Source organism: Kitasatospora purpeofusca (assembly GCF_042691725.1).
Taxonomy (GTDB): Bacteria; Actinomycetota; Actinomycetes; order Streptomycetales; family Streptomycetaceae; genus Kitasatospora; species Kitasatospora purpeofusca_B.
Map to the genome: position 1 here is coordinate 3,113,939 of NZ_CP170483.1, position 56,829 is coordinate 3,170,767.

The following is a 56,829-nucleotide window of genomic DNA, read 5'->3' on the forward strand; positions in this document are numbered from 1 at the left end:
GGCAACGTGGCCAAGTTCGGCGGCCACCAGGAGCTCCGCGGCTATCTGCTGTCGACCCGTCAGCGCGTCCTGGTGGAGGCCAGCCCGCTCGACCGGATCTGGGGCATCGGCCTGCGCGCCGACGACGAGCGCGCCCCGCGCCCCGCCGAGTGGCGCGGCGAGAACCTGCTCGGCTTCGCCCTCATGGAGGCCCGCACCCGGCTGGCGGCGGCACCCGGGGCGACCACCGACGCCACCGCCGGGTGACCACCGCCGCCGCGGCGCCGGACGGCACCGTCCTGGTGTCGGTCGGCGCCGGGCCGCTCCTCGCGCCGAAGGTCCTGGGCCGGGCGCCCCGGGGAGCGACGCCCGGGGCGCGTGCGCCGGGGCGCTCACCACTCCTGCGCTCTGTGCGCTCCTGGACACCACTCGCAAGCCAGTGGACGCACTGCCGTAACGCCAGCGCCGTATTTCGACGCGAGGATGTCTTGCGGTCAGGGCCGAGTTGGACAGGTTGCGGTGATCATGCGTACACGGCAGACGGAACAACCCCTCACCCCGGATGCGGGTGGCAGCGAGGGCGAGCGGACGGCTCTCGAACTGAGGGCACAGCTGGACGAGTTGCTCCGTGCCCGGCAGTACGCGGGGCAGCGCGAGCGGCGACTCGCCGAGGCACTCCAGGCGCTGCCCGAGCGGCAGCGGCCGGACGGGGAGCTGTTGCGGCAGCTGACCGAGGCCCGGACGCTGCGCGAGGGACTGGGCGCGCGCTGCCTGGAGTTGAGTGACCAGCTGAAGGCGCTGGAGGAGCGGCTGCGGCAGCCCGCGCCGCGCCGGTGGATCCCGCGCCAGTCCACCGGCGCGCCCATCGACACGCCGACCGGCTCTCCCCTCCACACAACGGCCGGCACGCCCACCGGTTCGCCCACCGGCGCGCCCGTCGACCGGAGCGCGGGAGAACCCGGCACCGGAAGCCCGGGCGGCCCCGGGAGCGGGAGCGAGGGCGGCAGCACCAGCGCGCACGACGGCCGGCAGGCCGCCGCCGAGCAGCAGGCGCCCTGCGCCCCGCCCCGGCGCCGCTCCCCCGCCGAGCTGTCCGCCCTGGCCGAGCGCATCACCGCCCTGTACCGCCGGGCCTCCCCGGACGAGGCCGCCGGCATCCTGGACCAGGGCGCCGAGCACCTCACCCCGCACGACACCGCCCAGCTGGCGGCCCTGCTCGCCCGGCGCGGACCGGCCGGCGCCTCCGTCCGCCTCGTCCGCAGCGCCGTCCACGCCGGGCCCCAGCACGCCGCCACCACCCTCGCCGAACTGCGCGAGGCGGGGCTGGCCGAGGAGGCCGGCGACCTGTTCCACGCGCTCCGCGCCTGCCCGGCCGCCGACCTGCCCGCGCTGCTGGACGCACTGGAGCGGGCCGGGCAGCACGCCGACGGCGCCACCCTGCTCTGGGAGTGGGGCTCCGCGCCGACCCCCGAGCTGGCCGCGCTGGCCACCGGGCTCTACCGGACGGACCGCGCCGCCGACGCCCGGACCCTGCTGCGCCAGGCGGCCGGCCGGCCCACCGGGGACCTCGCCGCGCTCGCCGTCACCATGGCCCCGCCGCTGCCCACCCTGCTGCTGGGCGAGCTGCCGGCGCTCCGCCCGCCGGCCGAACTGGTCCGGCTGGCGGCCGCGCTGGCCGGCCGCCCGGACCTGTACGAGGCGCTGCTCACGCCGCTGCTCGACGATCCCGCCCGCCACCGCACCACGCTCGCCGCCCTGCGCACGGCCGGCCTGCCGACCGCCCCGGCCGCCCGCCCGCGCTCCCGCTGGGGCCGCCGGTAGCGCGAAGCGCCCGGGAACAGCACGGAGCCCCCGTCCGCCCTGGGAGGGCGGACGGGGGCTCGGTGCGCGCGGAGGGACGTCAGCAGCCGATGAGGCGCGCCGCCAGGTAGGACTTCACCTGGTCGAGCGAGACGCGCTCCTGCGTCATGGTGTCGCGCTCGCGCACGGTCACCGCGTTGTCCTCCAGGGTGTCGAAGTCGACCGTCACGCAGAACGGCGTGCCGATCTCGTCCTGGCGGCGGTAGCGCTTGCCGATGGCGCCGGCGTCGTCGAACTCGACGTTCCACGCGGTGCGCAGGTCGGCGGCCAGGCCGCGGGCCTTCGGCGAGAGGTCGGCGTTGCGCGACAGCGGCAGCACGGCGACCTTGACGGGGGCCAGGCGCGGGTCCAGGCGCATGCCGACGCGCTTCTCCATGACGCCCTTGGCGTTCGGCGCCTCGTCCTCGAAGTAGGCGTCGATCAGGAAGGCCAGCAGGGCGCGGTTGAGGCCGGCCGCCGGCTCGATGACGAACGGGAAGTACCGCTCGCCGGACTCCTGGTCGAAGTACTTGAGGTCCTGGCCGGAGGCCTCGCTGTGCACCGTCAGGTCGTAGTCGGTGCGGTTGGCGATGCCCTCCAGCTCGGAGAACTCGGTGCCGCCGAAGTTGAAGCGGTACTCGATGTCCACCGTGCGCTTGGCGTAGTGGGAGAGCTTCTCCTTCGGGTGCTCGAACAGGCGCATGTTCTCGGTGCGCAGGCCGAGGCCGACGTACCAGTCCCAGCGCTGCTGCAGCCAGTACTCGTGCCACTGCTCGTCGTCGCCCGGCTTGACGAAGAACTCCATCTCCATCTGCTCGAACTCGCGGGTCCGGAAGATGAAGTTGCCGGGGGTGATCTCGTTGCGGAAGCTCTTGCCGACCTGGGCGATGCCGAACGGCGGCTTCTTGCGCGAGGTGGTCTGGACGGCCTTGAAGTTGGTGAAGATGCCCTGGGCGGTCTCCGGGCGCAGGTACGCCAGGCCGCTCGCCTCCTCGGTGACGCCGAGGTGGGTCTTCAGCATGCCCGAGAAGTCCTTGGGCTCGGTGAACTGGCCCTTGGTGCCGCAGTCGGGGCAGTTGATGTCCTGGAGGCCGTTCGGCGGCGGGAAGCCGTGCTTGGCCTCGTACTTCTCCTCCAGGTGGTCGGCCCGGTGGCGCTTGTGGCAGGAGAGGCACTCGGTCAGCGGATCGTTGAAGGTCTGGACGTGGCCGGACGCCTCCCAGACCTCGCGGGCCAGGATCACCGACGAGTCGAGTCCGACGACGTCCTCACGGGCCTGGACCATCGCGCGCCACCACTGGCGCTTGATGTTCTCCTTGAGCTCGACGCCCAGCGGACCGTAGTCCCAGGCGGCACGCGTGCCGCCGTAGATCTCGCTGCAGGGGTAGACGAAGCCACGGCGCTTGCTCAGGCTGACGATCGTCTCGATCTTGTCGGCTGCCACAGTGCTCTCTTCAGTACGTACGGCCCGGTCAGGGCACGGCTGGTTGCGCGTACCCGAATACCTCAGGTTACCGGCCATATGGGTACGGGGTTCAAATCGGTATCACCGGTACCGGCCCACTCACCGTCACCACGCGTTCACCCGTCCGAGTGATTTGACAATCATTTCCATCTAATCTGAGAATGGTTGTCATGATGATCCGACGACGTGCCCGCAGCGCCATGGCCCTGACCGCCACCGCCCTCGCCGCCGCCCTCACCCTGACGGCCTGCGGCGGCAGCGCGCAGGGCGCGGACGGCCGGCTGGACGTCGTCGCGTCCTTCTATCCGATGGAGTACCTCGCCTCGACGATCGGCGGCGAGCACGTGAAGGTCACCGGCCTGACCGCCGCCGGCGTCGAGCCGCACGACCTCGAACTCACCGCCAAGCAGGTCGGACGCGTCCAGAAGGCCGACGCGATCGTCTACCTCAAGGGCCTGCAGCCCACCGTCGACAAGGCGGTCACCGGCTCCGAGGCCAAGTACAAGATCGACGCCACCGCCGCCGCCCCGCTGGAGGACCACCACCTCCCGGAGGACCACACCGAGGGCGACGGCCACGACCACCACCACGACGAGGCCGCCGGCGACCCGCACATCTGGCTCGACCCGGCCCGCTACGCCGCCGTGGCCCGGAGCGTCGGCGCCGGGTTCGCCGAGGCCGACCCCGCGCACGCCGACGACTACCGGCGCAACACCGACGAGCTGGTCGGCCGGCTCACCGCCCTGGACCAGGAGTTCAAGGACGGGCTGAAGGACGCGACGACCCGCACCTTCGTCACCAGCCACGCCGCCTTCGGCTACCTCGCCGAGGCCTACGGCCTCACCCAGGTCGCCATCAACGGCGTCGACCCCGAGTCCGAGCCCACCCCGGCCCGGCTCGCCGACGTCCAGAAGGCCGCCAAGGAGAACGGCGCCACCACGATCTTCTTCGAGACCCTGGTCAGCCCCAAGCTCGCCGAGACCGTCGCCAAGGACCTCGGCCTCAGGACCGCCGTCCTCGACCCGCTGGAGGGCGTCAAGGACCCGGCCAAGGACGACTACCTCACGGTCATGAGGCAGAACCTGGCCAACCTGCGGACCGCCCTCGGCGCGAACACGGCCGCGAACACGAGCGCGAACACGACCGCCACCGCCACCGCCACCCCCACCAGCTGACGGGACCACCGGCATGACTCCCCCGACACCGACACCCCCGGCCGTCCGCCTGCACGACGCCGTCGCCTCGCGCGGCGGGCGCCCGGTGCTGCGCGGCGTCGACCTCACCGTCCGCCCCGGCGAGGTGGTCGCCCTGCTCGGCGCCAACGGCTCCGGCAAGTCCACCACCGTCAAGGCCGTCACCGGCGCCGTCCCGCTGGAGCGCGGCGGCCTCGAACTGTTCGGCACCCCGCTCGCCCGCTTCCGCGCCTGGCACCGGATCGGCTACGTCCCGCAACGCACCACCGCCGCCTCCGGCGTCCCCGCCACCGTGCGCGAGGTCGTCGCCACCGGCCGGCTGCCGCTGCACCGGCTGCTGCCGCTGCGCCGCGCCGACCGCGCCGCCGTGGACCGCGCGCTGGCCGCCGTCGGCATGCTCGACCGGGCCCGCGACGGCGTCGCCGACCTCTCCGGCGGCCAGCAGCAGCGGGTGCTGATCGCCCGCGCGCTGGCCGGCACCCCCGACCTGCTGATCATGGACGAGCCGATGGCCGGCGTGGACGCCGCCAGCCAGCAGGTGCTCGCCGACACCCTGCGCGCCGAGGTCGCGCGCGGCGCCGCCGTCCTGCTGGTGCTGCACGAACTCGGCCCGCTGGAGCCGCTGATCGACCGCGCCGTGGTGCTCCGCGACGGCTGCGTCGCGCACGACGGCCCGCCCGTCCCCAACACCGGCCTGCACGCCCTGCCCGGCCACGACCACGTCCACCCGCACGCCGACCACGGCCACGACCACGAACGGATCCGGGGACTGCTGTCATGACCGAGATGCTCAGCTACGACTTCATGCAACGGGCGCTGATCGCCGCCGTGCTGGTCGGCATCACCGCCCCCGCCGTCGGCATCTACCTGGTGCAGCGCCGCCAGGCCCTGATGGGCGACGGCATGGGCCACGTCGCGATGACCGGCGTCGGCCTCGGCTTCATCTTCCAGACCAGCCCGGTCTGGATGGCCGTGCTGGTCTGCGTGATCGGCGCCGTCACCATGGAGCTGGTCCGCTCGCGCGGCAACCAGCGCGGCGACATCGCCCTCGCGATGCTCTTCTACGGCGGCATGGCCTGCGGCAAGCTGCTGGTCTCCAAGTCCGCCCAGGCGGGCGCCGGTTCACTGGAGAGCTACCTCTGGGGCTCCATCCTGACCGTCTCCCCCGCCGACCTCGCCACCATCGCCGCGCTCGGCGCCGTCGTCGTCGCCGTCACCCTCGGCCTGCGCCGCCAGCTCTTCGCGATCTGCCAGGACGAGGACTTCGCCAAGGTCACCGGCGTCCCGGTGCGGCTGCTCAACCTGCTGCTCGCGGTGATGGCCGCGGTCACCGTCACCGTCGCCATGCGGGTGGTCGGCCTGCTGCTGGTCAGCGCCCTGATGGTGGTCCCGGTGGCGGCCGCCCAGCAGCTCACCCGCTCCTTCGCCGCGACCCAGGCCGGCGCCATCGCGGTCGGCGTGATCGTCGCACTGGCCGGCGTCACCGGCTCCTACCAGCTCGACGTGCCGTCCGGCCCGGCCATCGTGCTGCTCGCCATCGCGGTGTTCGCGGTGTTCAGCGTGATCGCCGCACCGCTCGCCCGGCGCCGCCACCGCCGCGCCCCCGACACCGGGCCGCAGGTCTGCGACGTCCGCCTGCCGGAGCCGCAGCGGGCCGACGCGATCACTCCGGCGCCCGGTGCGGGGCTGGCACAATGAGGTGCCACACGCCCACACCACCAGGAGGACCCACGGTGACCACCGCAGGCCCGTCGCCGCGAGCCCGATCGACCCGGCAGCGCGCCGCCGTCTCGGCGGTCCTGGACGAGATCGAGGACTTCCGCAGCGCGCAGGAGCTCCACGACATGCTGAAGCACCGGGGCGACTCGGTCGGCCTCACCACCGTCTACCGGACGCTCCAGTCGTTCGCCGACGCCGGCGAGGTGGACGTCCTGCGCACCGCCGACGGCGAGGCCGTCTACCGCCGGTGCAGCAGCGGACACCACCACCACCTGGTCTGCCGCCAGTGCGGCGCCACCGTCGAGGTCGAGGGCCCCGCCGTCGAGCGCTGGGCCAACTCGGTCGCCGCCGAGCACGGGTTCAGCGACATCGCGCACACCCTGGAGATCTTCGGCACCTGCGCGGAGTGCGCCAAGCGCGGCTGAACCGCGCCGCGGACGACACGAGGGCCCGCGGGAGTCACCTCCCGCGGGCCCTCGCGCGCATCACCGGGCGCGCATCACCGGGCGCGCTCAGCGCTGCGCCGGCACCTCGGCGGCCAGTTCGGCCGGCACCTCGTTGGGGATCGCCCCGCCGAACCGGCGGTCGCGCATCGCGAACTGCTCGCAGGCCCGCCACAGGTCGCGGCGGTCGAAGTCCGGCCAGAGCACGTCCTGGAACACGAACTCCGCGTACGCCGACTGCCAGAGCAGGAAGTTGGACGTCCGCTGCTCGCCGCTGGGGCGCAGGAAGAGGTCCACGTCCGGCATGTCCGGGTGGTAGAGGTACTTGGCGAGCGTCTTCTCGTTGACCTTCTTCGGGTCCAGCCGGCCCGCCGCCACATCGGCCGCGATGGCCGCCGCGGCGTCCGCGATCTCGGCCCGGCCGCCGTAGTTGACGCACATGTACAGCGTGACGGCGTCGTTCTCCCTGGTCTGCTCCTCGGCGACCTGGAGCTCCTGGACGACGCTCTTCCACAGCTTGGGCATCCGGCCCGCCCAGCGCACCCGCACGCCCATCGCGTCCATCTCGTCGCGGCGGCGGTGGATGACGTCCCGGTTGAAGTTCATCAGGAACTTCACCTCGTCGGGTGAGCGCTTCCAGTTCTCGGTGGAGAACGCGTACAGCGAGACGTTCTTCACGCCCAGCTCGATCGCGCCCTTCAGCACGTCCAGCACGACGCCCTCGCCGACCTTGTGGCCCTCGGTGCGCGGCAGCCCGCGCTCCTTCGCCCAGCGGCCGTTGCCGTCCATGACGATCGCGACGTGGCTGGGGACCAGCTCGCCGGGGATCTTCGGGGGCCGGGCGCCGCTGGGGTGCGGGGTCGGGGGAAGGTACTCCCTCTGCTTGCCGCCGCCGAAGAGCCGTCGCGCTGCCATGTGCTCACTTCTCCACGTATCTCATCGAGCGGATGCCCCGCTCCAGGTGCCACTGCAGATAGGCCGCGACCAGGCCGCTGCCCTCCCGCCAGTACCTCGGCTCGCAGGCGTCGGCCGTCTGCCAGTCCCCTGACAGCAGCGCCCCGAGCAGTACCAGTGTCTCAGGGGAGGGTACGGCACATCCGGGCACGCGACAGTCCGGGCAGAGCACGCCGCCCGCCTGGAGCGAGAAGAACCGGTTGGGGCCCTCCATGCCGCACTTGGCGCAGTCGTCGAAGCTCGCGCCGTACCCGTTGACCGCGAGCGACCGCAGCAGGAAGGCGTCCAGCACCAGGTGCGACTCGTGCAGCCCGGCCGCCAGCGTGCGCAGGCCCCCGACCAGCAACAGGTACTGCTGGACGGCCGGCTGGCCCTCGTTCTCGGCGAACCGCTCCGCCGTCTCCAGCATGGCCGTGCCGGCGGTGTAGCGGCCGTAGTCGGCGACGATCGAGCCGCCGTACGGGGCGATCGTCTCCACCTGGGTGCACAGCGGCAACCCGCGCCCGATCAGCTCACTCCCCCGGCTGAAGAACTGCACGTCCACGTGCGAGAACGGCTCCAGGCGCGCGCCGAACTTCGACTTGGTCTTGCGCACCCCGCGCGCCACCGCGCGCACCTTGCCGTGGTGGCGGGTGAGCAGGGTGATGATCCGGTCGGCCTCGCCGAGCTTCTGCGCCCGGAGCACCACGCCGTCGTCCCGGAACAGGCTCATGCGCCCGCCTCGCCGCAGCGGGCCCGGCGGTCCTCGAACAGTGTGGACATCCCACCATTGTCCCCCAGCCGCCCGGCCGCGACCGACAGCCGTGTGCCCGCACCGGGCCGTGGGGGACCGCCGAACGGTGCGGGTCACGGCGGGCCCGTCGGGCCCGGGTTGTGGGGGTCCGGGGGGAATTGTCGGATACGCCCTCTAGTACGGCGCCCGGGTCGCCGCCTCCAGCAGCTGCCCCACCCGCGCCTGCGGCAGGTCCAGGCAGCGCCCGACGGCGTCCAGCGCGTCCCGCTCCTGCGGCCGGTACCGGCCGTCGGCCAGGGCGATCGCCGCGCCCTGCAGCAGCAGCCGCTCCCGGCCCGGCTGGGCCAGGTGCGGGGCGAGCGGTTCGAGCACCGCGTGCAGTTCCACGGCCAGCCCGCCGGCCATGCCGTGCGCGTCGTACAGTTCGCCGCCGAGCCCGGACAGCGCCGCCAGCGCGGCCAGCACCTGGGCCTCGCCGCAGTCCTCGAACCCGGCGTCCCGGACCGCCGCGCAGGCGGCCTCGCGGGCCGCGCGGTGCGCGGTGCCCCCGGCGGCCAGCAGCGCCAGCGCGACGGTGTACTGCGCGTCGCGCAGCATCCCGCCCAGGCGCACGCAGGTGGGCTGCTCCAGGCTCTCCACCCCGAACCGGCCGTGGCAGCTGGTGCACTGCACGCTGCCGATCACCGGTCCGAGCGGAAGCACCGGGGTTCCGAGCAGCCGCAGCCACCGCCGGCCGTGCTGCCGGCGGTAGTTGCGGTCCCCGCCGCAGCCTGGACAGAAGAAGTCACCGAGAACGTCAGTCCGCCACCGCGGGCGAACACCCCACATCCCTGTCACGGCGCCCACTCCCCAGACATGGCAGGCGGCCTGCACAACAATGGGCAGGTCACGCGACCGGCCGCCGGGCCGTCCCACCGACCCGGCTTTCCGGTGGGACGATGTTGCCACGGTTGCCGACACGTGTCAGTACTTCGAACGGCCCGATCCCGGAAAAAATGTGGCGCAGGACACAGCGGGCGCGCCCCCTGCCCCGGGACCGCCGGGCCCCGCCCGGGAACGCCGCCGGGCCGCCCCGAACGGGACGGCCCGGCCATGACCACTCCTACGAACTACCCGCGCCGCGCCCGGTTGACGGCGCTGATCATCGCCTTCAGCGAGGCCAGCACGGTGTTGCCGTCGATCCCGACGCCCCACAGCACCCGGCCGTCCACCGCGCACTCGACGTACGCGGCGGCCTGGGCGTCGCCGCCCTCGCTCAGCGCGTGCTCGGCGTAGTCCAGCACCCGTACGTCCACGCCGATCTGCGCCAGCGCGTCCGCGAACGCCGAGACCGGGCCGTTGCCGGTCCCGGCCAGGGTGACCGGCACGCCGTCCACCACGGCCTCGGCGGTCAGCGCGTCCCGGCCGTCCTCGGTGGTCAGGGTGCGCGAGCCGCTCAGCGAGATCCGGCCCCACGGGTTCGCCGTGGTCGGCAGGTACTCGTCCTCGAAGACCCGCCAGATCTCGGCCGGGGTGACCTCGCCGCCCTCGGCGTCGGTCATGGTCTGGATGATCCGGGAGAACTCGATCTGCATCCGGCGCGGCAGGTCCAGCTTGTGGTCGTTCTTCAGCACGTACGCCACGCCGCCCTTGCCGGACTGGCTGTTGACCCGGATGACCGCCTCGTAGGTGCGGCCGACGTCCTTCGGGTCGATCGGCAGGTACGGCACGCCCCAGGTGTGCTCCTCGACCGGCACGCCCGCCGCGGCCGCGTCCGCCGCCAGGACGTCGAAGCCCTTCTTGATGGCGTCCTGGTGCGAGCCGGAGAAGGAGGTGTACACCAGGTCGCCGGCGTACGGGTGGCGCGGGTGCACCTCCATCTGGTTGCAGTACTCGGCGGTGCGGCGCACCTCGTCGATGTCGGAGAAGTCGATCTGCGGGTCGATGCCCTGCGAGAACAGGTTCATGCCCAGGGTCACCAGGTCGACGTTGCCGGTCCGCTCGCCCTGCCCGAACAGGCAGCCCTCGATCCGGTCGGCGCCGGCCATGTAGGCCAGCTCGGCGGAGGCGACGGCGGTGCCCCGGTCGTTGTGCGGGTGCACCGACAGGCAGACGAACTCGCGGCGCGACAGGTTGCGCGACATCCACTCGAACTGGTCGGCCTGGACGTTCGGGGTGGCCCGCTCGACGGTGGCCGGCAGGTTCAGGATGATCTCGCGGCCCTCGCCCGGCTGCCAGACGTCCATGACCGCCTCGCAGACCTCCAGCGCGAAGTCCAGCTCGGTGTCGACGAAGATCTCCGGCGAGTACTGGTAGCCGAAGACGGTGTCCTCGCCCAGCAGCTTCTCCGCGTACTCCATCACCAGCCGGGTGCCGTCGGTGGCGATCGCCTTGGTGGCCGCCCGGTCGTTGCGGAACACCACCCGGCGGAACAGCGGCGCGGTCGCGTTGTACAGGTGCACGGTCGCGCGCGGCGCGCCGACCAGCGACTCGACGGTCTTCTCGATCAGCTCCTCGCGCGCCTGGGTCAGCACCGAGATGGTGACGTCCTCGGGGATCGCCCCCTCCTCGATCAGCGAGCGCACGAAGGCCCGGTCGGTGGCCCCGGAGGAGGGGAAGCCGACCTCGATCTCCTTGTAGCCCATCGCGACCAGCAGGTCGAACATCTTGCGCTTGCGGGCCGGGGACATCGGGTCGATCAGCGCCTGGTTGCCGTCCCGCAGGTCGGTGGAGAGCCAGCGCGGCGCCTTGGTGATCACCTTCGACGGCCAGGTGCGGTCCGGCAGGTCGACGGTGCCGAAGGGCAGGTAGCGGCCGTGCCGCATGCCGGACGGCCGCTGGCGTACCGAGCCGGCGGTGATCGGGGTGGGGCGGTCGACGAACGCGCGGGCGGCGGGAACGGCGGAGCTCTGCTCGGTCATGGAGGTGAGTCTCGGCTTCCTGTGATGCGTGATGCGGGCTGGTCGGGGCGGTGTCCTCACCCGACTCGGCCGGCTTGCTGCCGCTCGCGACCCGTCGGCGGGTCGCCCGAATTCAGCGCGCAGCACAGTCCCCGCGGCGAGGGAGCCGGCCCTTGGTGGACTACAGGCCCTCGACGCGGCAGCTAAGAAGAAGCATCCCGGTGCGCATGATGCGGCCCAGCCTAACCCAGCACCGCGCGACCCCGAAGCGGGCCGCCCGGTCTTCCCACTCCTTGAGACGGCGCGCGGCCGCGGCCGGGCGGCGCGCAATCCCGTCCGCGCCGGTGACAACACGTCATCGATGCCTCACCCTGGGCCACATGACAGCCGAACCGACGCTCTGCGCGATCGTTCCGCCGTACGTCCTGGACCGCCTCGCCGAGGACGGTCACGAGCCCGCCGTCCGCTCCCTCGCCCTCGACGCCGCGCACCGGGCCGCGCGGCTCACCGCCGCCCTCCCCGCCGCCCCCGCCCTCCCCGCCGACCGCCTGGAGCGGGTGATCTCCGACGCCGGGCACCGCGAGCGCCTGCCCGGCCGCACCGTCCGCCGGGAAGGCGAGAGCCCACTGCCCGACCAGTCCGTCAACCACGCCTACGACGGCCTCGGCGACACCTGGACCCTGTTCTCCGCCGTCTTCGGGCGGCACTCCATCGACGACCGGGGCCTGCGGCTGGACGCCACCGTCCACTACGGCCGGGACTACGACAACGCCTTCTGGGACGGCCAGCGGATGGTCTTCGGCGACGGCGACGGCGAGGTGTTCGGCGACTTCACCGCCTGCGTCGACGTGATCGGCCACGAACTCACCCACGGCGTCACCCAGTTCACCGCCGGCCTGGAGTACCGCGACCAGCCCGGCGCGCTCAACGAGTCGGTCTCCGACGTCTTCGGCTCCCTGGTCAAGCAGTACGCGCTGGGGCAGGACGCCGCCGCCGCGGACTGGCTGGTCGGCGCCGGGCTGCTCGCCCCCGGCGTGCAGGGGGTCGCGCTGCGCTCGATGAAGGCGCCCGGCACCGCGTACGACGACCCGCGGCTGGGCAAGGACCCGCAGCCCGCCCACATGCGCGACTACGTGCGCACCGCCCAGGACAACGGCGGGGTGCACATCAACTCGGGCATCCCCAACCACGCCTTCTACCTGCTCGCCACCGCGCTCGGCGGCCCGGCCTGGGAGCGGGCCGGCCGGATCTGGTACGACGCGCTGACCGGCCGCCGGCTGCCCTCCGACGCCGACTTCACCGCCTTCGCCCGGGCCACCGTGGCCGCCGCGAAGGCCCGTTACCCGCAACCGGAGGTGGCCGACACGGTGACCGCGTCGTGGGCGAAGGTCGGCATCAGCCCGTCTTGAGTCGCGCTTAAGTCAAGGTCCGGGAAAACCCCGGCAAACGCCATCGCTGGGTAGCACCATGGACACCATGCGTATCCAGGTGACCCGGACCGGCGGCCTCGCGGGACACGTCCGCCGCGCTGAGCTCGACACCACCGAGCGGGTGGACGCCCCGCATGTGCACGCGCTCGCCCGCGAGGCCGTCGCGGGCGGGCTGCGCACGCCCTCCTACGGGGTGCCGGACGGCTTCCACTACGAGATCACCGTCGACGGCCGGACGGTGCACTGCGCGGACCCCAAGCTCACCGAGTCCCAGCGCGAACTGGTCTCCCTGGTCCTGCGCGAAGGCGCCTAGAGCGGTCAGAGCCAGCCGTCGAGCGAGGCCAGGAAGCCCGGGAGGTCGTCCCGGTGGATGGTGTGGCCGGCCCCGGGCACCGTGCGGACCTCGTAGCCGAGGCCGCGAAGGGTGGCGGCGTCCTCGGGCCCGATCAGCCAGCTGTTGTCGGCGAGCTGCACCAGCGAGGGCACGGCCGGGGCGCCGGGCAGCCCGGCCCGGCCGTGCAGCGCGGAGAGCGCGAGCGCGGTGTCCGGGTCCCACAGCGCCAGGGTGGCCAGCTCGACGTCCACGTCGGCGGCCTCCCAGCGCGGGCTGACCGCGGTGAGCTGCTCCCGGGTGGCCTCCTTGAACCGGGTGAAGACCGCCGGGTCGAACAGGCCCGGCTGGGCGAACCTCCAGGCCGGGTCGGAGTAGACCACCCGGGCCGGCCGCAGCCGCTCGACGGCGTGCAGCAGGGTCAGTCCGCCCAGCGAGTGGCCGATGGCCAGGTCGGCGCCCTGCGGCAGGGTGTCGACCAGGTCCTCGGCGTACCGCTCGGGCCCGTAGCGGTCCGCCGGGGTGGCGCCCTCGCCGCGCGGGCTGGCGCCGTGGCCGCGCAGGTCGACGGCGATCACCCGGTAGCCCCGCTCGGCGAGCGCCGGGCCGACCGACCGCCAGCTGCGGTGGTCGGACATGATCCCGTGGACCAGCAGCGCGACCCGCTCGCCGGTGCCCCACTCACGGGTGTGCAGCTTCATGCCGGGTTTCCCCCTGCCGTGGTCGGGAGCGGTCGGAGGGGTCAGAACCCGAGCTTGCGCAGCTGCTTCGGGTCCCGCTGCCAGTCCTTGGCGACCTTGACGTGCAGGTCCAGGAAGACCGGGGTGCCGAGCAGCGCCTCGATGTGCTTGCGGGCGGTGGTGCCGACGTGCTTGAGCCGGGCGCCCTTGGCCCCGATCACGATCGCCTTCTGGCTCTGCCGCTCGATGTAGACGTTGGCGTGGATGTCGAGCAGCGGCCGGTCGGCCGGGCGGCCCTCGCGCGGCAGCATCTCCTCGACCACGACGGCCAGCGAGTGCGGCAGTTCGTCGCGCACGCCCTCCAGCGCGGCCTCGCGGATCAGCTCGGCCACCATGATCTGCTCGGGCTCGTCGGTGAGGTCGCCGTCCGGGTAGAGCGGCATGCCCTCCGGCAACAGCTTGCTGATCAGCTCGCCGACCAGCTCGACCTGCTTGTCGCCCACGGCGGAGACCGGGATGATCTCGGCCCACTCGATGCCCAGCTCGGCGCCCATCTGGTGGACGGCGATCAGCTGCTCGGCCAGCCGCTTGGAGTCGACCAGGTCGGTCTTGGTGACGATGGCCACCTTGGGGGTCTTCTTGATCTCGGCGAGCTCCTTGGCGATGAACTTGTCGCCGGGGCCGAGCTTCTGGTCGGCGGGCAGGCAGAAGCCGATCACGTCGACCTCGGCCCAGGTGGAGCGGACCAGGTCGTTCAGGCGCTCGCCGAGCAGGGTGCGCGGCTTGTGCAGGCCGGGGGTGTCCACCAGCACCAGCTGGGCGTCCGGGCGGTGCACGATGCCGCGGACGGTGTGCCGGGTGGTCTGCGGGCGGTCGGAGGTGATCGCGACCTTCGTCCCCACCAGGGCGTTGGTCAGGGTCGACTTGCCCGCGTTGGGCCGGCCGACGAAGCACGCGAAGCCGGAGCGGTACGAGGAGGAAGGGGCATTCATGGGCTCCATTCTCCCTGATCACCCCCGCGGGGGCGGACACCGGCCGTCCGGTCGCTCACTTCCTCCCCTTGAAGGCCGCTCCCAGGCCCCAGCCGAGGACGAGCAGCAGGAAGGCGACCGAGCCCCAGAGCCAGAACGGCGACCCGGTCTCCTGCCACTTGCCCATGCCCATCACGCCTGCCAACAGGCCCGCGAAGAACGCGCACGTCCCCAGCATCGCCCAGCCCCCTCACCGCGCCGCTTCCCCGCCCGTCCCCGGTGAGATTATCCGCCGAATTCAGGGGCTCCGGAACGCGCCGGCGCCCGGGGCGCGAACCCCGGGCGCCGTACGGACCGCGCGCTCTCAGCGGGCCCCGACCGAGGCCCGCAGCGCCCCGTCCGGCCCGGCCAGCAACAGCGGGGTGCCCGCGCCGCCGAGGTCCCGCACCGCCGCCAGGTCGGCCTCCGAGGGCTGCTCCGCCTCGGTCACCACGGCCGCCGCCTCCAGCGACTTCGCGCCGCTGGCCACCGCCATCGCCACCGCCGTCCGGACCGCGCTCAGCCGCAGCGACTCCAGCGCGACCGTCCCGGCCACGTACGTGCGGCCGGTCTCGTCACGCACCGCGGCCCCCTCCGCCACGCCGTTGCGGGCGCGGACGGAGCGGGCCAGGGTGATGATCTTCTTGTCTTCGGGGTCCAGCTCGACGATGTCACTCATGCCGAGGAGCATAGGCCCCGGCCCCGGAGGTCCGGCGGGTGCTCAGCGCCCGGCCCCAGTGCCCGGCCCCGGTGCCCGGCCTCAGTGCCCGACCGGGTTGGACGGCCCGGGCCGCATCACCTTCACGAAGGTCTTGGGACCGGCCGGCAGCCCCTGCTCGCCCTTCACGCGCTCGCGCCAGTACGGGTTGTCGTGCGGCAGGTGGCTGCTGACCCGCCCGTACATCCCGAACGCGGTGATCACCACGCCGAAGGCGAAGGCGAAGACCACGTTGTGGATGCCGAAGTTCAGGATGTTGGCGTCCGGCCGTTCGAGCACCGTCAGCCCGTAGAACCCGGAGAGGATGAACAGCACACCGGCCGCCATGTTCAGGTTGGCGGCGAAGTTCCCGCCGACGAACGCGCCGATCACCAGGATCCCGCCCACCACGATGGACAGGACGCTCAGCGCGCCGTTGGTGGACATCCCCGCGATCTCGTTGCCCTGGGTGGACAGGAAGCCCGGGTGGTCGGCGAGCCCCAGGCAGCCGAACACGATCAGGAAGATCCCGCCGAGCCCCGCCCCGATCCGCCAGACCAGCACCAGTTTGTGGTCGACGGGCAGTTCGTCTTGCAGCTTCATGGCGACCTCCGAGGTGGCCGTAGCGCCTGGCTAGCTGTAGGGGTGGGCTCCCTGCATGTGCGGCACCTCGTGCATGTACAGCGAGCCGCACTGCTGGCATCCCCGGAGCCCGGTCCCCCACTCCTGCTCCGGCCGGGTCTCCGCCTCGGCGGGCATGGTCCGGCCGCACAGCGCGACGGCCGGGTCCTTCTCCCGCACGACGTGCCAGACCTTCACCCCGCCCGCGCTCCCCTGCGGGCCGTACTCCGCGCGAAGTTGGTGCGTCATGCCTCCCATCGTCGCTCCGGACGCACCCGAACGCTACTCGCCGGCCTCCCGGCCGGCCCGCGCCCCGGGGCGCACCGGGGCGGCGACCACGGAGCCGATCCGGTTGCGGCGCCCGGCCGAGCTCTCGGCGGTCAGCCGGATCGCGGTCAGGCCGCCCGGGACCTCCTGGGGCACCGGGATCTCGCAGGACGAGCCGGGGATCGGCACCCGGCCCAGGTGCTTGGCCAGCAGGCCGCCGACCGTCTCGACGTCCTCGTCCTCCAGCTCGATCCCGAACAGCTCGCCGAGGTCCTCCACCAGCAGCCGCGCGGTGATCCGGTAGGAACCGTCCCCGAGGTCCTCCACCGGGGGGATCTCCCGGTCGTACTCGTCGGTGATCTCGCCGACGATCTCCTCCAGGATGTCCTCGATGGTGACCAGGCCGGCCGTGCCGCCGTACTCGTCGATCACGATCGCCACGTGGGAGCGCATCTGCTGCATCTCGCGCAGCAGGTCGGCGGCCGGCTTGGAGTCCGGGACGAACACCGCCGGGCGCAGCACGGCGCCGACCTCGTCGGACTCCGAGTCCCGGTTGATGTGGGTGCGGCGCACCAGGTCCTTGAGGTAGACGATGCCGACCACGTCGTCCTCGTTGTCGCCGACCACCGGGATCCGCGAGAAGCCCGAGCGCAGCGCCAGGGTCAGCGCCTGCCGCACGGTCTTGTGCCGCTCGATCATCACCAGGTCGGTGCGCGGCACCATCACCTCGCGCACGATGGTGTCGCCCAGCTCGAAGACCGAGTGCACCATCCGGCGCTCCTCGTCCTCGATGACGTCGTTCTTCTCCGCCAGGTCGACCAGGGCCCGCAGCTCCGCCTCGGAGGCGAACGGGCCCTCCTTGTAGCCCTTCCCGGGGGTCAGGGCGTTGCCGAGCAGGATCAGCAGCCGCGGGATCGGGCCGAGGATCCGGGCCAGCGGCAGCAGCACCAGGGAGGCCGCGGTCGCGGTGGTGAGCGGGTGCTGGCGGCCGATCGTGCGCGGCGAGACGCCCACCGCCACGAAGGACACCAGCACCATCACGCCGAACGCCAGCAGCACGGCCTGCCAGGTCGTGTCGATGGTGCGCACACACACCACGGTGACCAGGACCGCCGCCGCCATCTCGCTGGCCACCCGGATCAGGGTGGCCAGGTTGAGGTAGCGGATCGGGTCGGTGGCCAGGGCCAGCAGCCGGGCCGAGCCCTTGCGCCCGGAGCGCACGGCCTCCTCCGCCCGGAACCGGGAGACCCGGGAGATGCCCGCCTCGGCGCACGCGGCCAGCCAGCCGAGCACGACCAGCAGCACGGCACCGAGGATGAAACTCGTACTCTCACCACTCACAGGGGTTCGGGCTCCGCGCTCAGTGGGTGGTGGGGGCGGGCGAGATGCCGCCGAGGCCCCGCTCGGCCCGCCAGCCGTCGAGGATCGCCTTCTGGAGGCCGAACATCTCGGCCTCCTCGTCCGGCTCCTCGTGGTCGTAGCCGAGCACGTGCAGCACGCCGTGCACGGTGAGCAGCTGCAGCTCCTCGTCCATCGAGTGCTTCGACGGGGCCGCCTTGCCCTGCTGCTCGGCGACCTCGGGGCAGAGCACGATGTCGCCGAGCAGCCCCTGCGGCAGCTCCTCGCCCTCCTTGCCGGGGCGCAGCTCGTCCATGGGGAAGGACATCACGTCCGTCGGGCCCGGGAGGTCCATCCACTGGATGTGCAGCTCCTCCATCGCCGCCCCGTCCACCAGGATCACGGACAGTTCGGACTGCGGGTGGATCCGCATCTTGTCCAGTGCGTAGCGGGCGACGGCGAGGATGGACTCCTCGTCGGCGTCCCAACCGGACTCGTTGGCGATGTCGATCGACATGAGGTGCTGGTTACTCAGCTTTCGGTGCGATGGGACTGTCGGGGTGCGCGCGAGCCGCGCCGCTGGGCGGGCTTGACCGGGAGCCGGCGCTCCTCGGTCTCCTGGGCCTCCTGGCGGGCGTCCCAGCGCTCGTACGCGTCCACGATCCGGCCGACCAGCTTGTGGCGGACCACGTCGGTGCTGGTGAGGACGGAGAAGTGGATGTCGGGCACGTCGGCCAGGATCTCCTGGACGACCTTGAGGCCGCTGCGGGTGCCGCCCGGGAGGTCGATCTGGCTGGTGTCGCCGGTGACGACCACCCGGGAGTTGAACCCGAGGCGGGTGAGGAACATCTTCATCTGCTCGGGCGAGGTGTTCTGGGCCTCGTCGAGGATGATGAAGGCGTCGTTGAGGGTGCGGCCGCGCATGTAGGCGAGCGGCGCGACCTCGATGGTCCCGGCGGCCATCAGGCGCGGGATGGAGTCCGGGTCCATCATGTCGTGCAGGGCGTCGTACAGCGGGCGCAGGTACGGGTCGATCTTCTCGTAGAGGGTGCCGGGCAGGAAGCCCAGCCGCTCCCCCGCCTCGACGGCCGGGCGGGTCAGGATGATCCGGTTGACCTCCTTGGCCTGCAGGGCCTGGACGGCCTTGGCCATCGCCAGGTAGGTCTTGCCGGTGCCGGCCGGGCCGAGGCCGAAGACGATCGTGTGCTTGTCGATCGCGTCGACGTAGCGCTGCTGGTTGAGGGTCTTGGGGCGGATGGTGCGGCCCCGGTTGGACAGGATGTTCGCGGTGAACACCTGGGACGGCGCCGGGCTGTCGGGGTCCTCCGCGGCGCCGCGGAGCATGGCGATGGAGCGCTCCACGGCGTCCTCCGTCAGGGGTTGGCCGGTGCGCAGCACCAGCATCATCTCGCTGAACAGCTGCTTGACGAGGGCCACCTCGGCGCGCGCGCCGGTCGCGGTCACCTCGTTGCCGCGGACGTGGATGTCGGCGGCGGGGAAGCCCTGCTCGATCACCCGCAGCAGCGAGTCGGCGGCGCCGAGCAGGGTGACCATCGGATGCTTCTCGGGGATGACGATCCGGGCGCTGACGCGGCCCTCGTCGGCCGGCTCGGGGCGCGGCTGTCCGTTGGTACGGGTCTGCGATGTGTCACTCATAGGTCGGCGCTGGGGCCTGCCTCATCCCATCCGTGTCTCGTGGTGCCGCTGGGTCTCTCCGGGGCACCAGGGTACGCCGCGCACGTGATCGACGCGGCGGGCGGCGGGGCCGCACCCGACGATGCTGCGGCAGATCGCCCGGGTGGCGCGAGCGGTTTTCCGCGCCGTGCGCACGCCGGGCCCGCGGGGGTGCGGGCGGGTCATGCGCGCCGGGGCGGTACTGGTACCCGGGCGAGGTCCTCGGCAAGCACGATCGGGCCGTCGAAGTGCTTGCGGGCGTCGGCGAGGTGCTGGCCGAGGTCCGGGTAGCGCTGCGAGAAGTGGGTCAGCACCAGGCTGCGGGCGCCCGCCTCGGCGGCGACCTTGCCGGCCTGCCCGGCGGTGAGGTGGCCGTGGTCCTCGGCGAGCCGGACGTCGGCATCGGTGAAGGTGGCCTCGACCACCAGCAGGTCGGCCCGCTCGGCGAGCTCGTGCACGCCCTCGCAGAGCCGGGTGTCCATGACGAAGGCGAACCGCTGGCCGGGCCTCGGCTCGCTGACCTCCTCCAGGGTGACCCGCCGGCCGGCCGCCTCGATCGCGCCGCGCTGCTGGAGCCGGCCGATGTCCGGGCCGCCGATGCCCAGGGCGGCCAGCCGTTCGGGCACCAGCCGGCGGCCGTCCGGCTCGCTCAGCCGGTAGCCGAAGGACTCCACCGGGTGGGAGAGCCGGACGGCCTCCAGCGCGAAGCGGGCGCCGGGCGCCGGCAGCGGGCCGGGCTCCTCGATCGGGCGGGGCCGCAGCACGGCCGTCTCGTGGTAGGCGGTGGCGTATCGCAGCCGCTCGAAGTACACCTCGCCGGAGGCCGGGAAGTAGACGTCCACCGGGTGCGGGACCCGGTCGAGGTTGATCCGCTGGATCACCCCGGCGAGGCCCAGGCTGTGGTCGCCGTGGAAGTGCGTGACGGCGATCCGGGTGAGCTGGGTGGCCGAGACCCCGGCGCGCAGCATCTGCCGCTGGGTGCCCTCGCCGGGGTCGAACAGCAGGCCCTCGCCGTCCCAGCGCAGCAGGTAGCCGTTGTGGTTGCGGTGCCGGGTCGGGACCTGGCTGGCGGTGCCGAGGACGACGAGTTCGCGCTGCGACACGCGGGTCAGACCATGCGCTCGGTCATCGGCCTGCCGCCGAGCAGGTGGACGTGGGCGTGGAAGACCGTCTGCCCGGCGCCGGCGCCGGTGTTGAAGATCAGCCGGTAGTCCTCGAGGCCCTCGTCGGCGGCGACCCGGCCGGCCTCGGCGAGCAGCTCGCCGGCGATCTCCGGCTCCTCGGCGGCCAGCGCGGCGGCGTTCGGGTAGTGGGCGTGCGGGATCACCAGGACGTGCACCGGGGCCTTGGGGGCGATGTCGCGGAAGGCGAGCACCCGCTCGGTCTTGCGCACCACGGTGGCCGGGATCTCGCCCGCCACGATCTTGCAGAACAGGCAGTCGGGCTGCGGCTCGCCGGCCATCGGGTTCTCCTCGCGGGTACGGGTACGGGTACGGGTGCTGGGCGGGTCGGTGCGTACGGCGGCATGCTAGCCGAGCCATGCCGCCGTCCGCCGGGAGCGGGAGGCCGCCCGCCCCCGCTCCGGTCCGCGGCTACCGCCGCCCGGGCAGCTGCGGCGGGGTCTTCGCCGGCCGCTCGGCGAGCGCCGCCAGCGCCAGCCGGACCCCCTCGGCGAGCTGCGGGTCCTCCCCCGCCGCCCACGCGTGCGGCGGGAACGGCACCTCGACGTCCGGGTCCACGCCGTGGTTCTCCAGGCCCCAGCCGACCCGCTCCGACCAGAACGCGTACTTCGGCTGGGTCACCAGGGTGCCGTCGACCAGCGAGTAGCGGCTGTCGATGCCGATCACCCCGCCCCAGGTCCGGGTGCCGACCACCGGGCCGATGCCGAGCGCCTGGATGGCCGCGTTGACGATGTCGCCGTCCGAGCCGGAGTACTCGTCGGCCAGGGCGACGACCGGCCCGCGCGGCGCGTCCTCGGGGTACGGCGCCGGATTGGCGATGTCCCGGGCGACGCCCCAGCCGACGATCCGCCGCGACAGCTTCTCGATCACCAGCTGCGAGGTGTGCCCGCCCCGGTTGCCCCGGATGTCGACGATCACGCCCTCCCGGGCCATCTCCGAGCGCAGGTCGCGGTGGATCTGCGCCCAGCCGGTGGTCTGCATGTCGGGGATGTGCAGGTAGCCGAGCCGGCCCTCGGACAGCTCGCGCACCGCGGCCCGCCGGCCGGCCACCCAGTCGTGGTAGCGCAGCGCCTCGTCGTCGGCCAGCGGCACGACCACCGGGTGGCGCCGGTCGGTGCCGTCCTTGCCGGCCACGGTCAGCTCCACCGGCTGCCCGGCGGTGCCCGCGAGCAGCGGCGCCGGGCCGGTCACCGGGTCCACCGGGCGGCCGTTGACCGCCAGGACGGCGTCGCCCGGGCGGATCGCCGCGCCCGGGGCGGCCAGCGGCGAGTGCGCCCGCGGGTCCGAGGACTCGCCGGGCAGGATCCGGGCGATCCGCCACACCTCGCCGTCGCGGACCAGGTCGGCGCCGAGCAGGCCCTGCCGGCGGGCCGGCTCGGTGTGCCTGCCGTGCGGCACCACGTACGCGTGCGAGGTGCCCAGCTCGCCGTGCACCTCCCAGAGCAGGTCCACCAGGTCGTCGTGCGAGCCGAGCCGCTCCACCAGCGGGCGGTAGCGGGCCAGCACCCCGGCCCAGTCCACCCCGGAGAGGTCCGGGTGCCAGAAGTTGTCCCGCATCAGGCGGCCGTTCTCGTCGTACATCTGCCGCCACTCGGCCGCCGGGTCGACGGTCACCCGCAGCCGGTCCAGGTCGACGTCGACCTCCTCGTCCTCGCCGGACGCCTTGTGGTCGGCGGGCAGGATCCGCAGCTCCCCCTCGTCCAGCACGGCCAGCCGGGTGCCGTCACCGCTCACCGCGAACCCGTCCAGGCCGTCCACCAGCTGCTCGGCCCGGCGCTTGCGGAAGTCGAAGCGCTCCAGGGTGGGCCGCGGGCGCTCGTCCTCCAGCGAGGCCGCCTCGTCGCCCAGCTCGCCGACCAGCGGGACGCGCGTCCACAGCACCCCGTCCTTGGCGGCCCGCAGGGCGCCGAACCGGCCGCCCTCCACCGGGAACGGCACGATCCGGTCGGCGATGCCGTCCAGGTCGACCCGGGTCACCGGCGGCGCGTCGGCCCCGCCCTCCTCGCCGTCCGCCCGCTTGCCCCTGGGCTCGTCCTCCTCGCCGCCGGCCGGCCGCCCGGCCCGGCTCGGCCCGAACGGGTTCGGCGTGTCGGCGGCCAGCGTGATCAGGTACGGGCGGCAGCCGTTGGGGAACGACAGGTCGAAGACGTGCGAGTCGTACACCGGGTCGAAGTTGCGCACCGAGAGGAAGGCCAGGTGCCGGCCGTCCGCGGTGAACGCCGGCGAGGTGTCGATGAACCGCTGCGGGGTCGCCTCGGAGACCGTCCGGGTGGCCAGGTTGGCCAGCACGATCTGGCGCAGCGACCACGGCCCGAGGGCCGGCTGCGACCAGGCCAGCCACGCCGAGTCCGGGCTGAACGCCAGCCCGCCGACCTCGCCGTCGGTGCTGTGCGCCAGCTCGTGCACGGCCCCGTCGGCCAGCGCGACCAGCAGCACCCGGCCGTCGTGCGCGGCGACCGCCAGCTGCTTGCCGTCCGGCGACACCAGCAGCGCGCGGACCCGCCCCAGCCGCCCGGCGGCCAGCCGGCGGCGCTCGGTGCCGAGCACGGCGGGCGCGTACTCGATCGCGTCCTCGCCCCCGGCGTCGGTCACCCAGACCACGCCCTGGGCGCCGTCCTCGCCCGTCGCGGCCGGCACCACCCGGGCGAGGCGGCCGCGCACGCCCGGCGTCTCGTCCAGCACCCGGGCCGGGCCCTCCCGGTGGGTGAGCCAGTGCACGGTGCCGCGCACCACCACCGCGCCGGCCCGGCCGGTGCGGTCCGGGGCGGCGCCCTCCAGCCAGTACGAGGCGGACACCGGGCGGGGGCGGCGGCCGGTGCGCGGGCCGGACGGCCGGACGTCGAGGCGGCGCGGTCCGGCGCCGGCCAGGTCGTCCAGCAGCCACAGCTCGCCGGCGGTGTGCCAGACCACCCGGGTGCCGTCGGTGGCGGCGTCGCGGGCGTAGAAGCCCTCCGGCGAGGTGCCGTGGCCGCGCAGGTCGGAGCCGTCCGGGAGGCTGGAGTACAGGGCGCCGACGCCCTCGTGGTCGGAGAGGAACGCGATCCGCTCCCCCACCCACAGCGGCGACTCGATGTTGCCGTCCAGCTCCTCGTGGACGCGCTCGAAGCGCTCGGCGCCGATCCACAGCCGGCCGGCCCGCCCACCCCGGTACCGCTTCCACCAGGCCGGCTCCACGCCGAACGCCGAGACCAGCAGCGTCCGGTCGCCGCCCGGCTCGTGGGCCAGCCCGCCGACCGGCCCGTAGGGCAGCCTCACCGGCTCGCCGCCGTCCAGCGGCACGGCGTGCGCCCAGGTGCGGCGCAGCGAGGCCTGTCCGGCGGCGGTGGTGGCGATCGGCCGGCCGTCCGCCGTCCAGCCGCGCAGCTGGGTCTGGGCGTCGCCCCAGTAGGTGAGCCGGCGGGACGGGCCGCCGTCCACCGGCGCGAGGTGCACCTCGGGGGCGCCGTCCCGGGCCGAGGTGAACGCGACGTACCGGCCGTCCGGGGAGAACCGGGGCCGGCGGACCGGGACGTGATCGGCCGTCAGCCGCCAGGCCCGGCCGCCGTCCAGCGGGGCGAGCCACACGTCGTTCTCGGCCACGAAGGTGATCAGGTCACCGTGCAGGTGCGGGTGGCGCAGATAGGCGCCCACGGGAGTGCTCTCGGGTTCGCTCACACCCGTCACCCTAGGCAGGGCGCCGCGCCGCGCGCCCGGACTTCACCGACGGCGAACCCCTGCGGGGGACGCCCCCCGGCGCTACGACCAGCGGCCGGTGCGGCCCAGCAGCAGCGCGCCCGCCGCCACGCCCGCGGTGGAGGTGCGCAGCACCGAGGGGCCGAGCCGGTAGGGCTTGGCACCGGCCCCGGCGAAGGCGGCCAGCTCCTCCGGGGAGACCCCGCCCTCCGGGCCGACCACCAGCACCAGGTCCCCGCCGTCCGGCAGCGCGGCCCCGGCCAGCGGCTCGGCGCCCTCCTCGTGCAGCACGGCCGCGAACGCGGCGCCGGCCAGCACCGGGGCCAGCTGCCGGGTGGTCGCCAGGTCGCGGACCTCGGGGAAGCGCAGCCGGCGGGACTGCTTGCCGGCCTCCCGCGCGGTGGCCCGCCACTTGGCGAGCGCCTTGGCACCGCGCTCGCCCTTCCACTGGGTGATGCAGCGCGAGGCCGCCCAGGGGATCACCACGTCCACGCCGACCTCGGTCATGGTCTCCACCGCCAGCTCGCCCCGGTCGCCCTTGGGCAGCGCCTGGACGACGACGATCCGCGGCCGCGGCTCCGGCTCGCGGCGCACGGCCGCCACCGTCACCTCGACCGCGTCCTTGCCGTGCACCGCCGCGACGGCGCCGTCCACGCCCAGGCCGAGACCGTCCGCCAGGGTGAGCGCCTCGCCCGGCTCCAGCCGCTTCACGGCGGCCGCGTGCCGGCCCTCCGGCCCGTCCAGCCGCACCAGCGCGCCGGGCGCGGCGGCGGCGATCCGCTCGGTGTCGACGACGAACACGGGCGCGGTCATGCGGGGAACCTCCGGGGTGGGAACGGGGACGGGGACGCGAAAGGGGTGCCGAGGAAGCCTCGGCACCCCCACGCGGGACGGCTACCGGCCGTTGAAGGCGTCCTTCAGCCGGGAGAACAGCCCCTGCTGCCCGGGCGCGAACTGGCCGGACGGCCGCTCCTCGCCGCGCAGCACCGCCAGGCGGCGCAGCAGGTCCTCCTGCTCGGGGTCGAGCTTGGTGGGCGTCTGCACCTCGACGTGCACTATCAGGTCGCCCCGGCCGCCGCCGCGCAGGTGGGTGATGCCCCGGCCGTGCAGCGGGATGGACTGGCCGGACTGGGTGCCGGGCCGGATGTCGACCTCCTCCACCCCGTCCAGGGTCTGCAGCGGCACCTGGGTGCCGAGCGAGGCCGCCGTCATCGGAATGGTGACGGTGCAGTGCAGGTCGTCGCCGCGCCGCTGGAACACGGTGTGGGTGGTCTCGGCGATCTCGACGTACAGGTCGCCGGCCGGGCCGCCGCCGGGGCCGACCTCGCCCTCGCCGGCCAGCTGGATCCGGGTGCCGTTGTCGACACCGGCGGGGATCTTGACGGTCAGGGTGCGGCGGGCGCGGACCCGGCCGTCGCCGGCGCACTCCGGGCACGGGGTCGGCACGACGGTGCCGAAGCCCTGGCACTGCGGGCAGGGGCGGGAGGTCATGACCTGGCCCAGGAAGGACCGGGTGACCTGGGAGACCTCGCCCTTGCCGCGGCACATGTCACAGGTCTGCGCGGAGGTGCCGGGCGCGGCGCCCTCGCCGCTGCAGGTGGTGCAGGTGACGGCGGTGTCGACCTGGAGTTCCTTGGTGGTGCCGAACGCGGCCTCCTCCAGGGTGATCTCCAGGCGGATCATGGCGTCCTGGCCGCGCCGGGTCCGCGAACGCGGGCCGCGCTGGCCGGAGGCGGCGCCGAAGAAGGCGTCCATGATGTCGGAGAAGCCGAAGCCGGCCGCGCCCGCGCCGAAGCCGCCCGCCCCGCCGCCGTTGGGCGAGAGCGGGTCGCCGCCGAGGTCGTAGACCTGGCGCTTCTGCGGATCGGAGAGCACCTCGTAGGCGGCGTTGATCTCCTTGAACCGCTCCTGCGTCTTCGGGTCCGGGTTGACGTCCGGGTGCAGTTCGCGCGCCAGGCGCCGGAACGCCTTCTTGATCTCGTCCTGCCCCGCATCCCGTCGGACGCCGAGTACCGCGTAGTAGTCCGTGGCCACCAAATGCTCCGCTTGTTCCGCCTGTAGAAGTGCTTGCGACTTCGGGCACCGTCAGATCCGACGGTGTCCGTTCCTACGACTCGGCCAGGATCTGGCCCACGTACCGTGCCACCGCTCGCACCGCCCCCATTGTGCCCGGATAGTCCATCCGGGTCGGACCGATCACACCCAGTTTGGCCACGCTTTCGTCGCCCGAACCGTAACCGACCGAGACGACCGACGTGGAATTCAGGCCCTCGTAGGCGTTCTCCCGGCCGATCCGGACCGTCATCCCGGCGTCCGCGGTCTCACCCAGGAGGCGGAGCAGGACGACCTGCTCCTCCAGCGCTTCGAGCACCGGCTGGATGGTCAGCGGGAAGTCGTGGCCGAAGCGGGTCAGGTTGGCCGTGCCGGCCAGCATGATCCGCTCCTCGCTCTGCTCGGCGAGCGTCTCGAAGAGCGTCGCCAGCACCGTCGTGACGGTCGGCCGGTCGGCCGCCTCGAACAGCGCGGGCACCTCGTCCAGCAGCCCGGGGACGTCCGGGAGCCACTGGCCGGCCGCCCGGGCGTTGACCCGGGCCCGCAGGTCCGCCAGCAGCGTCTCGCCGACCGCGCCGGGGCAGTCCACCAGCCGCTGCTCGACCCGGCCGGTGTTGGTGATCAACACCAGCATCACCTTCGCCGGGGCCAGCGCGACCAGCTCGATGTGCCGCACCGTGGAGCGGCTCAGCGAGGGGTACTGCACCACCGCGACCTGGCGGGTCAGCTGGGCCAGCAGCCGCACCGTGCGGGCGACCACGTCGTCGAGGTCCACCGCGCCGTCCAGGAAGTGCCGGATCGCCCGCCGCTCGGGCGCGCTCATCGGCTTGACCTCGGCCAGCTTGTCGACGAACAGCCGGTAGCCCTTGTCGGTGGGGATGCGCCCGGCGCTGGTGTGCGGCTGGTGGATGTAGCCCTCCTCCTCCAGCGCCGCCATGTCGTTGCGGACGGTCGCCGGGGAGACCCCGAGGTTGTGCCGGTCCACCAGGGCCTTGGAGCCGACCGGCTCCTCCGTCCCCACGTAGTCCTGGACGATCGCGCGAAGCACCGCGAGCTTGCGGTCGTCGAGCTGGCGGACCTCACCGGCCATGGGGCACGCACCTCCGTCTTCACGCGTTGTCCGTTGTGACACGCCGTTGTGGCATGTGTCCGTATTTCGGGCTGTCGGGCCGGCCCCGCGGGGCCCGGCCTTGGCACTCTGAACACCCGAGTGCCAGAACCGTACCTGCCAGTGTAAGGCCCGGGTCCGACGGCAGGAACGGCCCGGCCGGGGTGATCCTGCCCGCAGTTCGCGGCGCGCGGATGATGCCGCGGGCCCGCCCGGGTGGCAGCATCGAAAGCGGACGGCGAACGGAGGAACAGCGATGTCGACCTCGGGCCCGCACACCCGTTTCGCCCCCGACCGCGGCCTGACCGGCCGGATGGTGGGGACGATGTTCCTGATCGGACTGCTGTACGTCGGCTTCACCGGGCTGCTGATCGCCCTGCTGCGCGGTGCCTGGCCGATCATCGTCCTGATCTCCGGCGGCCTGTTCGTCGCCCAGTTCTGGTTCAGCGACAAGATCACCGAGCGGGCCATGGGCGCCCACCCGGTCACCCCGGAGCAGTACCCGCAGCTGCACGGCGCCGTCGACCGGCTCTGCGCGCTCGCCGACATGCCCAAACCCCGGGTCGCCGTCGCCCGCAACGACATGCCGAACGCCTTCGCCACCGGCCGCAACCCGCGCAACGCCGTGGTCTGCGTCACCACCGGACTGCTGCGCCGGCTGGAGCCGGAGGAACTGGAGGGCGTGCTCGCGCACGAGCTGTCGCACGTCGCCCACCGGGACGTCGCCGTGATGACGGTGGCCGGCTTCCTCGGCGTGCTGGCCGGCGCGATGACCAGGATCGCCATGTACGGCGGCTTCATGGGCGGCGGACGCAACAGCAACGACCCCAACGCCGCGATCGTCGCGCTGGTCGTCCCGCTGGCGTCGATCGCCGTCTACGCGATCAGCTTCCTGCTGACCCGGCTGCTCTCCCGCTACCGGGAGCTGGCCGCCGACCGGGCCGCCGCCCAGCTCACCGGCCGGCCCAGCGCACTGGCCTCGGCGCTCACCAAGGTGACCGGCCAGATCGCCGCCATCCCGACCAAGGACCTGCGCCAGGCGCAGGCCTACAACGCCTTCTACTTCGCCCCCGCGCTGAGCGCCCGCGAGGCCGCCACCCAGCTGTTCTCCACCCACCCGACGCTGGAGCAGCGGCTGGCCCAGCTCGCGAAGATCTCCGCGCGGCTCGGCCACTGACCCGTTGACCCTCCTTCCGGAAGGACCGCCGTGGGAATCCTGGACGCGCTGTTCGGCCGCACCAAGCCCGTCAAGCCCGACCTCGACCAGCTGTTCGGGGTGCCCTCCGCCGCGCTGACGCTGGAGGCCGGCGCGGGCTTCCGGCCCACCGGGCTCGGCTCGGTCTGCTTCGCCTCGGTCGAGGGCGGGGCCTTCGACGAGGTCGAGCGGCAGGTCCGGGCGCTGCTCGACGCCGACACCGGGCGCGGCGGCGTCCCCGTCGAGGCGTCCAAGGACGACTACGGCTACTCCTGGCTGCTCGCCCGGCACGCCCCCGAGGAGCTGCCGGACCTGGTCAACGACCTGCACGCGGTCAACAGCGAGCTGGAGGCGAACGGCTTCGGGCCGCAGCTGCTCTGCTCGCTGGTCGGCTTCCGCGGCGCCGACGGGCGGCGGCCGCTGGCCCTGGTCTACCTGTACAAGCGCGGCACGTTCTACCCGTTCGCACCGCTGCCGGGCGGCGGGGAGCGGCGCGACAGCCCGCTGGAGCTGCAGGTCAACGCGATGCTCGGCAACGACCTGCGGCTGGAGAAGGACCTCACCCGCTGGTTCCCCGTCTGGGGCGCCCCGGGGCTGTGAAAACCGGTGGCCGGGGCGGCCGGGGCCTCCTAGGGTCCGGACGTGATCAACTGGACCGAGATCGAGACCGCCGCCCCCACCCCCGGCCTGCTCGCCGCCGTGAGCGCCGCGCTGCGCTCCCCCGACCCGCACGTACGCGACACCCTCGCCTACGAACAGCTGTGCCGCTGGACCCCCCTCCTCACCCCGCAACAGCGCCTCGCCCTCGGCGACGAGATGGCCGAGCGGCTGTCCGACCCCGAGATCCAGGCCCGTACCTTCGCTCCGCTGGTCCTCGCCGAAATCGTCGACGCCGGCGCCCACCGCCCCGCCTGGCTGGACGCCTTCGCCCGCTGGTACGTCGACGAGCGCGACCTGCGCGGCTGGGACCCGGGGCTCGGCTGGCTGCACGCCGTCGCGCACGGCGCCGACCTGCTGGGCGCCCTCGGCCGCAGCCCGCTGACGGCCGACCCGGCGCCGCTGCTGGACCTGGCCTGCGCCCGGCTGCTCGCCCCCACCGACCACGTCCTGGACGCCATGGAGGACGACCGCCTCGGCCGTGCGATCGGCCAGGTCCTCACCCGCCCGGAACTGACCGAGCAGCAGGCGCTGGCCTGGCTCGACCCGATCGCCGCCACCGGCCGGCGCCGGCCCGGCGTCGTCCCCGCGACCGTCTCCAACACCCTGCGCACCCTGCGGGTGGTGTACCTGCTCACCGACCGCGGTGTGCGCCCGGCCCCGGGCGCACGACCGCTGATGCTCCGCCACGCCGACGCCCTGCGCGGGCGACTCGCCGAGGTCCTGGCGATCAACACCTCGTACTACCTCGGCTGACGCCTCGTAGACTCCGGGGAATGCGCAGCCGCCAGTACGGACCCGACCTGACCCCGCCGTGGAAGAAGACGTCGCCCGCCCCGGAGGTGCCCGCCGAGCGGGACCTGGTGGTCGAGGAGGCGGCGAGCGGCTTCTGCGGGGCGGTGGTGCGCTGCGAGAAGACCGCGGAGGGCTTCACCGTCACCCTGGAGGACCGGTTCGGCAAGCACCGGGTCTTCCCGATGGTCCCGCGCGGCTTCCTGCTGGAGGGCAGGGCGGTCACCCTGGTCCGGCCCACCGGCCCGGCCCCCTCGCGCGCCCCGGGCCGCACCGCCTCCGGCTCGGTCGCCGTCCCCGGCGCCCGGGCCCGGGTGGCCCGCGGGTCGCGGATCTACGTGGAGGGCCGGCACGACGCCGAGCTGGTGGAGCGGGTCTGGGGCGACGACCTGCGGATCGAGGGCGTGGTCGTCGAGTACCTGGAGGGCGTCGACGACCTGCCCGCGATCGTCGCCGACTTCGCCCCCGGCCCGGGCCGGCGCCTCGGCGTCCTGGTCGACCACCTGCTCCCCGGCACCAAGGAGCACCGCATCGCCGCCCGGGTCACCGGCCCGCACGTGCTCGTCGTCGGCCACCCCTACATCGACGTCTGGCAGGCGGTGAAGCCCTCCTCCGTCGGCATCCCCGCCTGGCCCGCCGTCCCCCGCGGCGAGGACTTCAAGCTCGGCACCTGCCGCCGCCTGCGCTGGCCCGAGGACACCCCCGCCGCCTGGAAGCGCATCCTGGCGAAGGTGAACTCCTACCGGGACCTGGAGCCCGAACTGCTGGGCCGCGTCGAGGAGCTGATCGACTTCGTCACGCTCCCGGATCAGGAGTAGGTCCGCAACTCCGAGGTGTCGAGGACGACGCCCACCGGGCCCAGCGGGACCGGCTCGCCGAACTCGGTGGTCCGCTCGACGACGTAGTCCGACAGCCCCGAGGCGCTCGCCGGGGTCGGCCCCGCCGCCATCACGAATTCCCCCCTGATGAGCTCGGCCTTGAAGCCTTCCGGGACCTCCAGGTTCTCGAAGATCCCCGTCATCCGGTCATCGATGGCGGTCATTGCGCGCTCCCTCCGACGGCTGGCACCACGGTAGCGACACTCAGTCCACCAGGTCACGCACCACCGCGTCGGCCAGCAGGCGGCCCTGGAGGGTGAGGGCGGCGCGGCCCCGCTCGTAGGGGGCGGGGGCGAGGAGGCCGTCGGCGAGGGCGCGGGCCGCGGCCCGGCGGCCGGTGTCGGTGAGCAGGTCCAGCGGGATGCCCTCGGCGAGGCGCAGTTCGAGCAGGATCCGCTCGACGCGGCGGTCCTCGGCGGCGAGGCGCTCGCGGCCCTGGGCGGGGGTGCGCTGCTCGGCGAGGGCCCGGGCGTAGGCGGCGGGGTGCTTGGCGTTCCACCAGCGCACGCCGCCGACGTGGCTGTGCGCGCCGGGGCCGGCGCCCCACCAGTCGCCGCCGGTCCAGTACAGCTCGTTGTGGCGGCAGCGGCCCTCGGGGGTGGTGGACCAGTTGGAGACCTCGTACCAGGAGTAGCCGGCGGCGCTCAGCGCCTGCTCGGCGATCAGGTAGCGGTCGGCGTGCACGTCGTCGTCGATCATCGGCAGCTCGCCGCGCCCGACCCGGGCGGCCAGCCGGGTGCCTTCCTCGACGATCAGCGAGTAGGCGGAGACGTGGTCGGGAGCGGCGCCGATCGCGGCGTCCAGGGAGGCCCGCCAGTCGTCGTCGGACTCCCCGGGGGTGCCGTAGATGAGGTCGAGGTTGACGTGCTCGAAGCCGGCCGCGCGGGCCTCGGCGACGCAGGCCTCGGGGCGGCCGGGGGTGTGGTGGCGGTCGAGCAGCCGCAGCACGTGCGGGCGGGCCGACTGCATGCCGAAGGAGATCCGGTTGTAGCCGCCCTCGCGCAGCTCCGCCAGGTACGCCGGGTCCACCGACTCCGGGTTGGCCTCGGTGGTGACCTCGGCGCCGTCGGCGAGCCCGAACTCGTCGCGGATCGCGGCCAGCATCCGCACCAGATCACGGGCCGGCAGCAGGGTCGGGGTGCCGCCGCCCAGGAAGACGGTGCTCACCGGCGGCGCGTCCGCGCCGAGGACCCGCCGGGCGAGGCGGATCTCGGCGACCACGTTGTCCGCGTACGTCTCCTGGGAGGCGACGGTGCCCGAGGAGCGCAGCTCGGTGGCGGTGTAGGTGTTGAAGTCGCAGTAGCCGCAGCGGCTCGCGCAGTAGGGCACGTGCAGGTAGAAGCCGAACGGCCGCGAGCCCAGCCCGTCGAGGGCGTGCGCGGGCAGGGAACCGTCGGACGGCACCGGTTCGCCGTCGGGAAGTGCGGATGGCATGACCCCATTGTCCCGCACGGCCGGAGCCACCTGTCCCGTACAGCCCTCCGGGCCGTACGGGACGGGCGGGCGGGTCAGGCCTCGTTGGCACCCGCATACATCGCGGTGACCGCCTCCGCGTAGGTCCGCTCCACCACCGGGCGCTTGATCTTCAGGCTCGGGGTGAGCTCGCCGTGCTCGACGTCCAGGTCGCGCGGCAGCAGGTGGAACCTCTTGATCGTCTGCCAGCGCTGCAGCCGGCCGTTGAGCCGCCGCACGAAGCCCTCGATCAGCTCGTGGGTCCGCGGGTCGGCCACCACCTCGGCGTAGGACTTCCCGGCCAGGCCGTGCTCGGCGGCCCACGGCATGATCACCGCCTCGTCCAGGCCGATCAGCGCGGTGCAGTAGTTGCGGCCGTTGCCGATCACCAGGACGTTGCTGACGAACGGGCAGACCGCCTTGAAGCTGCCCTCCACCTCGCTCGGCGCGACGTACTTGCCGCCGGAGGTCTTGAACAGGTCCTTCTTGCGGTCGGTGATCCGCAGGAAGCCGTCCGGGGACAGCTCGCCGATGTCCTCGGTGTGGAACCAGCCGTCCGCCTCCAGCACCTCGGCGGTCTTCTCCGGCAGGTTGTGGTAGCCGCGCATGACACCGGGGCCGCGCAGCAGGATCTCGCCGTCCTCGGCGATCCGCACCTCGGTGCCCGGCAGCGGACGGCCCACCGTGCCCACCCGGATGTCCTCGGCCCGGTTGACGCTGGAGCCGGCGCTGGTCTCGGACAGCCCGTAGCCCTCCAGGATCGGCACCCCGGCGCCGACGAAGAAGTAGCCGATCTCCGGGGCCAGCGCGGCGCTGCCGGACACCGCCCCGCGCAGCCGCCCGCCGAACGCGGCCCGGATCTTCGCGTACACCAGCCTGTCGGCGAGCGCGTGCCTCAACCGCAGCGCCGCCGGGGCGCTGCCCACACCGGTCGCCATCCGGGTCTCCTGGACCGTGCGGGCGTAGTCGCGGGCGGTGCGCGCCGCCCACAGGAAGATCTTGTACCTGGCGCCGCCCCCGGCGCGGGCCTTGCCGGCGATGCCGTTGTAGACCTTCTCGAAGATCCGCGGCGCCGAGGCCATGATGGTCGGCCGGATCACCGGGAGGTTGTGGATGATCCGGTCCACCCGGCCGTCCACCGCCATCACGTGCCCGGTCGCGATCTGCCCCGAGATCAGCGTCTTGCCGAACACGTGCGACAGCGGCAGCCACATGAACTGCACGTCGTCGGCGGCCAGTAGCCCGCTCGCCTCCTGCGCCCGCCCCTCGTAGGCCCAGCAGTCGTGCACCAGGCGCACGCCCTTGGGGCGGCCGGTGGTGCCGGAGGTGTAGATGAGGGTGGCCAGCTGCTCCTTGTCGAGGGCGGCGACCGCCTTCTCGACGGCGTCCGGGTGGACGGCCAGGTGCTCGGCGCCGAGCCGCTCCAGCTCGGCGAGGGTGATCACCTTCAGCCGGCCGGCCTGCGGCGGCCCGTGCGGCGCGTCGAACAGGATCACCGTCTCCAGCCCGGGCAGCCGGTCCAGTTCGGCGACCACCTTGTCCAGCTGGGCGGCGTTCTCGGCGAACAGGGCCCGGGAGCCGGAGTCGGAGAGGATGAACGCCGTCTCGTCGGCGTTGGTGCTCGGGTAGACGGCCGTGGTGGCCGCGCCCGCGCACATGTTGCCGAGGTCGGCGAGGATCCACTCCACCCGGGTGGAGGAGGCCAGCGCCACCCGGTCCTCGGCCTCGATGCCCAGCGACAGCAGCCCGGCCGCCACCGCGTGCACCCGGGCGGCGGTCTGCGCCCAGGTCATCGACCGCCACTGCTCGGCGCCGGGGGTGCTGTCCGCCGCGTGCTCGTCCACCGGGACGGGATAGCGGTAGGCCTCGCCGCCCGGGGTCAGCGCGACCCGCTCCTGGAACAGGTGGGCGACGGAAGCGGGACGCCCGGCGACGATGTCGGGACGGCCGGAGTCGATCAGGGACTGCGCGGAACTCAACGAGGACCTCCGGGGGCGGGTGGCCGTCTGAAATCTGAAAGATGTGGCGCCCGCGGGGGCGACCGCCGGCCCCCGGGCAGCCGGGACCGGTACCGGCGAGTAACAAGAGGGCTGTCAGCAGCCTAGGGGGAAACCGGTCATTCCGTAAGGGGGCGGACCGGGCCGACACCCTCCCGGACCACCGGTGCACGGCACCACCGGGCCCCGCGGAACGTTCGGCAAAGGGCTGGACAAAGATCCGGCTCGCTTGCCCGGAATCTCCTGAACCGGCCTCCCGAACAACGAGAATCGGGATGCCAAAGCCGCCGCCGACGACAAGAGTGAGCCAGTGCTGATCAGACTGCTCAGGGCGTACCTGCGCCCCTACAACCGACCGATCATCCTGCTGGTGCTGCTCCAGCTGGTCTCCACCCTCGGGCTGCTCTACCTGCCCACGCTCAACGCCGACATCATCGACAGCGGAGTGATCAAGGGGGACACCGGCTACATCCTGCGCGTGGGCGCCGTGATGATCGGCGTCACCCTCCTGCAGACCCTCTGTTCCATCAGCGCCGTCTACTACGGCGCGCGCACCGCCATGGCGGTGGGCCGCGACATCCGGGCCGCCGTCTTCGACCGCGTCCAGGGCTTCTCCACGCGCGAGGTCGGCCAGTTCGGCGCCCCCTCCCTCATCACCCGCACCACCAACGACGTCCAGCAGGTCCAGATGCTGGCCCTGATGTCGTTCACCCTGATGGTCGCCGCACCGATCATGTGCGTCGGCGGCATCATCATGGCCCTCAACCAGGACGTGCCGCTCTCCGGACTGCTGCTCGCCGTCGTCCCCGCCCTCGGCCTCGTCGTCGCCGTCCTGGTCCGCCAGCTGCGCCCGCGCTTCCGCAGCATGCAGGAGAAGATCGACACCGTGAACCGGGTGCTGCGCGAGCAGATCACCGGCATCCGGGTCATCCGCGCCTTCGTCAAGGACGAGCACGAGCAGAACCGGTTCGCCGACGCCAACGGCGACCTCACCGGCGTCTCGCTGCAGGTCGGCAAGCTGATGGCCTACCTGTTCCCGGGCGTCATGCTCGTCGTCAACGTCTCCAGCGTCGCCGTGCTGTGGTTCGGCGCCCACCGGATCGACAGCGGCGACATGGAGATCGGCGCCCTGACCGCGTTCCTCTCCTACCTGCTGCAGATCCTCATGAGCGTCATGATGGCCACCTTCATGTTCATGATGGTGCCGCGCGCCGAGGTCTGCGCCGAACGCATCCAGGAGGTGCTCGACACCTCCTCCAGCGTCGTGCCGCCCGCCGACCCCGTCACCAAGGTGCTGCGCCGCGGCCACCTCGAACTGCGCGACGTCGACTTCCGCTACCCCGGCGCCGAGGCCTCCGTGCTGCGCGGCATCGGCATCACCGCCCGCCCCGGCGAGACCACCGCCGTCATCGGCTCCACCGGCAGCGGCAAGTCCACCCTGCTCGGACTCGTCCCCCGGCTCTTCGACACCACCTCCGGCCAGGTCCTGCTCGGCGGCGTCGACGTCCGCGAACTCGACCCGACGGCCCTGTCCGACAGCGTCGGCCTCGTCCCGCAGAAGCCCTACCTGTTCACCGGCACCGTCGCCAGCAACCTGCGCTACGGGCGGCCCGACGCCACCGACGAGGAACTCTGGCACGCCCTGGAGATCGCCCAGGCCAAGGACTTCGTCGAACAGCTCCCCGAAGGCCTCGACGCGCCCATCTCCCAGGGCGGCGCCAACGTCTCCGGCGGCCAGCGCCAGCGCCTGGCCATCGCCCGCACCCTGGTGCGCCGACCCGACGTCTACCTCTTCGACGACTCCTTCTCCGCGCTCGACTACGCCACCGACGCCAAGCTGCGCAAGGCGCTCGCCCGGGAGACCTCCGACGCCACCGTGGTGATCGTCGCCCAGCGAGTCTCCACCATCCGCGACGCCGACCGGATCATCGTCCTGGACGAGGGCGCCGTCGTCGGCAGCGGCACCCACGGCGAGCTCATGGCCGGCAATCCGACGTACCGGGAGATCGTGCTCTCCCAGCTCACCGAGCAGGAGGCGGCGTGACCAGCCCCGACAAGTCCGCGCCCGGCTTCGACAAGGCGCCCGGCGGACGTCCGGGCGGACCGGGCGGACGTCCGGGCGGACCGGGCGGACGTCCGGGCGGACCCGGTGGCGCAGGCCGGCCCGGAGGTCCCGGCGGCCCCGGTGGCCCCGGCGCGGGCGGCCGACCGCCCCAGCCGGGCGGCGACTCCCAGGCCGCCGCCGCCCGCCGCGGACCCGCCGGCCCCGGCCGCTTCATGGGCGGCCAGGGCGCCGAGAAGTCCATGGACTTCAAGTCCTCCGGCAAACGGCTGCTCAAACTGCTCCGCCCCGAGCGCGCCCTCATCGCCGGCGTCCTCGCCCTCGGCACCCTCAGCATCGGCGCCGCCATCGTCGGCCCCAAGATCCTCGGCCACGCCACCGACCTGATCTTCGCCGGCGTCGTCAGCAACCGCTTCCCTGCCGGCGCCTCCAAGCAGCAGATCCTCGACGGCCTGCGCGCCCGCGGCGACGGCGACCTCGCCAACCTGCTCTCCGCCGTCGACTTCGTCCCCGGCAACGGCATGGACTTCGGCGCCATCGGCACCGTCCTGCTCTGGGTCCTCGCCATCTACGTCGCCTCCGCCGTCTTCGGCATCGTCCAGGGCCGCCTCGCCGCCCGCGCCATCCAGCGCGCCGGCTACCGGCTGCGCCAGGACGCCGAGGCCAAACTCGCCCGGCTGCCGCTCAGCTACTTCGACAAGCAGCCCCGCGGCGAAGTCCTCAGCCGGGTCACCAACGACATCGACAACATCAGCCAGACCATGCAGCAGACCATGGGCCAGGTGGTCAACTCGCTGCTCACCGTCGTCGGCGTGCTCGCCATGATGTTCTGGATCTCCTGGCTGCTCGCCCTCATCGCGCTGATCGCCGTCCCGCTGTCCGTCGTCGTCGCCACCCGCGTCGGCAAGCGCGCCCAGCCCCAGTTCGTCCAGCAGTGGAAGTCCACCGGACAGCTCAACGCGCACATCGAGGAGATGTACACCGGCCACGCCCTGGTCAAGGTCTTCGGCCGCCAGAAGGAGTCCGCCGCGACCTTCCGCGAGCACAACGAGGCCCTCTACGCCTCCAGCTTCAAGGCCCAGTTCATCTCCGGCATCATCCAGCCCGCGATGATGCTCATCGGCAACCTCCAGTACGTGCTGATCGCCGTCGTCGGCGGCCTGCGGGTGGCCGGCGGCGCGCTGTCCATCGGCGACGTCCAGGCGTTCATCCAGTACTCCCGCCAGTTCAGCCAGCCGCTCACCCAGGTCGCCAGCATGGCCAACCTGGTGCAGTCCGGCGTCGCCTCCGCCGAACGCGTCTTCGAACTCCTCGACGCCCCCGAGCAGACCCCCGAGCCGGCCATGCCCGAACGCCCCGACGCCCTGCGCGGCCGGGTCGTCTTCCAGGACGTCGCCTTCCGCTACGACCCCGACAAGCCGCTCATCGAGGACCTCTCGCTCAAGGTCGAACCCGGCCAGACCGTCGCCATCGTCGGCCCCACCGGCGCCGGCAAGACCACCATGGTCAACCTGCTGATGCGGTTCTACGAGGTCAGCTCCGGGCGGATCACCCTCGACGGCGTCGACATCGCCGCGATGTCCCGCGAGGAACTGCGCTCCGGCATCGGCATGGTCCTCCAGGACACCTGGCTGTTCGGCGGCACCATCGCCGACAACATCGCCTACGGCGCGGAAGGAGGCGTGGAGCGCAGCGACTCGGCCGAGGGCGGTGGCGGGCGACGGGCGGGCGCCACCCGCGAGCAGATCGTCGAGGCCGCCCGGGCCGCCCACGTCGACCGCTTCGTGCGCACCCTCCCCGAGGGCTACGACACCGTCATCGACGACGAGGGCGCCGGCGTCAGCGCCGGCGAGAAGCAGCTCATCACCATCGCCCGCGCCTTCCTCGCCCAGCCCTCGATCCTCGTCCTCGACGAAGCCACCAGCTCCGTCGACACCCGCACCGAGGTGCTCATCCAGCGGGCCATGGCCCGGCTGCGCACCGGCCGCACCAGCTTCGTCATCGCCCACCGGCTCTCCACCATCCGGGACGCCGACGTGATCCTCGTCATGGAGAACGGCTCCATCGTCGAACAGGGCGGCCACGACGAGCTGATCGCCGCCGGCGGGGCCTACGCCCGGCTCTACCAGGCGCAGTTCGCCGAGGCGGTCGCCGAGGTCGAGTAGCCCCGCGGCCACCGGGAGCCCGGGGCGGACGGTCCTCGCGTCCGCCCCGGGCTCCCGCGCGTCCGGGCCCGCCGCCCTCGGCCGCCGCGAGGGCGGGCGCTACCGTGAGGGGCGTGAGTGACGAACCGTCGACGAACACCGCCGAGCCCGCCGCCGCCACCGGCCCGGACGCCTTCGAGGCCCACCGGCGCTACCTCGGCTCCGTCGCCTACCGGATGCTCGGCTCCTTCACCGACGCCGAGGACGTCCTCCAGGAGGCCTGGCTGCGCTGGCGCGCCGCCGACCGCGCCGCCGTCGCCGACCCCCGCGCCTACCTCACCACCGTCGTCACCCGCCTCTGCTACGACCAGCTCGGCTCCGCCCGGGCCCGCCGCGAGTCCTACTTCGGCGAATGGCTGCCCGAGCCGTCCCTCTCCTACCAGGACACCCCCGCCTCCCCCGCCGACCTCGCCGAACGCGGCGAGTCCGTCTCGCTCGCGCTGCTCGCCGTCCTCGAACAGCTCACCCCCGCCGAACGCGCCGCCTTCGTCCTGCACGACGTCTTCGCCGTCGGCTTCGACGAGATCGCCGCCTCCCTCGACCGCAGCCCCGACGCCACCCGCCAGCTCGCCTCCCGCGCCCGCCGCCGGATCAAGGACGGCGGGCGCCGGGCCACCGCCGACCCCGCCGAGCACCGGCAGGCCGTCGAGGCGTTCGCCGCCGCCAGCGCCCGCGGCGACATCGAGGGCCTGCTCGCCGTCCTCGACCCCGGCATCATCTGGCACTCCGACGGCGGCGGCGTCGTCACCGCCGGTGCCCGCCCGGTGCTCGGCTCCGACAAGGTCTCCCGGCTCGTCCTCGGCCTCGTCGCCAAGTGGGTCACGCCCGCCGCCGCCGTGGAGTTCGCCCTGGTCAACGGCGAGCCCGGCCTGGTCTGGTACGCGCGGCCCGGCGTGGTCGGCGGGGTGATGGCCTTCGCCGTCGCCGACGGCCGGATCACCGAGGCGTACGCCGTGGTCAACCCGGAGAAGCTCACCCACCTCAACGCCCCCGCCACCCCTCCGGGAGTGTGACGCAGGTCACCGTCACACTCCCGCGGGCGCCGTCGTCCCCCTTCCGAACACGCGGAGAAGCGCTCCCCGGCCACCCCGGGGAGGCCCCGAGAGGACGCCGACGACGGCGCCACGAAGGAGCGGGACGACATGACCGAGAAGCAGATCGTCGTACTGGGGGCCGGCTACGCGGGCCTCGCCGCCGCGACCCGGGCCGGAAAGCGCGGCCGGGTGACCCTGATCGCCCCCGAGAGCCGCCTCCTGCACCGCATCCGCCAGCACGAGACCACCGCCGGCCTGCCCGTGCCCCGGCCCGCCCTCGCCGAGGTGCTGCACGGACGGGGCGTGCGGCACGTCCGGGCCCGCGCCACCGAGCTCGACCTCGCCGGCCGCAAGATCCTCCTCGACAACGGCGACACCCTCGCCTACGACACCCTCGTCCACGCCCTCGGCAGCCGCACCGCCTGGCACGGCGTCCCCGGCGCCGCCGAGCACGCCCACCCCGTCGAACGGGCCGCCGAGGTCGCCGAGCGGCTGCGCACCGCCGACCGTCCCGGCACCCTCGCGGTCGTCGGCGGCGGCGCCACCGGCATCGAACTGGCCGCCGAACTCGCCGAGGCCCACCCCCGCTGGACGGTGCGGATCGTCGCCGCCGGGCGGGTCGGCGGCTGGTTCTCCGCCAAGGGCCACGACCACGTCCACCGCGTACTGCGCGGACTCGGCGTCGGGATCCACGAGCACAGCGCCGTCACCGCCGTCGACGCCGGGGGCCTCACCACCACCGCCGGCCGGATCGACGCCGACCTCGTCGTCTGGGCCGCCTCGATGGAGCCGCACCCGCTGGCGGCCGAGGCCGGCCTCGCCGTCACCCCCGCCGGGCGGGCGGTCGTCGACGACCACCTCCGGTCGGTCTCGCACCCCGAGGTGTACGTGATCGGCGACGCCGCCGAGGTCACCGTCCCCGGTACCGGCACCCTGCGGATGGGCTGCGCCACCGCGCTGCCGCAGGGCCAGTACCTCGGCAAGGTGCTCACCGGGCGCACCGACAAGCCGTTCGCCTTCCGGTACGTCGTGCAGTGCCTGAGCCTCGGCCGGCGCGAGGGGCTGCTGCAGTTCGTCCACGGCGACGACTCGATGCGGCCGACCGTGCTCACCGGGCGGGCCGGGCGGCTGGCCAAGGCGGCGATCCTCAGGTCCGTCGTGCTGTCGCTGCGCTGAGCGGCCCGCCGCCCGGGGCGGACGCCCGAGGGCCCGGGACGCGGTGCGCGTCCCGGGCCCCTCGCGGTGGCGCCGTCGTTACTTCTTCTCGCCCTTGGGGGCCTCGGCGTCGGTGGACAGCGCGGCGATGAAGGCCTCCTGCGGGACCTCCACGCGGCCGACCATCTTCATCCGCTTCTTGCCTTCCTTCTGCTTCTCCAGCAGCTTCCGCTTGCGGGAGATGTCACCGCCGTAGCACTTGGCGAGGACGTCCTTGCGGATCGCCCGGACCGTCTCGCGGGCGATCACGCGCGAGCCGATCGCGGCCTGGATCGGCACCTCGAACTGCTGGCGCGGGATCAGCTTCTGCAGCTTGCCGGCCATCATCACGCCGTAGCTGTAGGCCTTGTCCTTGTGCACGATCGCGGAGAACGCGTCCACCGCGTCGCCGTGCAGCAGGATGTCGACCTTCACCAGGCTCGCGGTCTGCTCGCCGATGGGCTCGTAGTCCAGCGAGGCGTAGCCGCGGGTCTTGGACTTCAGCTGGTCGAAGAAGTCGAAGACGATCTCGGCGAGCGGCAGGGTGTAGCGCAGCTCGACGCGGTCCTCGGACAGGTAGTCCATGCCCTGGAGGTTCCCGCGGCGGGACTGGCACAGCTCCATGATCGCGCCGACGAACTCGTTCGGTGCCAGGATGGTGCCGCGCACGACCGGCTCGTACACCTCGGCGATCTTGCCGGTGGGGAACTCGCTCGGGTTGGTGACGGTGTGCTCGGTGCCGTCCTCCATGATCACCCGGTAGACCACGTTCGGGGCGGTGGAGATGAGGTCGAGGTTGAACTCGCGCTCCAGGCGCTCCCGGATGATCTCCAGGTGCAGCAGGCCGAGGAAGCCGCAGCGGTAGCCGAAGCCCAGCGCCACCGACGTCTCGGGCTCGTACACCAGGGCCGCGTCGTTCAGCCGCAGCTTGTCGAGCGCGTCGCGCAGCAGCGGGTAGTCCGAGCCGTCCAGCGGGTACAGGCCGGAGAACACCATCGGGCGCGGGTCCTTGTAGCCGCCCAGCGCCTCGGTGGCGCCCTTGTGCTGGGAGGTGATCGTGTCACCGACCTTGGACTGCCGGACGTCCTTCACGCCGGTGATGATGTAGCCCACCTCGCCGACGCCCAGGCCGTCGGCGACCTTGGGCTCCGGCGAGATGACGCCGATCTCCAGCAGCTCGTGGGTCGCGCCGGTGGACATCATGGCGATGCGCTCGCGCTTGGTCAGCTGGCCGTCGACCACACGGACGTAGGTGACCACGCCGCGGTAGGCGTCGTACACCGAGTCGAAGATCATCGCGCGGGCCGGGGCGTCCTTGACGCCGACCGGGGCCGGGACGGTGTTGACGATGTGGTCCAGCAGGTCCTCGACGCCGAGACCGGTCTTGGCGCTGACCTGGAGCACGTCGGACGGGTCGCAGCCGATGATGTGGGCGATCTCCGCGGCGTACTTCTCCGGCTGCGCGGCCGGCAGGTCGATCTTGTTCAGCACCGGGACGATCGTGAGGTCGTTCTCCAGCGCCAGGTACAGGTTGGCGAGGGTCTGCGCCTCGATGCCCTGGGCGGCGTCGACGACCAGGATGGTGCCCTCGCACGCCGCGAGGGAACGGGACACCTCATACGTGAAGTCCACGTGGCCCGGGGTGTCGATCATGTTGAGGATGTGCGTGTTCCCGGCGTGGGGACCGGTCCTCGGCGCCCACGGGAGACGGACGGCCTGCGACTTGATGGTGATGCCGCGCTCGCGCTCGATGTCCATGCGGTCGAGGTACTGGGCGCGCATCTGCCGCGGGTCGACCACACCGGTGATCTGCAGCATCCGGTCGGCGAGGGTCGACTTGCCGTGGTCGATGTGGGCGATGATGCAGAAGTTGCGGATCAGCGCCGGGTCGGTACGGCTGGGCTCTGGCACATTGCTGGGGGTCGCGGGCACCTTGGTCCGATTCTCCGTTGGTCCGGGGGCCGGGGGTGTCCGGATCATCGCTGACCGGCTTCCCGGGCGACCGGACGGTCGTCCGATCGAGATAGTTCCTCCCATCTTCCCACCTCCCGCGAGCGGGCCGCGCGCCGCCGTCCTGTTCGGGCCGCCGGAAAGGGCCGCGGGGGCCTTCACGGCGGGTGCCGGGCAGCCCCGGCGGGGGCTGCGCCGCAGGTTCCCGCGCCAGGGCCGCGGCGCGGGCACGGCAGGATGGCGGACCATGATCCTGGAAAGCGCCCTGCTCGACGTCCTGCCCGGCCGGGAGGAGGAGTTCCTCGCCGCCTTCGCCGAGGCCCGTCCGCTGATCGCCGGCCGCCCCGGCTTCCGCTCCCTGGAACTGCGCCGCTGCCTGGACGAGGGGCGCGGCTCCCGGTTCCTGCTCCAGGTCGGGTGGGAGACGCTCGCCGACCACACCGAGGGCTTCCGCCGCTCGCCCGAGTACCGGCGGTGGCGCGAACTGCTGCACCACTTCTACCGGCCGTTCCCCGAGGTCGAGCACTACGGCGAGCCGGTCCTGCGGGCCTGAACCGGGTCCGCCCGGGTTTGGCCGGGCCCCACGCCCCTGGTAGCGTTGGGCGCTGCACCCGGCCTAGGCATGCCCTCTCAGCTGGTCCGACGGCCGCGCGGTGCAGCCCTCCCCCAGCCTCCGGCCGGGAGGGGTCCCCGAACCGATGACACAGACTGAGGCACTTTCGTGGCGAACATCAAGTCCCAGATCAAGCGCAACAAGACCAACGAGAAGGCGCGCCTGCGCAACAAGGCCGTCAAGTCCTCGCTGAAGACCGCCCTGCGCAAGGCCCGTGAGGCCGCTGCCGCCGGCGAGACCGAGAAGGCCACCGAGCTGGCCCGCGCCGCCTCCAAGGCGCTCGACAAGGCCGTGAGCAAGGGCGTCATCCACGCCAACCAGGCCGCCAACAAGAAGTCGGCCATCACCAAGCGCGTCAACACCGCCGCTCAGGCCTGACGCCCCCGGGGCCGCATCGACGGCCCCACCCCCTCGGGACGACCGGCCCTCTACCCGGGACCCCGAGGCGCAGCACACTTCGCACCGCACGCGGCCTGCGTTCGCCACGCGGGTGCGGTGCACAGAGATTGACCGGAAGTGCCTGTTCATAGGCCTTCTCGCCACTGCCCGATCGGTCCCCACCGGTCGGGCAGTACGCGTTTGCGGGGCCGGTCCGGGTTCCGGGGCCGGTCGCGAGGAGCGGGCCGGCCGACCACGACGCCGGGACCGGGTAGGGTCCCGGGTGTTCGGCAGCCACGTCGAGGGCCCGAGGGGGGCACACATTGGGGACACCGCCGCCACCGCCGCCGCAGAGCGGACCCGGCTTCGCCGGCTTCCCGCAGCAGCCGCAGCCACCGGCGCCGCACGGCCCGCCCGGCTTCGGGCCGCCGCCCGGCCTGCCCAGCGCGCCCGGTGCGCCGACGGCCCCGGCAGCCCCGAACGGCGGGCGGGGCGGCGGACTGCGGCGCAACGCGGTGTGGGCGTTCGTCGGCGCGATCCTCGCCTCCGCGATCTGGACCGGCGCCGTCGTCGCCGTGCCCGGCATCGTCGGCGGAAAGTCCGCCGCGAAGAGCGTCCGCGGCTACCACGCCGTCGACAGGATCTGCGACGCGGGCAAGCTCACCGCGTTCCGCGGCAAGTACAAGATGGTGGACAACTACCCGCTGGAGCACGCCGGCCGCAGCGAGTCCATGGACGTCATGCGCTGCTACGCGCTGATGAAGCGCACGCCCGGCGACAGCGAGACCACCGACTACGCCACCCTCGACATCCGCGCCGAGCTGCACAAGGCCGTCGACTCCGTCCCCGAATTCGCCGCCCTGCGGCACTACTTCGAGCAGCAGAAGTACGAGATCACCGACGTGCCCGGCCTCGGCGAGGAGGCCTACCTCGCGTACGGCGACGAGCCGACCAGCGCGGACAAGACCTTCCACGACATCAACCACTACCTGCAGGTCCGCGACGGCGCCATGACGTACTCGCTGTACTGGACGGACAACTACCAGGTCGGAAAGAACCACATGCTGGACCGCGAGACCGTGCGCAAGGCCATGCTCGACGACACCCGGGACATGCTCAAGGCGATCGGCGGCGCGTAGCGGCGGTCCGTAACGGCAGCGGCGCGGGGCCGGCCGGGCCGGATCAGTACGACGGCGCCCGGGATCCGGCCCGGGCGGCCCTCGCCACGGCCACCACGGCGCGCTCCAGCGCGAAGGCCGGGTCGTCGGACCCGCCCTTGACGGCGGCGTCCGCCTGCGCGATCGCGGTCAGGGCGGTGGCCACGGCGTCGCCCGTCCAGCCGCGCATCTGCTGACGGACCCGCTCCACCTTCCACGGCGGCATGCCCAGCTCGCGCGCCAGGTCCGCCGGGCGCATGTTCCGCCCGGTGGTCGCCAGCCGGCCGATGCTGCGCACCCCGGAGGCCAGCGCGTAGGTGATGCCGGTCGGCGGCTGGCCGACGGCCAGCGCCCAGCGCAGCCGCTCCAGCGCCTCGGCGGCCCGGCCGGTGACCGCCAGGTCCGCCACCTCGAAGCCGGTCGCCTCGGCCCGGCCGCTGTAGTAGCGGGCCACCACGGTCTCGTCGATGGCACCCTCGACGTCGGAGGTGAGCTGGCTGCACGCGGCCGCCAGCTCGCGCAGGTCGCTGCCGAGCGCGTCCAGCAGGGCCTGGCAGGCCTCGGGCGTCGCCGAGCGGCCGAGCGTGCGGAACTCGCCGCGGACGAAGGCCAGCCGCTCGCTCGCCTTGGCGAGCTTGGCGCAGGCCACCTCGCGGCCGCCGGCCTTCCGGCCCGCGTCCAACAGGCCCTTGCCCTTGGCGCCGCCCGCGTGCACCAGGACCATGATCACTTCTTCGACGGGGGCCTCGATGTACGCCTTGACCTCCTTGACGGAGTCGGCGGAGAGGTCCTGGGCGGCCCTGACCACGATGACCTTGCGTTCGGCGAAGAGCGACGGGGTGGTCAGCTCGGCCAGACTGCCCGGCTGCAGGCCGCCCGGCGGGAGGTCCCGCACATCGGTGTCCGGGTCGGCCGCCTTGGCCGCGGCCACCACCTGGGCGACCGCACGGTCCAGCAGCAGCTCCTCCTGGCCGACCGCGAGGGTCAGCGGGGCGAGCAGGTCGTCGGGTGCACTCTTCCTGGCCATCGCCTACCAGCATCCCACGGGGGACGGACAGCTCCGTCCCTGGAGAATGGGCGGGTGACCGAAGACCCCATCACCGACCTGCCGGACGACTTCGACCCGAACGCCCGGCACCTGCTCGTCCTGCCCGACCGCGACGCCGCCGAGGAGGCGGCGGAGGAGCTCAGCGCGGACCACCCCGACCTCGGCGAGCTCGAAATCGTCCGCGACGCCCTCGCCGGGGAGGACGACGCCGAGGACGCCCAGTGGCTGGTGGTCGTGGAACCCCCGGAGGACGGCTGGACGCCCGCCCTCCTGCGCGCCCTCGACACCGTCGCCACCTCCCACGAAGGCTGGCGCGAGGAAAGCTGACCCGGCGCGGCCCGCCGTGGAGTGGGAAGTCGGCCGGGCCGACTTCCCACTCCACGGCGGTGAGCGCCCACGCCAACCACTCCTGCGCTCCGGGGAGCGACGGTGCTGCGACCGCCTCACTCCGCGGGTTGGTCCGGCGTAGGAAGTCGGCCGGGCCGACTTCCTACGCCGGCGGGAGGGTGCACGTGTACCGCCCGATCTCCCTCCCGCTCCCTTCCTTCACGCCGCGCTCCGGGCCTCGCCCGGAGCGCGGCGCTGTTCTCTCCCTCGCCATCCGAGCGGGAACCCTGCGGTACGTGCCCGAGCCGCTGTGGCCCTCGCCCGGCCCGAGCGGCGCTCGGGCCGGGCGAGAAAAAACGTTTCTTCCGGGCACGCCCCAGCCCTCCTCCCCGACCCCGACCCCACACCCCACACACACCCCAGGGATCGGGGAGGAGGGTGGTCCGGAGATCACCGGGGCGGTGCGCGCCGGCCGAAGCCGGCGCGCACCGCGAGCCAGGCACTGGGCATCGGCTCCGAGGCCGCGACAGCACGCGGCGTCTCGTGGGTGGCCCGCGGCCTGTGCGGGCCGTGGCCGGGGCGCTCGCCGTGCGGGTGGACGGCCGCGCCGAGGCGGGCCGGGCCGTCTCCCGTCACCGCGATGTCGCCCATCCGGTCCGTTCGCAGGACCGCGGCGCCCAGCGCCCGCAGCCGGTCCACCGTGCGCGGCGACGGGTGGCCGTACGGGTTGTCCTCGCCGCAGGAGATCAGGGCCAGCCGGGGGCTCAGCGCCGCCGTCAACTCCCAGTCCTGGTGGGCCGAACCGTGGTGCGCCACCTTCAACACGTCCACCTTGCTCTCCTTCCGGTCCGTCCTCAGCCTGCTCAACAGGGCCTCCTGCGCCGGCGGCTCCAGATCGCCCAGCAGGGCCATCCGCACACCGCCCGCCAGGGTCACCAGCAGCGCGACACTCGCGTTGTTCGCACCCGACATCGCCGTCGGCTCCTCTCCGTCCGGCCACAGCACCTCCCACGAGACCCCGGCCCCCACGGACCGGCGCTCCCCGCGACCGGCCCGCGTCAGCGGGACCCCGGCCTGCGCCGCCCATCCCGCGACCCGGGCGGCCTCGCCCGGTGGATCGTTCACCGCCGTCCCCTGCACCGCCGCGACCCGCCGGCCGTGCAACACCCCCGGCAGCCCCTCGACGTGGTCGGCGTGGAAGTGCGTGGCCAGGAAGAGCGGCACCCGGGTGATCCCCAGATCACGCAGACAGCGGTCGGCCGCCTGCGGATCCGGGCCGGCGTCCACCACCACCGCGCTGTCGGGCGGATCGCCGTTCTCCGGAACCACCGGCAGCACCACCATGTCGCCCTGCCCCACGTCGCACATGACCAGCCGCCAGTCCGGTGGCGGCCAACCGGTCGCGATCCGGGCCAGCTGCGGCGGCCTCAGCAGCACCACGAGCAGGACCAGCAGCAGGACGCCCACCACCACCGGCCGAAGCCCGGCGCGCGGCCGACGCGCACCGGCCCCGCCGGCGGCGCGCCGGGGCAGCAGTGCGGGCGCCGCGCAGCAGAGCGCCGCCGTGCCGACGGCGAGGCTCACCGTGCCGAACCACCCGCCCGGCCAGGACAGCTGACCGCCCGGAAGCTCAGCGCCGTGCCGGGCGACCGCGGCCAGCCAGCCGGCCGGGACGGCGGCGGGCTCGGCGAGCAACCGGGCCAGCGCGGGCGACAACGGATCGAGCACCAGGACCGCGAACCCCAACAAGGTCGCGGGGGCCACCGCCAGCTCGGCCAGCAGGTTGCACGGGATCCCCACGAGGCTGACGTGCCCGGACAGCACCACCGTCACCGGCGCGCAGAGCGCCTGGGCCGCCGCCGTCGCCCCGACGGCGCCCGCGAGGTGGTGCGGCCAGCCGCGCGCCCGCAGGGCGTCCGCCCAGCGCGGACCGAGGACCAACAGGCCGGTCGTGGCGAGCACCGACAGCAGGAAGCCGAAGGAGTGTGCCAGGTAGGGGTCGAGGAGGACCAGCAGCAGGGCCGTGCCCGCCAGCGCCGGCACCGCCTGGCGCGGACGCCCGGTGGCCAGTGCCAGCAGCCCGAGCAACCCCGTCCCCGCCGCCCTCAGCACGCTGGGCTCCGGGCGGCAGATCGTCACGAAGGCCAGCGTGACGGCGGCACCGAGCAGTGCCGTGGTACGCAGCGGGATCCCGAGCAGGGCGGCGAGGCCGCTCCGTTCGGCGGTGCCCGCCCGCCCCGGGGCGCCGAGCAGCACGCCCAGCACGATCGCGAGGTTGGCCCCGCTGACCGCGACCAGGTGGGCCAGGTCGGTGTCCCGGAACGCCTCCCAGAGGTCGTCCGGAAGCCGGGAGGTGTCGCCCACGACGAGGCCGGGCAGCAGCCCGCGCTCGTCGGCCGGCAGGCCGTCGGTGGCCGCGCGCAGCCCCGCCCGGAGCCGCCCGGCGATCCGCTGCGGCAGGCTCGGCGGCGCGAGCCGTCGTGGTTCGCCGTGCGCGATCAGCAGCACCGCCGACTCGCCCGCGCGCTCGTCCGACGGACGGACCGTCACCTCGGCGGCGAGCCGGGTCGAGGGCAGCAGCCGTTCCCACGCCCCGGTCTCCTCACCGCGGACCAGGACGGTGACCGGTGTGCTGGTGCGGACGGTGCGCGGGCCCGGCGCGCCCGGGAGGGCGCCGTCGGGAACGGTGACGCGGTCCACCACGGCGTCCACGGTGAGCAGCGCCTGTCCGGAACCGGAGCCGCCGCCGCGGGAGAGGCGCACGCGCGGGTCCCCGGTGAGGGTGAGGTCGACGCCGACCTCCGGTGCCGGGGTGGCCGCGCGGGCCAGTTCGGGCAGTGGTCCGCGGTGCAGGTCGGCGGTGTGCAGGAGGGTGGCGGTCGTGGCGGCGGCCGCGGTGAGCAGGACGGCCGCCAGGGTCACCGTGGCGGACCGGTGGCGGAAGGGGCCGGCCTCCGCGCCCGCCCGGAGCGCGAAGAGGACAAGACCGAGGAGCGCGGCCGTGCCCGCCGCGACCGCGAGGACGGCGGTGTGCCCGGGGCCCAGGCCGAGGACCGCGGCCGTCACCGCCCAGGCGGCGACGGCGGGCAGCAGCAGGCGGAGGTCGTTGGGACGCGGCGCGGCGCAGGCGGTGGCGCCGGGGAGGGGAGCGGCAATGGCGGTGGCGGTGGCGGTGGCGATGACGGCACCTCCTTTCGGGCAGCGGCGGGCGAGGGCGGGGACAGAGCCGGCGGGGACAGAGGCGGCCGGACATCAGAGGGTGAGCAGCGGACGGAGCTCCGTGAACGTGCGCTCGCCGACTCCGCTCACCTGCCGGAGCTGGTCGAGTGAGCGGAACGCGCCGCCGTGGGAGGCGCGGAAGGCGATGATCCGCTGGGCGAGGGTCGGACCGACGCCGGGAAGGGTGTCCAACTGTTCGAGGGTGGCGTGGTTGAGGCTGACCGGCTGTTTCGACGCCCCGGCGGGCGGCGGCCCCGTTCCCGCCCCGGCGGCCGGCGGGGGGCTCGGCTCGCCGACGAGGATCTGCTCGCCGTCCGCCAGGACACGGGCCAGGTTGAGGTTCCTGGTGTCCGCCCCGGGCAGCGGCCCACCGGCCACCCGCAGGGCGTCCGCGACCCGGGATCCGCCGGGCAGGGTGTGCACTCCCGGGGAGCCGACCCGGCCGCCGATGTCGACCACCACGACGGCGCCCGGAGCCGCGCCACCGGTGTCGCTCCCCGCCGCGCCTCCCGCCACGCCTCCTGCCACGCCGTCGGGCGGGCCCGGCCCGGGGGTGGCGGCCGACGGGACCGAGGCGACGGCGACGGCCGGCACCTCGACCGGCTGCGGCCGCGCCAGCCAGAAGTGCTGGACGCCGTAGCCGACGGTGAGCAGGAGGAGGACGAGCAGGCCGACCACCGCCCGCCGGTCGAGCGTCACCGCATGGCCCGTCCACGGGTGCGCGGCGCGGTCCGGCACGGCATGGTCCGGCACGGCATCGCCGGACACGCCGTGGCCGGCCACGGCGTAGTCGGGCGAGGGGCGGCCGTCGGACGCCGGGCGAGCGGACACGGGGCCGGGCGACGGGCCACCGTCACCCGCCGGCGCCGCGTACACCGAGGGCTCGGCGTCCGGAGGTTCACCGGCCTCGGGCAGCAGGGCCGCCATCCGCAGGCTCGCGGTCTCGTTGATCCGCTGGATCTCGTGGCGCTTGCGCGCGCCGATGCGCATGCTCGTCATGCGGAGCACGGTAGGAACCGCCCGGTCGGTGCGCGGGAATCACCGAATACCTGTGGAAAACCCGGGGGTTGTGGACGAAGAAGCTCACCCGCAGGAGGGAGGGAGGGCGTCAGGTGTTGACGAACCGGCACCCGTCACCGGGGCGAGACCACCACCGCCAGCAGCCCCGGCCCGACGTGGGCGCCGATCACCGCCCCCACCTCGCCCACGTACAGGTCGCACAGCCCCGGCACCCGCCCCCGCAGACGTTCGGCGAGCGGCTCGGCCCGGTCCTCCGCCGCCAGGTGGTGGACGGCGATGTCGACCTCCCGCTCCCCCGCCCGCTCGACCGCGATCTCCTCCAGCCGGGCGATCGCCCGGGACGCCGTGCGCACCTTCTCCAGGGGCTCGATCCGCCCCCCGTCCAGGTGCAGCAGCGGCTTGACCGCGAGCGCCGAGCCGAGCAGCGCCCGCGCGGCGCCGATCCGGCCTCCCCGGCGCAGGTACTCCAGCGTGTCGACGTAGAAGAAGCCGCTGGTCACGGCGGTCCGCCGCTCGACGGCCGCCGCCGCCTCGTCGATTCCCCGGCCGGCCGCGATCGCCTCGGCCGCCGCCAGCACCCCGTACCCGAGCGCCATGCCGACCAGCCGGCTGTCCACGACCCGCACCGGGACGGGCGACTCGGCGGCCGCCAGCCGGGCGGCCTCCGCCGTCCCCGACAGCTCACCGGAGATGTGCACCGAGACGACGCCCCGCGCGCCGCCCTCGGCGGCCGCCCGGTAGGCGGCGGCGAAGGACTCCGGGCTGGGCCGGGAGGTGGTGACCCGGTGCTTGCCGCGCAGGGCCTCGGCGACGTCCTTCGGGGAGATCTCGACGCCCTCGGCGCACACCTCGTCGCCGACCACCACGCTCAGCGGGACCACGGTGATCCCGTGCCGGTCGACGGCGTGCTGCGGCAGATAGGCCGTGGAATCGGTGACGAGTGCGAGGTCGGCGGGCATGAGGCGGAGGTTACTCCCCGCCCGGGCCGGAGGGCAGCATCCGGGTCGCCGCTCAGCCGGCCGAGGGCCCGGCGGACGGCTTGCGCAGCCGCTGCGCCAGCTTGGCCACCGGGTCGGCGAGGCCGAGCAGGTCCTCGGCGCTGGGCCGGCCACCGCGCCCGTCCGTGAGCCCGGGACGGTCCGCAGCGACCCCACCGGCCCCACCGGCCCCACCGGCCCCACCGGCCCCAGCGACCCCACCGGCCTCGCGCGCCGCCCCGGAGGCCCCGCCCGCACCCGCCGCCGTGGAACCAGCCGCCGCAGAACCACCCGCCGCCCCGGAGCCCCCCGAAGCGGCGTCCCAGTGCCGCAGCGCCCCCGCCTCGTCCTCGCACTCCTGACTCAACCGGCTCAGCTCGTCCTCCGCGAACCGGTGCATCCGGTCCTGCGCGGCCCACCGCATGGCCTCCGCCGACTGCGTGATCCGCTCGGCCCGCTCGCGCAGCTCCGGCAGCTTCGCCGCGACGCGCCCGGCGTCCGGCTCGCGCTCCAGCATCCGCAGCTCGCCGTCCAGCTCCGCCGCGTGGGTGTCCAGCCGGGCCAGCAGCGCGAGCGACTCGCCGAGCTGGCCGTCCTGGGCGACGCCGCCCTGCAGGACCTGCCGGGTGCCGTCCAGCGAGGTCCGCAGGCGCAGGCGGACGGCGGAGATCTGCCCCTGCGGGCCGGTCTGGGTGTAGGTCTTGGCCTTGAGCGTGACGTTCTCGACCGCCCGGCGGGCCTTGGCCTCCTGGCGTTCCATCTTCTCGCCGACCGCCCGGGCGGCCTTGACCAGGCCGACCACGACGAGCACCGCCACCCCGATCCCGAACAGGAGGGCGAGTACGAGCAACACCCCGAGGATCTCCATCACGCGCCACCTTCCACCAGCCGAACCGGCCCCACCGGGCCCAACGGGGGCCGCCCCACCGAGGGTTCCACGGTAGCCCCGCCGGTCGCCCGGCGGAGCGCCGATCAGGGGCGCCGGGCCGGAGTTCAGGGACGGGTTCAGGGACGACTCGGGGTGATCCCCGAGTCCACGAGACCCCCGAGCCCGATTCCACGAGATCCCCGAACCCCACGGAACCCCCGAGCCCACGGCACCCCCGAGCCGCGCCCCGCCCCGAGGCCCCGGAAACGCCGCGGGGCGGGCGCTCCCGAAGGAACGCCCGCCCCGCCCGGCACCGGCCTCAGCCGGTGACGATGTTGACCAGCTTCGGCGCCCGCGCGATCACCTTGCGCACCTCGGCCCCGCCGATCGCGGCGACGACCGCCGGGTCGGCCAGCGCCAGCGCCTCCAGCTCGGCGTCCGAGATCGACGGCGCGACCTCCAGCCGGGCCTTGACCTTGCCCTTGACCTGCACCACGCAGGTCACCGTCTCGTCGACGACGTACGCCGGGTCGGCCACCGGGTAGCCGGCGTACGCCAGCGAGTCGCCGTGGCCCAGCCGCCGCCACAGCTCCTCCGCGATGTGCGGGGCCAGCGGGGCGACCATCAGGACCACCTGCTCGGCCACCGACCGCGGCGTGGAACCGCGCTTGACCAGGTAGTTGTTCAGCTCGATCGCCTTGGCGACGGCCGTGTTGAAGCGCAGCCCGGCCATGTCGCCGCGAACGCCGTCGACGGCCTTGTGCAGGGCGCGCAGCGTCGCCTCGTCCGGCTCCTCGTCCGTCACCACCAGCTCGCCGGTCGCCTCGTCGACGATGTTGCGCCACAGCCGCTGCAGGAAGCGGTAGGAGCCGACGACGGCGCGGGTGTCCCACGGGCGGGAGACGTCCAGCGGGCCCATCGACATCTCGTACAGGCGCAGCGTGTCGGCGCCGTACTCGTCGGCGATCTCGTCGGGGGCGACGGCGTTCTTCAGGGACTTGCCCATCTTGCCGGCCTCGCGCTTGACCGGCTCGCCCTGCCAGAAGTACTGGCCGTCGCGCTCCTCGACCTCGGTGGCGGGCACCGGGAAGCCGCGCTCGTCGCGGTAGACGTCGGCGGTGATCATGCCCTGGTTGAACAGCTTGTGGAACGGCTCGACGGACGAGACGTGGCCCAGGTCGTGCAGCACCTTGTGCCAGAAGCGGGCGTACAGCAGGTGCAGGACGGCGTGCTCGGCGCCGCCGACGTACAGGTCGGCGCCGCCGCCGGGCTTCTGCTCGGTGGGGCCCAGCCAGTACCGCTCGTTGGCCGGGTCGACGGCCTGCTCGCGGTTGGCCGGGTCGATGTAGCGCAGCTCGTACCAGCAGGAGCCGGCCCAGTTGGGCATGGTGTTGGTCTCGCGGCGGTACGTCCTCGGGCCGTCGCCCAGGTCCAGCTCGACGCTGACCCAGTCCTCGTTGCGCGACAGCGGGGTCTTCGGCGTGGAGGTGGAGTCGTACGGGTCGTAGGTGTGCGGCGAGTAGTCGTCGACCTGCGGGACCTCGACGGGCAGCATCGACTCGGGCAGCGCGTGCATGACGCCGTCCTCGTCGTAGACGATCGGGAAGGGCTCGCCCCAGTACCGCTGGCGGCTGAACAGCCAGTCGCGCAGGCGGTAGTTGACGGTGCCTTCGCCGATGCCGCGCGCGGTCAGCCAGGCGGTGACGGCGGCCTTGGCGTCGACGACGCTCAGGCCGTTCAGCGCGATGCCGTCCTCGGTGCCCTCGTCGTGGGCCGAGTTGACGATGACGGAGTCGTAGGTGTCGAACGCGTCGTCCCAGCCGGCCGGGTCCTCGCCGCGCCCGTCGGTGGGCTCGACGACGCAGCGCATCGGCAGGTCGAAGGCGCGCGCGAAGGCGAAGTCGCGGTGGTCGTGGGCGGGGACGGCCATGATGGCGCCGGTGCCGTAGCCCATCAGCACGTAGTCGGCGATGAAGACCGGGACGGGCTCGCCGCTGACCGGGTTGACGGCGTAGGCGCCGGTGAAGACACCGGTCTTGACCTTCGCCTCGACCTGCCGCTCGACGTCGGACTTGGCGGCCGCGGCGGCGCGGTAGGCGGTGACGGCCTCGGCGGGGGTGGCGGCGCCGCCGGTCCACGCCTCACGGGTGCCCTCGGGCCAGGCGGCGGGCACGATCGCGTCGACCAGCCCGTGCTCGGGGGCCAGCACCATGTAGGTGGCGCCGAACAGGGTGTCGGGGCGGGTGGTGAAGACGGTGATCTTCCGATCGGCGGCGTCGCCGACGGAGAAGTCGACGCGGGCGCCCTCGGAGCGGCCGATCCAGTTGCGCTGCTGCAGCTTGATGGCCTCGGGCCAGTCCAGCAGGTCCAGGTCGGAGATCAGCCGGTCGGAGTAGGCGGTGATCCGCATCATCCACTGGCGCAGGTTGGACTTGAAGACGGGGAAGTTGCCGCGCTCGGAGCGGCCGTCGGCGGTGACCTCCTCGTTGGACAGCACGGTGCCCAGCCCGGGGCACCAGTTGACCGGCACCTCCTTGGCGTAGGCCAGCCGGTACTCGCCCAGCACCTCCTCGCGCTCGGCGCCGTTCAGCCCGGACCAGGCGCGGCCGCCGGGGACCTCACGGGTGCCGTTCTCGAACTCGGCGACCAGCTCGGCGATCGGGCGGGCCTTGGCGGCCTGCTCGTCGTACCAGGAGTTGAAGATCTGCAGGAAGATCCACTGCGTCCAGCGGTAGTACTCGGGGTCGATCGTGGCGATCGAGCGGCGCGGGTCGTGGCCCAGGCCCAGCCGGCGCAGCTGCTGGCGCATGTTGGCGATGTTGGCCTCGGTGGAGACCCGCGGGTGGGTGCCGGTCTGCACGGCGTACTGCTCGGCGGGCAGGCCGAAGGAGTCGTAGCCCAGGGTGTGCAGGACGTTGTAGCCGTTCATCCGCTGGTAGCGGGCGAAGACGTCGGTGGCGATGTAGCCCAGCGGGTGGCCGACGTGCAGGCCGGCGCCCGACGGGTACGGGAACATGTCCATGATGAAGCTGTGCGGCTTCGCGGCGACGTCGGCGGCGGCCGGGTCGGCCAGGTCGCCGACCGGGTTGGGGGCGTGGAACGTCCCCTCCTTCTCCCAGATGTCCTGCCAGCGGGACTCGATCTCCGCCGCCAGGGCGGCGCTGTACCGGAACGGCGCGGTCGCGGTGTCGGCCGCACCGGACGCAGGGGTCGTCTCGCTCATGGTCCTTCAAGCTCCATCGATGTCAGTTGGCGAACCGGCGTTCCGGGCCGGCGACGGGACGGGGTGCCCGGGCCGGGGCCCGGACGGACGCCGGGCGGCGGGCCCGGGCGGAAAACAAAAAAGCCCCTCGCAGGAGGGGGTGCCACGCCGACTCCGGCTCCGCCCTCGGGCGTGGCCGGTCCTGGTCAGCGCGGCCGACTAAGGAGCAGGCGCGCGGTTCGCATGGGCTCAGGGTACCGCAAGGGGGTCAGCCCCCTCCCGGGGCGGCCGCCGACGTGCCCGCCGCCCCGTCCCCGGCGGCCCCGGCCGGAACCGCCTGGACCAGGCCTTCCGAAGCCACCAGGGCCCCCGCCGCCACCGCAGCCGCCGCACCCGCCGGCCCCGCACCCGCCGAGCCCGACGCCGCCAACGTCGCCGTCGCCGCCGACGCCGCCGAACGGAACGCCGCGTCGATCCCCCGCAGCGCCCGCGCCACCCGCTCCGACTGCATCCCCGCAGCCAGCGCCCGCGCCCGGTCCGCGGTGCGCGCCGCCTTCGCGGCGTCGCCCGCCAGCCGCTGCGAGTCGGCCAGCCGGACCATGAGCAGGGCCCGCGTCCGCGCCCTGCCGGGGCCCAGCCCCGCCACCGCCTCGGCCAGCAGCGCCTGCGCCCGCCCGTGCTCCCCCAGGAACAGGTACCCCTCCCCCACCATGCCCGCGAGGTCCGCCCGCTCCTCGCCCAGGGCGCCGCGCGCGCCCCCGTCCAGCTCCGCGAAGGCCCGCTCCGCCGTCCCGGCGAGCCCGGCCGCCTCGCCGTACCGCCCGTGGGCGCGGGCGATCCGGCCGAGCTGCAGCGCCCGGTCGGCCGGGCCGAGCCCGTCCCCGGCCGCCGCCACCGCCCGCGCGAGCACCGCGACCACGTCCAGCCCGCGCCCGCCCGCGCTCCAGGTGGCCAGCACCACCAGGCCGCCGAGCACCGCCACCCCGTCCCGGTGTTCCCCGCTCAGGTGCGCGGCGCGCAGCGCGGCCGCGAACGCCCGCTGCGCGGTGGCGTCGTGGCCGAGGTCGAACGCGGCCCAGGCCGCGAGCCGGGCGAGGCGGCCCGCCGCGCCGTAGAGCGCCCGGCCGAGCGGTTCGTCGTACCGGCCGAGTTCCAGCAGCTTGGCGACCATGGCCAGTTCGGCGCGGACGGGGCCGAGGACGAGTCCGCCGCCGCAGGATCGTTCCAGCCGCTGTTTGCTGCCGTGGGCGGCGGCGAGTTCACCGATCACCGCGGGATCGACGCGCAGCGCGCCGTCACCGGCGAGGGCGGGCGGCGGGGTGGCCAGCCGGCGGGCGGCC

General features: G+C 73.7%; 51 protein-coding genes (2 of these 51 only partly in view). 20 read left to right on the plus strand and 31 right to left on the minus strand.

Annotated elements, in window-relative coordinates; translation table 11 throughout:
* Positions 1-246, plus strand: the 3' portion of a protein-coding gene (locus ACFCLZ_RS12990) for an NADAR family protein (RefSeq protein ID WP_380285057.1). The gene continues 369 nt to the left of window position 1, outside the view; the window shows 246 of its 615 coding nt (coding positions 370-615); the start codon falls outside the window, past its left edge; its stop codon occupies positions 244-246.
* 258 nt (positions 247-504) lie between these two features.
* The gene (locus tag ACFCLZ_RS12995; RefSeq protein ID WP_380285058.1) at positions 505-1,800 is read left to right on the plus strand and encodes a hypothetical protein; all 1,296 of its coding nucleotides are present in this window, start codon (positions 505-507) and stop codon (positions 1,798-1,800) included.
* A 79-nt stretch (positions 1,801-1,879) separates the two neighbouring features.
* On the opposite strand, the gene ACFCLZ_RS13000 is transcribed toward ACFCLZ_RS12995, so the two are convergent.
* On the minus strand, positions 1,880-3,262 hold the full coding sequence (locus tag ACFCLZ_RS13000; RefSeq protein WP_380285059.1) for a glycine--tRNA ligase: 1,383 nt from the start codon (positions 3,260-3,262) through the stop codon (positions 1,880-1,882).
* A gap of 191 nt (positions 3,263-3,453) precedes the next feature.
* Between ACFCLZ_RS13000 and ACFCLZ_RS13005 the strand changes: the two genes are divergently transcribed.
* Genes ACFCLZ_RS13005 through ACFCLZ_RS13020 form a run of 4 tightly spaced genes read left to right on the plus strand, consistent with a single transcriptional unit; the run spans position 3,454 to position 6,620 of the window.
* The gene (locus ACFCLZ_RS13005) at positions 3,454-4,458 is read left to right on the plus strand and encodes a metal ABC transporter substrate-binding protein (protein WP_380285060.1); all 1,005 of its coding nucleotides are present in this window, start codon (positions 3,454-3,456) and stop codon (positions 4,456-4,458) included.
* Between the two features lie 13 nt (positions 4,459-4,471).
* The gene (locus ACFCLZ_RS13010) at positions 4,472-5,257 is read left to right on the plus strand and encodes a metal ABC transporter ATP-binding protein (RefSeq protein WP_380285061.1); all 786 of its coding nucleotides are present in this window, start codon (positions 4,472-4,474) and stop codon (positions 5,255-5,257) included.
* On the plus strand, positions 5,254-6,174 hold the full coding sequence (locus ACFCLZ_RS13015) for a metal ABC transporter permease (protein WP_380285062.1): 921 nt from the start codon (positions 5,254-5,256) through the stop codon (positions 6,172-6,174). The genes ACFCLZ_RS13010 and ACFCLZ_RS13015 overlap by 4 nt, the downstream gene beginning before the upstream one ends.
* Positions 6,175-6,209: 35 nt before the next feature.
* A complete protein-coding gene (locus ACFCLZ_RS13020; protein ID WP_380285063.1) occupies positions 6,210-6,620 on the plus strand; it encodes a Fur family transcriptional regulator in 411 nt (136 codons plus the stop codon).
* Positions 6,621-6,707: 87 nt separating this feature from the next.
* Here ACFCLZ_RS13020 and ACFCLZ_RS13025 read toward each other — a convergent pair whose 3' ends face one another.
* The 4 genes from ACFCLZ_RS13025 to leuA form a co-directional block, all read right to left on the minus strand.
* A complete protein-coding gene (locus ACFCLZ_RS13025) occupies positions 6,708-7,553 on the minus strand; it encodes an isoprenyl transferase (protein ID WP_380285064.1) in 846 nt (281 codons plus the stop codon).
* 4 nt (positions 7,554-7,557) lie between these two features.
* A complete protein-coding gene (gene recO / locus ACFCLZ_RS13030; RefSeq protein ID WP_380285065.1) occupies positions 7,558-8,304 on the minus strand; it encodes a DNA repair protein RecO in 747 nt (248 codons plus the stop codon).
* A 195-nt stretch (positions 8,305-8,499) separates the two neighbouring features.
* Positions 8,500-9,009, minus strand: a complete 510-nt coding sequence (locus ACFCLZ_RS13035) for a TerB family tellurite resistance protein (protein ID WP_380285066.1) — start codon at positions 9,007-9,009, stop codon at positions 8,500-8,502.
* Between the two features lie 425 nt (positions 9,010-9,434).
* Positions 9,435-11,225 carry a 2-isopropylmalate synthase gene (leuA, locus tag ACFCLZ_RS13040; protein ID WP_380285067.1) on the minus strand — a complete coding sequence of 597 codons (1,791 nt, stop codon included), beginning with the start codon at positions 11,223-11,225 and terminating at the stop codon, positions 9,435-9,437.
* Positions 11,226-11,584: 359 nt separating this feature from the next.
* Here leuA and ACFCLZ_RS13045 point away from each other — a divergent pair, with 359 nt between their 5' ends.
* Positions 11,585-12,613, plus strand: coding sequence for a M4 family metallopeptidase (locus ACFCLZ_RS13045; RefSeq protein WP_380285068.1), 1,029 nt, complete (start codon positions 11,585-11,587; stop codon positions 12,611-12,613).
* Positions 12,614-12,680: 67 nt separating this feature from the next.
* A complete protein-coding gene (locus tag ACFCLZ_RS13050) occupies positions 12,681-12,947 on the plus strand; it encodes a protealysin inhibitor emfourin (RefSeq protein WP_344337572.1) in 267 nt (88 codons plus the stop codon).
* Between the two features lie 5 nt (positions 12,948-12,952).
* On the opposite strand, the gene ACFCLZ_RS13055 is transcribed toward ACFCLZ_RS13050, so the two are convergent.
* The 15 genes from ACFCLZ_RS13055 to hrcA form a co-directional block, all read right to left on the minus strand.
* The gene (locus tag ACFCLZ_RS13055) at positions 12,953-13,666 is read right to left on the minus strand and encodes an alpha/beta fold hydrolase (protein ID WP_380285069.1); all 714 of its coding nucleotides are present in this window, start codon (positions 13,664-13,666) and stop codon (positions 12,953-12,955) included.
* A gap of 41 nt (positions 13,667-13,707) precedes the next feature.
* The gene (gene era / locus ACFCLZ_RS13060; protein WP_380285070.1) at positions 13,708-14,637 is read right to left on the minus strand and encodes a GTPase Era; all 930 of its coding nucleotides are present in this window, start codon (positions 14,635-14,637) and stop codon (positions 13,708-13,710) included.
* A 55-nt stretch (positions 14,638-14,692) separates the two neighbouring features.
* Entirely contained in the window at positions 14,693-14,854 is a 162-nt protein-coding gene (locus ACFCLZ_RS13065) for a hypothetical protein (RefSeq protein WP_380285071.1), read from the minus strand.
* Between the two features lie 126 nt (positions 14,855-14,980).
* Positions 14,981-15,346, minus strand: a complete 366-nt coding sequence (locus ACFCLZ_RS13070) for a cytidine deaminase (protein WP_380285072.1) — start codon at positions 15,344-15,346, stop codon at positions 14,981-14,983.
* Between the two features lie 69 nt (positions 15,347-15,415).
* Positions 15,416-15,955, minus strand: coding sequence for a DUF4383 domain-containing protein (locus ACFCLZ_RS13075; protein ID WP_380285073.1), 540 nt, complete (start codon positions 15,953-15,955; stop codon positions 15,416-15,418).
* Between the two features lie 30 nt (positions 15,956-15,985).
* The gene (locus tag ACFCLZ_RS13080; RefSeq protein WP_380285074.1) at positions 15,986-16,222 is read right to left on the minus strand and encodes a hypothetical protein; all 237 of its coding nucleotides are present in this window, start codon (positions 16,220-16,222) and stop codon (positions 15,986-15,988) included.
* A 33-nt stretch (positions 16,223-16,255) separates the two neighbouring features.
* On the minus strand, positions 16,256-17,581 hold the full coding sequence (locus ACFCLZ_RS13085) for a hemolysin family protein (protein WP_380285075.1): 1,326 nt from the start codon (positions 17,579-17,581) through the stop codon (positions 16,256-16,258).
* A 19-nt stretch (positions 17,582-17,600) separates the two neighbouring features.
* The gene (ybeY, locus tag ACFCLZ_RS13090; protein ID WP_380285076.1) at positions 17,601-18,095 is read right to left on the minus strand and encodes an rRNA maturation RNase YbeY; all 495 of its coding nucleotides are present in this window, start codon (positions 18,093-18,095) and stop codon (positions 17,601-17,603) included.
* A 14-nt stretch (positions 18,096-18,109) separates the two neighbouring features.
* A complete protein-coding gene (locus tag ACFCLZ_RS13095) occupies positions 18,110-19,234 on the minus strand; it encodes a PhoH family protein (RefSeq protein WP_380285077.1) in 1,125 nt (374 codons plus the stop codon).
* A 200-nt stretch (positions 19,235-19,434) separates the two neighbouring features.
* Positions 19,435-20,355, minus strand: a complete 921-nt coding sequence (locus ACFCLZ_RS13100; protein WP_380285078.1) for a ribonuclease Z — start codon at positions 20,353-20,355, stop codon at positions 19,435-19,437.
* A gap of 5 nt (positions 20,356-20,360) precedes the next feature.
* Entirely contained in the window at positions 20,361-20,714 is a 354-nt protein-coding gene (locus tag ACFCLZ_RS13105) for a histidine triad nucleotide-binding protein (protein WP_380285079.1), read from the minus strand.
* A 130-nt stretch (positions 20,715-20,844) separates the two neighbouring features.
* On the minus strand, positions 20,845-24,087 hold the full coding sequence (locus ACFCLZ_RS13110) for a S41 family peptidase (protein WP_380285080.1): 3,243 nt from the start codon (positions 24,085-24,087) through the stop codon (positions 20,845-20,847).
* A gap of 81 nt (positions 24,088-24,168) precedes the next feature.
* The gene (locus ACFCLZ_RS13115; protein WP_380285081.1) at positions 24,169-24,918 is read right to left on the minus strand and encodes a 16S rRNA (uracil(1498)-N(3))-methyltransferase; all 750 of its coding nucleotides are present in this window, start codon (positions 24,916-24,918) and stop codon (positions 24,169-24,171) included.
* An 81-nt stretch (positions 24,919-24,999) separates the two neighbouring features.
* A complete protein-coding gene (dnaJ, locus tag ACFCLZ_RS13120) occupies positions 25,000-26,139 on the minus strand; it encodes a molecular chaperone DnaJ (protein ID WP_380285082.1) in 1,140 nt (379 codons plus the stop codon).
* A gap of 73 nt (positions 26,140-26,212) precedes the next feature.
* Positions 26,213-27,247 (minus strand): heat-inducible transcriptional repressor HrcA, encoded by a 1,035-nt coding sequence (hrcA, locus tag ACFCLZ_RS13125; RefSeq protein WP_380285083.1) that lies wholly within the window; start codon positions 27,245-27,247, stop codon positions 26,213-26,215.
* Between the two features lie 274 nt (positions 27,248-27,521).
* Between hrcA and htpX the strand changes: the two genes are divergently transcribed.
* From htpX to ACFCLZ_RS13145, 4 genes are read left to right on the plus strand one after another with little or no spacing between them, the layout of a single operon-like run.
* Positions 27,522-28,442, plus strand: coding sequence for a zinc metalloprotease HtpX (gene htpX, locus ACFCLZ_RS13130; RefSeq protein WP_380285084.1), 921 nt, complete (start codon positions 27,522-27,524; stop codon positions 28,440-28,442).
* A 30-nt stretch (positions 28,443-28,472) separates the two neighbouring features.
* A complete protein-coding gene (locus ACFCLZ_RS13135; RefSeq protein WP_380285085.1) occupies positions 28,473-29,060 on the plus strand; it encodes a hypothetical protein in 588 nt (195 codons plus the stop codon).
* A 42-nt stretch (positions 29,061-29,102) separates the two neighbouring features.
* Positions 29,103-29,873, plus strand: a complete 771-nt coding sequence (locus ACFCLZ_RS13140) for a DUF2785 domain-containing protein (protein ID WP_380285086.1) — start codon at positions 29,103-29,105, stop codon at positions 29,871-29,873.
* A 20-nt stretch (positions 29,874-29,893) separates the two neighbouring features.
* Positions 29,894-30,727, plus strand: a complete 834-nt coding sequence (locus tag ACFCLZ_RS13145; protein WP_380285087.1) for a DUF3097 domain-containing protein — start codon at positions 29,894-29,896, stop codon at positions 30,725-30,727.
* Here the strand turns inward: ACFCLZ_RS13145 and ACFCLZ_RS13150 are convergent.
* The 3 genes from ACFCLZ_RS13150 to ACFCLZ_RS13160 form a co-directional block, all read right to left on the minus strand.
* On the minus strand, positions 30,718-30,951 hold the full coding sequence (locus ACFCLZ_RS13150; protein WP_380285088.1) for a hypothetical protein: 234 nt from the start codon (positions 30,949-30,951) through the stop codon (positions 30,718-30,720). The two genes, ACFCLZ_RS13145 and ACFCLZ_RS13150, sit on opposite strands and share 10 nt — an antisense overlap.
* A gap of 40 nt (positions 30,952-30,991) precedes the next feature.
* Positions 30,992-32,221, minus strand: a complete 1,230-nt coding sequence (gene hemW, locus ACFCLZ_RS13155; protein ID WP_380285089.1) for a radical SAM family heme chaperone HemW — start codon at positions 32,219-32,221, stop codon at positions 30,992-30,994.
* Between the two features lie 74 nt (positions 32,222-32,295).
* Positions 32,296-34,218, minus strand: coding sequence for an AMP-dependent synthetase/ligase (locus ACFCLZ_RS13160; protein ID WP_380285090.1), 1,923 nt, complete (start codon positions 34,216-34,218; stop codon positions 32,296-32,298).
* Positions 34,219-34,546: 328 nt separating this feature from the next.
* On the opposite strand from ACFCLZ_RS13160, the gene ACFCLZ_RS13165 reads away from it, so the two are divergent.
* From ACFCLZ_RS13165 to ACFCLZ_RS13180, 4 genes are all read left to right on the plus strand, one after another.
* Entirely contained in the window at positions 34,547-36,280 is a 1,734-nt protein-coding gene (locus tag ACFCLZ_RS13165) for an ABC transporter ATP-binding protein (RefSeq protein WP_380285091.1), read from the plus strand.
* A 233-nt stretch (positions 36,281-36,513) separates the two neighbouring features.
* Positions 36,514-38,463 carry an ABC transporter ATP-binding protein gene (locus ACFCLZ_RS13170; RefSeq protein ID WP_380286156.1) on the plus strand — a complete coding sequence of 650 codons (1,950 nt, stop codon included), beginning with the start codon at positions 36,514-36,516 and terminating at the stop codon, positions 38,461-38,463.
* 113 nt (positions 38,464-38,576) lie between these two features.
* Positions 38,577-39,515, plus strand: coding sequence for an RNA polymerase sigma factor SigJ (gene sigJ / locus ACFCLZ_RS13175; RefSeq protein ID WP_380285092.1), 939 nt, complete (start codon positions 38,577-38,579; stop codon positions 39,513-39,515).
* Between the two features lie 129 nt (positions 39,516-39,644).
* Positions 39,645-40,712, plus strand: coding sequence for an NAD(P)/FAD-dependent oxidoreductase (locus ACFCLZ_RS13180; protein ID WP_380285093.1), 1,068 nt, complete (start codon positions 39,645-39,647; stop codon positions 40,710-40,712).
* Positions 40,713-40,790: 78 nt separating this feature from the next.
* Here ACFCLZ_RS13180 and lepA read toward each other — a convergent pair whose 3' ends face one another.
* Positions 40,791-42,662, minus strand: coding sequence for a translation elongation factor 4 (lepA, locus tag ACFCLZ_RS13185; RefSeq protein ID WP_380285094.1), 1,872 nt, complete (start codon positions 42,660-42,662; stop codon positions 40,791-40,793).
* Between the two features lie 265 nt (positions 42,663-42,927).
* Here lepA and ACFCLZ_RS13190 point away from each other — a divergent pair, with 265 nt between their 5' ends.
* From ACFCLZ_RS13190 to ACFCLZ_RS13200, 3 genes are all read left to right on the plus strand, one after another.
* Complete coding sequence (locus ACFCLZ_RS13190; protein ID WP_380285095.1) at positions 42,928-43,233, plus strand: antibiotic biosynthesis monooxygenase family protein; 306 nt, start codon at positions 42,928-42,930, stop codon at positions 43,231-43,233.
* A gap of 168 nt (positions 43,234-43,401) precedes the next feature.
* Positions 43,402-43,671, plus strand: coding sequence for a 30S ribosomal protein S20 (rpsT, locus tag ACFCLZ_RS13195; protein WP_355269285.1), 270 nt, complete (start codon positions 43,402-43,404; stop codon positions 43,669-43,671).
* 323 nt (positions 43,672-43,994) lie between these two features.
* On the plus strand, positions 43,995-44,810 hold the full coding sequence (locus ACFCLZ_RS13200) for a hypothetical protein (protein ID WP_380285096.1): 816 nt from the start codon (positions 43,995-43,997) through the stop codon (positions 44,808-44,810).
* 43 nt (positions 44,811-44,853) lie between these two features.
* Here the strand turns inward: ACFCLZ_RS13200 and holA are convergent, their stop codons facing one another.
* A complete protein-coding gene (holA, locus tag ACFCLZ_RS13205) occupies positions 44,854-45,855 on the minus strand; it encodes a DNA polymerase III subunit delta (RefSeq protein WP_380285097.1) in 1,002 nt (333 codons plus the stop codon).
* A gap of 54 nt (positions 45,856-45,909) precedes the next feature.
* Here holA and ACFCLZ_RS13210 point away from each other — a divergent pair, with 54 nt between their 5' ends.
* A complete protein-coding gene (locus ACFCLZ_RS13210; protein ID WP_380285098.1) occupies positions 45,910-46,203 on the plus strand; it encodes a hypothetical protein in 294 nt (97 codons plus the stop codon).
* 450 nt (positions 46,204-46,653) lie between these two features.
* On the opposite strand, the gene ACFCLZ_RS13215 is transcribed toward ACFCLZ_RS13210, so the two are convergent.
* The 6 genes from ACFCLZ_RS13215 to ACFCLZ_RS13240 form a co-directional block, all read right to left on the minus strand.
* Complete coding sequence (locus ACFCLZ_RS13215) at positions 46,654-49,269, minus strand: ComEC/Rec2 family competence protein (RefSeq protein ID WP_380285099.1); 2,616 nt, start codon at positions 49,267-49,269, stop codon at positions 46,654-46,656.
* Positions 49,270-49,455: 186 nt separating this feature from the next.
* Complete coding sequence (locus ACFCLZ_RS13220) at positions 49,456-50,421, minus strand: helix-hairpin-helix domain-containing protein (RefSeq protein ID WP_380285100.1); 966 nt, start codon at positions 50,419-50,421, stop codon at positions 49,456-49,458.
* A 134-nt stretch (positions 50,422-50,555) separates the two neighbouring features.
* Positions 50,556-51,401 carry a DegV family protein gene (locus ACFCLZ_RS13225; protein ID WP_380285101.1) on the minus strand — a complete coding sequence of 282 codons (846 nt, stop codon included), beginning with the start codon at positions 51,399-51,401 and terminating at the stop codon, positions 50,556-50,558.
* Between the two features lie 52 nt (positions 51,402-51,453).
* On the minus strand, positions 51,454-52,287 hold the full coding sequence (locus ACFCLZ_RS13230; RefSeq protein ID WP_380285102.1) for a hypothetical protein: 834 nt from the start codon (positions 52,285-52,287) through the stop codon (positions 51,454-51,456).
* Between the two features lie 319 nt (positions 52,288-52,606).
* Positions 52,607-55,510, minus strand: coding sequence for a leucine--tRNA ligase (leuS, locus tag ACFCLZ_RS13235; protein WP_380285103.1), 2,904 nt, complete (start codon positions 55,508-55,510; stop codon positions 52,607-52,609).
* A 247-nt stretch (positions 55,511-55,757) separates the two neighbouring features.
* A protein-coding gene (locus tag ACFCLZ_RS13240) for a hypothetical protein (RefSeq protein WP_380285104.1) crosses the window boundary here: on the minus strand, positions 55,758-56,829 show its 3' portion. The gene runs 401 nt beyond the window's last position; 1,072 of the gene's 1,473 nt are visible here — the last part of the coding sequence; its start codon lies beyond the right edge, outside the window; the stop codon is at positions 55,758-55,760.

Coding starts and splice junctions, on each gene's coding strand:
- ACFCLZ_RS13150 (WP_380285088.1), bottom strand. CDS start 30,951: ATGACCGCCATCGATGACCGGATGACGGGGATCTTCGAGAACCTGGAG.
- ACFCLZ_RS13115 (WP_380285081.1), bottom strand. CDS start 24,918: ATGACCGCGCCCGTGTTCGTCGTCGACACCGAGCGGATCGCCGCCGCC.
- era (WP_380285070.1), bottom strand. CDS start 14,637: ATGAATGCCCCTTCCTCCTCGTACCGCTCCGGCTTCGCGTGCTTCGTC.
- ACFCLZ_RS13180 (WP_380285093.1), top strand. CDS start 39,645: ATGACCGAGAAGCAGATCGTCGTACTGGGGGCCGGCTACGCGGGCCTC.
- ACFCLZ_RS13015 (WP_380285062.1), top strand. CDS start 5,254: ATGACCGAGATGCTCAGCTACGACTTCATGCAACGGGCGCTGATCGCC.
- htpX (WP_380285084.1), top strand. CDS start 27,522: ATGTCGACCTCGGGCCCGCACACCCGTTTCGCCCCCGACCGCGGCCTG.
- ACFCLZ_RS13045 (WP_380285068.1), top strand. CDS start 11,585: ATGACAGCCGAACCGACGCTCTGCGCGATCGTTCCGCCGTACGTCCTG.
- ACFCLZ_RS12995 (WP_380285058.1), top strand. CDS start 505: ATGCGTACACGGCAGACGGAACAACCCCTCACCCCGGATGCGGGTGGC.
- ACFCLZ_RS13080 (WP_380285074.1), bottom strand. CDS start 16,222: ATGACGCACCAACTTCGCGCGGAGTACGGCCCGCAGGGGAGCGCGGGC.
- ACFCLZ_RS13220 (WP_380285100.1), bottom strand. CDS start 50,421: ATGACGAGCATGCGCATCGGCGCGCGCAAGCGCCACGAGATCCAGCGG.
- ybeY (WP_380285076.1), bottom strand. CDS start 18,095: ATGTCGATCGACATCGCCAACGAGTCCGGTTGGGACGCCGACGAGGAG.
- ACFCLZ_RS13075 (WP_380285073.1), bottom strand. CDS start 15,955: ATGAAGCTGCAAGACGAACTGCCCGTCGACCACAAACTGGTGCTGGTC.
- leuS (WP_380285103.1), bottom strand. CDS start 55,510: ATGAGCGAGACGACCCCTGCGTCCGGTGCGGCCGACACCGCGACCGCG.
- ACFCLZ_RS13005 (WP_380285060.1), top strand. CDS start 3,454: ATGATGATCCGACGACGTGCCCGCAGCGCCATGGCCCTGACCGCCACC.
- holA (WP_380285097.1), bottom strand. CDS start 45,855: ATGGCCAGGAAGAGTGCACCCGACGACCTGCTCGCCCCGCTGACCCTC.
- hrcA (WP_380285083.1), bottom strand. CDS start 27,247: ATGGCCGGTGAGGTCCGCCAGCTCGACGACCGCAAGCTCGCGGTGCTT.
- recO (WP_380285065.1), bottom strand. CDS start 8,304: ATGAGCCTGTTCCGGGACGACGGCGTGGTGCTCCGGGCGCAGAAGCTC.
- ACFCLZ_RS13170 (WP_380286156.1), top strand. CDS start 36,514: ATGGGCGGCCAGGGCGCCGAGAAGTCCATGGACTTCAAGTCCTCCGGC.
- ACFCLZ_RS13230 (WP_380285102.1), bottom strand. CDS start 52,287: ATGGAGATCCTCGGGGTGTTGCTCGTACTCGCCCTCCTGTTCGGGATC.
- ACFCLZ_RS13070 (WP_380285072.1), bottom strand. CDS start 15,346: ATGCTCCTCGGCATGAGTGACATCGTCGAGCTGGACCCCGAAGACAAG.
- hemW (WP_380285089.1), bottom strand. CDS start 32,221: ATGCCATCCGCACTTCCCGACGGCGAACCGGTGCCGTCCGACGGTTCC.
- leuA (WP_380285067.1), bottom strand. CDS start 11,225: ATGACCGAGCAGAGCTCCGCCGTTCCCGCCGCCCGCGCGTTCGTCGAC.
- ACFCLZ_RS13050 (WP_344337572.1), top strand. CDS start 12,681: ATGCGTATCCAGGTGACCCGGACCGGCGGCCTCGCGGGACACGTCCGC.
- ACFCLZ_RS13095 (WP_380285077.1), bottom strand. CDS start 19,234: ATGAGTGACACATCGCAGACCCGTACCAACGGACAGCCGCGCCCCGAG.
- ACFCLZ_RS13145 (WP_380285087.1), top strand. CDS start 29,894: ATGCGCAGCCGCCAGTACGGACCCGACCTGACCCCGCCGTGGAAGAAG.
- ACFCLZ_RS13010 (WP_380285061.1), top strand. CDS start 4,472: ATGACTCCCCCGACACCGACACCCCCGGCCGTCCGCCTGCACGACGCC.
- ACFCLZ_RS13105 (WP_380285079.1), bottom strand. CDS start 20,714: ATGGCCGGCGAGCCGCAGCCCGACTGCCTGTTCTGCAAGATCGTGGCG.
- ACFCLZ_RS13025 (WP_380285064.1), bottom strand. CDS start 7,553: ATGGCAGCGCGACGGCTCTTCGGCGGCGGCAAGCAGAGGGAGTACCTT.
- ACFCLZ_RS13065 (WP_380285071.1), bottom strand. CDS start 14,854: ATGCTGGGGACGTGCGCGTTCTTCGCGGGCCTGTTGGCAGGCGTGATG.
- ACFCLZ_RS13190 (WP_380285095.1), top strand. CDS start 42,928: ATGATCCTGGAAAGCGCCCTGCTCGACGTCCTGCCCGGCCGGGAGGAG.
- ACFCLZ_RS13055 (WP_380285069.1), bottom strand. CDS start 13,666: ATGAAGCTGCACACCCGTGAGTGGGGCACCGGCGAGCGGGTCGCGCTG.
- ACFCLZ_RS13225 (WP_380285101.1), bottom strand. CDS start 51,401: ATGCCCGCCGACCTCGCACTCGTCACCGATTCCACGGCCTATCTGCCG.